Here is a 57,671-nt window from a genome sequence, read left to right as displayed (position 1 = left end):
TTTGACGCTGATGGTTTGTTAGCTGTGTGCGTACAGCACGAACTCGACCACCTGCAGGGCAAGTTGTTCATCGATTACTTGTCGCCACTGAAGCGTCAGCGGATCCGTAAAAAAATCGAAAAAGAAGCCAAACTGGCGGCACGCGCGTAAGCGTGTCGTTACCGACTATTAATTACTACCTAAACTGGGATCTTAAGTGAGCAAATCTCTGCGTATTGTCTTTGCGGGCACCCCGGATTTTGCTGCCAAGCACTTGGCAGCGCTGATCGCATCACATCATGACGTTGTCGCTGTATACAGCCAGCCCGACCGCCCTGCCGGTCGCGGTAAAAAACTCAAAGCCAGCGAAGTAAAAACCCTGGCACTGGAACATAACCTACCGGTCTATCAGCCTCAGTCTCTCAAGTCTGACGATGCCCAAGCGGATCTTGCTGCGCTGGAAGCCGACGTAATGGTTGTGGTGGCTTATGGCCTGTTATTACCAAAAGCTATTTTAGATACGCCAAGACTTGGCTGTCTCAACGTACATGGTTCAATCTTGCCACGCTGGCGTGGCGCGGCGCCAATCCAGCGTGCTATCTGGGCTGGCGATAAAGAGACAGGCGTCACCATTATGCAAATGGATGAAGGCCTGGATACCGGCGACATGCTGCACATTGCAACTTGTCCAATTGACCAGGACGAAACCAGTGCCAGCCTGTATAACAAACTGGCCGAGCTGGGACCCGATGCATTAGTAGAAACACTAGACAAACTGGCCGAAGACAAGCTTAGTGCCGAGCCGCAGGATGATGCACTGGCAAATTACGCCAAAAAGCTGTCTAAAGAAGAAGCCAATATAGACTGGACAATGGACGCGGCACAAATTGAGCGTAACATCCGCGCCTTTAATCCCTGGCCGGTCTGCTACACCCAGATGCAAGGTCAAACGGTTAAGGTTTGGCAGGCGACTGTGGTATCGCAGCAAGGCACGCCCGGTCAGGTACTCAGTGCCGATAAAGCCGGCATCACCATTGCTTGTGGTGACCAAGCACTTACCATCACGCAACTTCAGCCTCAAGGTAAAAAGCCCATGTCGGCACAAGACTTTTTAAACGGTCGCAGCGACTGGGTAACCCCCGGTAGCCAGGTGGGTGCCTGATGGCCAATGTACGCGCGCTTGCCGCGCAAACCCTGTTTCAGGTTGTTGATAAAGGCCAGTCACTGACTACCCAATTACCCTACGCCAGCCGTCAGTTACCAGTAAAAGACCGTGCCTTGTTACAACAGATCTGCTATGGCGTTTTGCGCTACCTGCCAAGTCTGGAGCACTATTGTCAGCAGCTGCTGGAACAGCCACTCAAAGGCAAGAACCGGGTTTTTCAGTTCTTATTGTATGTAGGTATTTATCAGCTACAACACATGCGCGTGCCCGCTCATGCGGCCGTCGCCGAAACCGTTAATGCAGCCAATAAGCTTCAGGCACCCGGACTTAAGGGGCTTATCAACGCGGTGTTACGTAACTTTCAGCGCGCTCAGGATACGTTAGAAGCCAGCGCCGATGCCATCCCGGTATGCAAATACAATCACCCGGGCTGGTTTATTAAAAAGCTACAGGCAGCTTACCCACAGCAATGGCAAGAAATTTTGCATGACAACCAGCAGCAAGCACCTATGTGGTTACGTGTTAACCAACGCCAGTCGAGCACCACAGACTATGCTGCACGCCTCGATGGTGAAGGCATTGCGCATACGCTGGACCCGGACTTTGCAGATGGCATTTTGCTGACCAAACCTGTGGATGTACAGCAGCTACCAGACTTTGCTCAGGGTGCCAGCTCAGTGCAGGATGCCGCAGCGCAAATGGCAGCCCGTTTACTGGACCCACAAGATGGTGAGCACATTCTGGATGCCTGTGCCGCTCCGGGTGGCAAAACCTGCCATATTCTGGAGCTGGCCGATGCCAATGTGATTGCTTTGGATGCCGATGGTGAGCGCCTCAAACGCGTCGACGAAAATCTTAAGCGTCTGCATCTCAGTGCCCAGTGTCTTGAAGCCAATGCTGCAACTCCGGATACCTGGTGGCAGGGCGAGCAGTTTGATCGCATTTTATTAGATGTGCCCTGCTCGGCAACCGGCGTGATCCGTCGACACCCGGACATCAAATGGTTGCGTCGTGCCACCGACATCGATGAGCTGGCGGCCTTACAGGCCAGCATTCTGGATGCCATCTGGCCACTGCTGAAGCCCGGCGGTACGTTAGTGTATGCAACCTGCTCTGTGCTGCCTCAGGAAAATACCGAGCAAGTAACGGCATTTTTAGCACGCACGGCGGATGCTCAGCTCACCCCGCTGCATGCACAGGACACGCCGGATAAACCCGGATTGCAATTGCTGCCAGGCCAGACCGATGGCTTTTATTACGCACGGCTGAAAAAACAATAATAGCGCTAGACTAGCTTATGAAAATCATCATCTTAGGCGCCGGACAAGTCGGCGGTACACTGGCCGAAAACCTGGTCGGCGAACAGAACGAAATCACCGTGGTAGACATTGACGGCGAGCGACTGAGGGAATTGCAGGACAAATATGATCTGCAAGGCGTAACGGGACACAGCGCACATCCAGATGTCCTCAGGCAGGCCGGTGCCGAAGATGCCGATATGGTTATTGCGGTGACCAGCTCGGATGAAGTCAATATGATAGCCTGTCAGGTGGCCTATAGTATTTTTAATACGCCAACTAAAATTGCTCGGATCCGCTCTGAGCAATACCTGAAGTATCGGGAGAAGCTATTCCATAATGATGACCTGCCAGTCGATCACTATATCGCACCGGAGCAATTGGTTACTCGTTATATTCGTCGCCTGATCGATTACCCAGGTGCATTGCAGGTGCTGCAGTTTGCTGATGGTATGTTATCGCTGGTTGCCGTTAAGGCCTACTATGGTGGCCTGTTGGTTGGCTATGCCCTGTCTGCACTGAAAGAGCATATTCCTAATGTTGATACCCGGGTGGCGGCAATTTATCGCCAGGGTAAAGCCATTAAACCTTTAGGGACCACAGTGATCGAGGCCGATGATGAGGTATTCTTCATCGCAGCAACCAAGCACATTCGTGCAGTCATGAACGAGCTACAGAAACTCGAACGCTCGTATCGAAAAATTATGATTGCCGGAGGGGGAAATATCGGGGCCGGATTGGCGAGATCGTTGGAGAAAAACCACAGTGTTAAGCTGATTGAGCGTAACCTTGACAGGGCCTCTTCTCTGTCCGAAATGCTCGACAATACGGTGGTATTCTGTGGTGATGCCTCTGATCAGGAGCTATTATCCGAAGAGCATATCGAACAGGTCGATGTCTTTATTGCGGTGACCAATGATGATGAAGCCAACATCATGGCTGCCATGCTCGCTAAACGTATGGGTGCCCAGAAAACCATGGTCCTCATCCAGCGAGGTGCTTATGTTGACCTGGTACAGGGTGGAGAAATCGACATTGCTATCTCACCTCAGCAGGCGACTATTTCAGCCTTGCTCACACATGTCAGACGTGGTGATATAGTAAATGTTTACTCACTGCGTAAAGGCGCTGCTGAAGCCATCGAAGCAGTTGCACATGGTGACGAAAACACCTCGAAGGTGGTGGGCCGTGCGATTCGAGACATCAAGCTACCTGCGGGCACCACCATTGGCGCCATCGTCCGTGACGACGACGTGCTGATCGCCCACGATGACACCATTATTCTGTCGGGTGACCACGTCATCATGTTCCTGATCGACAAAAAGCAGATTGGCGTGGTTGAAAAGCTCTTCCAGGTCAGTGCATTGTTTGTGTGACCGGTTAACTATCTAGCTGATCTGGCTTTACACCGACCAGCTAGCCCTCTCCTTCATCGGACAAAATCGACAGATCGATCAAATAGTCTTTTAGCACCGCTTTAATGGTTGTGTCCGGACCCACGACCTGAATTCCCAATGACACATTACCCTCTGCACTTTCTATAATACGACACACTTTGCCTTTTATCGCGGAGGCATTGTCGTCTTTGCCCTCAATCAGCACTTCACAGTTTTCTGATTCTAGGTCATCGGGTAAATGCTCTTTTTGAATATCGAACATCATACCGGACAGAGAAATATCTTTGATCACTCCCACTTCATTGTAATCTGACAACTGTAATATAGCTGGTATAAGTGCTGGTACGCGGGTTTGGGCACGGAGCTGATAAGTTTGTACTTCATGAGGGTAGTAAAGGAAAATAAGCCGCGCGGGGTGATTACTAATGGCTTTAATGTTCTCTTTGAAAGCAATGATCTGACCATCACTGTCTTCAGGCAGGGCCCGGACGATGATTTCCGTCCCCGTCTTCACATAATCTGCCGCCGCGCCGAGTCGCTTAGGGTTGGGATAATTTAAAATAATATACTGGTCTTCAAGCACCCCGATAAACTCTGTACGGACGCGTTTACGACTAGCTGGCATCACAATTTCAATATCAATCAAACTGCCCGCCGGGATCTGCGATAAGTGCTTCCTGCTCCGTTGCGTTTTACGCCTTAACATCTTGTCACCCTACTAACGACTCTGCCCTTAGTGTAGCAGCAAAATCCCTTTAAGATAACGGTAAGTACCCAATAAAGGAGCTGATTTAACCTTATTGCAGGTATCCCTTTAATAATACAGCAGCATCTCTCAGCGTCATCATACGGCTTTGCGCTTCCAGCGTGCTTAATGCCAGGTGTTGTTCATAGTGCTCAGTGAAAAACAACATAGGTTCACCATTGCGCTTCGTGATAAAGGTGATCCCAAGTGTCTGCTCATGTCCATTACAGGTCAAACGACCAGTTTGGTTCTTCATAACCAAAGGTGGCAAAGTACGCGTTTGCCACAAGGCATTCTCAGAGATAATACCAATCACACACTCGCTGACTTCGACACCATCATAACGCAACAGTGGCACACTGCCATGAGCCGATGGAATGCCGTTATCATACTGCAAGCACCCAGCTCCACTCATATACTGATTTAGCTGAGTCACACAGTCAGTTAAGTCACTGGCGCCGTCGCACAGGTTTACCTGGCTAACTATCCCTGCTTGTATTGCTTTATATTTATTTTGATGTGACATGGCAAACATCTCGGCCATTCCTCATAGTTTTGTTATCTGGCAACACCCACCATCCTGTGTGGGTAGACTATAAAAGTAGGGATTTAACCCTGACGATACAAATATGACACCAGAGCTAATGAAAAAATGCATTTTTTGCGTTTTTTGATATATTTTTTTAACTGCAGTTAACCAAAAACAGGTAAAAATTTACACGAAAAATCATAAGCAACTGATTTAAAGTAATTCTTACTTTTATATGAGTTAGATAGTCAAATGTGAAAAGTGCGTTTATTTTACAAATATACCGTTATCAGGGTCTGCTTCAGGAAGTAATTAATGTGAGAGGTAAGCAAGCTGTAGATATTCAAAGCGTTCCATGGTGGTGTATTCCGAACGCTTAGATAAGTGCCACAGTCCTCCATGGCGGTGTATTCCAGCTCGACTCGCGTTCGGCCAGCTGGAGTTAACTGAGTGCCCAAAGCCATCCATGGCGGTATATTCCGGCTCGACCATCCCGGTCTCGCGTTCGGGCTCGACGCCCCCGCCAACTGCGATATGCCACTGGCATATCGGTCTGGCCTCATCCACGCCAGAACGTGGGGGTGAACAGAACCAGCAGAGTGAAGATTTCGAGACGGCCGAAGACCATAGCAATGGTCAGAATCCATTTCGCAGAGTCGGGAATATCGCCGTAATGTGCGGCTACATCACCCAGGCCCGGGCCCAGGTTATTCAGACAGGCCGCAGTGGCAGAGAAAGCGGTAATGTTATCCAGACCAGTACCCAATAGCGCAATCATGATGATCACAAATACCAGCGCATAAGCTGAAAAGAATCCCCATACCGCTTCGACGACCTTATCAGGTAACGCTTTACGGCCCAGCTTAATAGAATAGATAGCACGCGGATGAACCAGGCGGTTAAGCTCTCGGATCCCCTGCAGGTAAAGTAAAAAGACTCGTACCACTTTCATACCACCGCCCGTGGAGCCTGCACAACCCCCAATAAAACTCGAAAAAATCAACAAAATCGGCAGGAACAAAGGCCAGGCAGCAAAGCTGTCAGTAGCAAAACCCGCGGTGGTACTGATAGAAACCGCCTGAAACAGAGCATGATCCAGAGTCTCGTCTCCATTGCTGTATACCTGCTTGGATGACAGTACAGCAAAACACAGCACCACCAGCGCCAGTTGAATAAACAAAAAGACTTTGAGTTCGGGGTCCCTAAAATAAACTTTGATATTTCGGCCCGCCACGGCCGCATAATGCAAGGAGAAGTTTGCCGCAGCAATAAGCAGGAAGAACACACAAATGGCGTTGATCATCGGACTGTCGAAGTAACCTATCGAGGCGTCATAGGTTGAGAACCCACCGATGGCGATGGTCGCAAAGGCATGGCAAATAGCATCAAACCAGCTCATACCCGCCCAGGCATACGCCAACGTACAGGCCAGTGTCAGCGTCACATAGATATACCATAAGTGCTTCGCCGTATCGGCAATGCGGGGGGTCATCTTGGAGTCTTTTACTGGGCCTGGCGTTTCAGCTCGATAAAGCTGCATGCCACCTACACCAAGCATAGGCAGTACAGCGACGGCCAAGACGATTATTCCCATGCCACCGAGCCACTGCAGTTGCTGGCGATAGAAAAGCACCGACTTAGGTAAGTACTCGATACCTGTCAGCACTGTTGCACCTGTGGTTGTCAGACCGGAAAACGCCTCAAAGACAGCATCGGCAAAAGACAGATTAGGCTCATTTAAGAAGATCAGGGGCACGGCCGCAAAGGCCCCCAGTACCAGCCAGAATAAGACCACAATCAAAAAGCCCTCTCTGGCTTTCAAGTCTCCCTGCTCTTTGCGGTTGGGATAATAGGCCATCAGGCCAATCAGAACACTAAAGATAAATGCCAGAACAAACGGCACACCGCCGCCGTCCTTATAGATCAAAGACACCAGCGCCGGTGGCACCATAGTCAGACTAAAGAGCGCAACAAGCTGTCCAAGTATCTTTATAATGGTACGAAATTGCATAGCGCGATTCGCGAGTTATTGTAATTACACCCGATTGTCTACTACATCACTCGGTTAGTAAACCGCGAAACCCCGTTCAGGACTCTTTGAGCGCCAGTGACACCGCTCCATGAGTCAGATCATACACCGACGCGATGGCGACTTTGGTCTCTCTGCTGTCGAGTTCAATTTCCCAGTGAATTGTCGCACCATACTGTTTATCTATACTTAGCACTGTGTATTGGCTAGTGAGGTGCTGTTCTATGCTTCCTTGCAATGCATAGTCAGATTCACCCACCAGCTTGCTGGCTGGGATCTTAATTTGTGTTGGCAGTACGGCCAGCGCATTATTCAGTGTCCCACCGTAAGCGCGAACCAGGCCACCGGTACCCAGTTTAATCCCGCCAAAATAACGGGTTGTTACCGCGGTGATCTCCCCCAGCCCGGAGCCAAGCAGAACGTTCAGCATTGGCTTACCTGCCGTCCCATTCGGTTCCCCGTCATCCGAAAAGCCCAGCACATGACTACCGCCCGGCGCACCGGCGATATGGGCCCAGCAGTTGTGTCGCGCATCCGGATACTGCTCGTTAATAGAACGAATAAAGGCTTTAGCATCAGCAATCGTCGGCGTATGGGCAATATGCACAATAAAAGTGCTTTTCTTAATTTCTTCGTGATGGGATATGGGACCGCTGGGAATGGCGTATTCAGACATGGGCATTCAACAAACAACACTGGGAGCACTTGGCTCCCAGTTTAACACAGTTCAGTTCGGTACAGGACAAAGCTTAATCCAGCGCCAGATCCCGCGTCATATTTTCGAGATGATCATCATGAACAATAATATTATCTTCGATACGAATGCCGCCATACGGCTTAAACGCGTCAACCTTGTCCCAGTTTACATACTGTTTGTTATCGGTTTGCGCCAGCTCGCCCAGCAGTGAATCAATAAAATACAGGCCAGGCTCAATGGTAAAGACCTGGTTGGCTTCAATCTTACGCGTACAACGCAGGAATGGATGACCTTCCGGCGGTGCCTGATGTGTCCCCAACTCATCCGCCATAAAGCCACCCATATCGTGAACCTGTAAACCTAGATGGTGGCCCAGACCATGCGGGAAGAAAGTCGACGTAATCCCCTGCTCCAGGATCCCTTCTACACTCAGGCCACGCACCAGATCGAAATCTATCAGCACCTGAGCAACACGCTTATGGCAATCTTGGTGCAACTCACCATACAATTTACCCGGCTGTAATGCCTGACCCAGTTCAATCTGATGGGTGTTCATCACCTTGATCAGATCGGCAAACTCGCCCTTGCGCGCAAAGTCGTAGGTACGGGTAATATCCGATGCATAACCATTAAAATTGGCACCGGCATCGATCAGGAATGACACATGCTGCTGCGGTGCGCGACGCTCAAAATGGGTGTAATGCAAAATGGCGCAGTTTTCGTTCAATGCCACGATGTTGCCGTAAGGCGTGTCATTTTCCATATGCTCAGTGGCTTGCAGGTAAGCCTGCTGAATACCATACTCGGACTCTTTGGCATAAAAAGCATCCCGTGCAGCCTTATGACCTAGCACAGCAAGGCGATTTGCTTCGCGCAGGCAGGTAAGCTCATAACTGGTCTTGTAAGCACGATGGAAGTGTAGGTAATTCATCACCGGCTCAGGGTTCATCTGAGTAAAGCCCAGAGCCTGTGCCACCTCAAGATACTCACCAATATACGCCAGGCTGGCTTTGTCGTACGGTAAGAATTGCTCAACCTGATCAGGCTGCAGAAGCAGTTGAATATCAAAGTAGTCGGCCCAGAAGTCGCTCGGCTCTTCCGGTACTTTGTGCCAGAAATCCACCGGACGGTAGAAGATCAGCTTAGGCTTATCTGTGCCATTGATCACCAGCCAGCAGTGCGGATTATCGATGACCGGTAACCATGCTTTGAATTGAGGGTTCACCTTGAACGGATAATACATATCATCCAGAAACTGACGTTTGGCTTGTCCTGAGTGGATCACGAGTCCATCTAGGTTCTCACGTTCAATAATGGTCTTCGTACGCTGTTGCAGCGTTGCAATATGCTCGGCATACAAGTTTGCTAATTGTTCCATTGGTGTACCCATTTTTATTTAATTCGCTTGTGACTGAGTCTAACATAGTGCTAACGGTTTAAAGAAGTAAAGCAGGCTGCGGTCGGCCCCGCTGTTGCGAGACAGACCAACAAATCTGTGTTTACTTACCACCGATCTGCATATCCAATATTCCAGCCAAAATATTGCCATCTCGCCCCAGTTTAGTGTGATAAACCTGCCGGTACGCCATCACATTTTTCACGTAATCGCGAGTTTCACGATATGGGATCAACTCGATCCATAGCTCCGCTGGCATAGCTTCCTGTGGGATCCAACGTTTCACTCGGTGAAAGCCTGCATTATAAGAAGCCGTAGCGAGGATCTCATTGCCCTTGTTTTTACCTTTAAGATAATCGAGGTAATCTGTACCAAGGCGAATATTGGTGGCTGGCTTCATCAACTGACGCGTAGACACCCTTGATTTAGCAACATATTTGGCAGTGCTTGGCAAAAGCTGCATCAACCCGTAGGCATCCGCATGCGAACGTGCATCCGGGGCGAATGAACTTTCTCTGCGAGCGATCGCAAAACTCCACGCCAAATCCACGTCATTGCGCTCACTGTAGCGCTCAAATAAATCATCAAACGCCATGGGAAAACGCAGGTCGACATAGTTCCAGGCCTTAATCTGCGCCAGAGTATAAATGGTGCTGTCATACCAGTCGAGCTCTGCTGCCAGTACCGAGGCAGCCAGTTTTTCCGCTGTGCTTGAGGTGTTGGTCAGATAGTTCCATTCACGCCGTGCTGCGGTGAAGCGCTCCAATTCATACAGCGCTTTCGCCCGCTTAAACCCGGGCGCCTGCGACACTTTCGCGACGATACCGGGCGGTACATTGAGTGGCTCAGCATTCAATTGCGCCGGTAAGCCCAGCCTCGCCGCAGCAAGGAAGCCATAGTAATCACGTTTTGGGGCAATCTCCTGCCACAGGGCCTGCGCTTTCTCCATCTGATTACGTTTGGCATAACTGTAGCCAAGCCAGTATATTTGTCCGTTACTCAGGTTTTCCATACCCGTAAACAACACCGCGATCCCTTCCCAGTCTTGCTCTTTGAGCATATTACTCATCAGCCATTGGCGTAGCTTCTTATCCTGCATCTCCTTAGGTACTTTATTTAGCCAGAACTTCGCCTGATCGTGCCCCTTAGACGCCAGTGCCAAAGCAAAGCGATAGGCGACGCTATCGTGCTGCGCCTGGCTAAAGGTAAACATCCCCTGTAATTTGTCCCAGGCCCGCAGTGCCAGCTTGGGATCGCGCCAGATCAAACGGCGCACACCATACACGGCAATTTCAGCCTCTCTGGCGGTGCGCTTCTTATATCGGTATAAACCGGCTGAGGCACTGGGATCGCGACGTACCTTAAGGTACAGATCAGCCAGATAAGCTTCATTGCGCGGCAACAGGGTTTTCAGATACTTCAGTAATGAAGACTGGCCACCCTGCGCGGCATGGGTGATCCTTTGCCACACCAGGTCTTGTGTCCGATACCCGGCTTTTTGCCACTGACTAAACAACTTGTCGCAGGCTTTTGGCTGTGACTTACCAACCACCCATAACGGCTCGACCTGATCCAAAATAGCTTTTTCAGGAGCCCCTAAATCCAGTTGAAATTGTAAATAGGTACATTTCAGCTCAGCGTTACTGGTGTCCTGATAATGTTCGATAAATAAAGCTTTTTTGTTACGCCGCTTAAGGTAGCTCAGCCAACTTTTACGTACCATCCAGTCCAGTGGCGTATGATCATATATTGATAGAAAGTGTCCTATCTCTTCCTGATACTTAAGTTTTGGGTGACGCTTATAAAAGGTAGCCTCAACATAAGGCTTCAGAGGATGGTCGAGCTCGGCAAGCGACCTCTTAAACGCCTGGTAGTTACCACTCCAGGCCACCCGCTCTGCGTCTTTAAACGCCTGATGTGAGTCTGCTGCATACCCTAAGTCACTCCAGGCTCCGCCACACACCGCAAGGCAAGTGGCTGCTAAACGACTAAACCATAGTTTCATCATGCTTTAACTTTCATTCTCTTCGTTGGCAGTCAATGTTCTGGGGCGTCTAAATTGCTTGAGGTAAAGGCCCACTCCAAAACACCTTCCTTTCTCTGAGTTCCCTGCCCGGGCGCACTGTGTGCAGTCTGAACAGCTGTATCAATAACATCAGACTATTATGATGTAACTTGCCCGTGGCTTAACGTCCGGACGGACAACACCACCCGGAAAATATTCAGCGAATCCACCTTAGCATTGTGCCTAACCCTTTGCAGTAAACCTGCGGTAAATTTTTCATTGCAATTTTCTTTTAAAGACGCCACACTGGATGAAATGACAACTCATCGTACCAGTGTAAAAACACGGGAGAACATGTATGTTAATGAAACGCGAGTCCTTTGTTGTGGATTTCTGCAAAGGCAAAATCGCTGAGTTTAAGTTTTGTATGCCAGGTTCGGTCAACAAATTATCTCAGCAAACCCTGCAAGATTGTCATGCGGCGCTCAAAGAGCTGGCGCAACGCGATGACATCGACGGCCTGATCTTTAGCTCCGACAAAGACCACTTTATTGTTGGCGCAGACATCTTCGAATTCCTGCCTACCTTTGACCGCCCGGAAGCTGAGCTGGTTGAGTGGATCAAAGCGGCCACTGACGTATTTGACGCGTTAGAAGATTTACCCTTCCCAACCCTGTCAGCGGTCAATGGTCTGGCACTGGGCGGTGGTTGTGAGTGGGTACTTGCTACCGATTATCGTATTGCCTCTGACAGCGCCAAGATTGGCCTGCCGGAAGTGAAGCTGGGTATTATGCCAGGCTTTGGTGGTACTGTGCGTCTGCCGCGCCTGATTGGTGCAGACAACGCGATGACCTGGATCACTACAGGTAAAGAGAACCGCGCAGCCGATGCTCTGAAAGTAGGCGCAGTCGATGCTGTGGTTGCTCAGGATAAGCTGATGGACGCGGCACTGCGTACCATGGAACAAGCGGCAGCTGGCAAACTGGACTGGCGCGCCAAACGTCAGATTAAACTTGACCCGCTGAAAATGAACCGCGTTGAGCAAGGCATGAGCTTTGCAATGGCTGAAGGCATGGTGATGGCCAAAACCAAAGGCCACTACCCGGCACCTGTAATGGCGGTTAAAACCATCAAGACTGCTGCCAATATGGGTCGCGACGAAGCCATGGCCGTTGAGAACGCGAGCTTCGCCAAGCTGGCCAAAACTGCTGAAGCGGCGGCACAAACCGGGATCTTCCTAGCCGATCAGTACATCAAAGGCGTTGCCAAGAAACAAGCGAAGCAAAGCCAGACTGACATCAAACAAGCTGCGGTACTGGGCGCGGGCATCATGGGCGGCGGTATTGCTTACCAGTCAGCGTACAAAGGCACGCCGATTGTCATGAAAGACATCAGCCAGGGTGCACTGGACTTAGGCATGGGCGAAGCGGCCAAGCTGCTGGGCAAAAAAGTCGAGCGCGGCCACATGAAGCTGGACAAAATGGTTGGCACACTGGCGCAGATCAAACCAACGCTTAACGACCGTGACCTGGAAGGCAGTGACATCATCGTTGAAGCGGTTGTCGAGAACCCGCAGATCAAGAAAACCGTACTGGCGGGTCTTGAGAAACAACTACCACAAGGCACTATTCTGACCTCAAATACCTCAACCATTCGCATTGATGAACTGGCTGAAGGTCTGGAGCGTCCTGAGCACTTCTGTGGTATGCACTTCTTTAACCCGGTACCTAAGATGCCATTGGTTGAAATCATTCGTGGCGCGAAAACCTCAGATGAAACCGTTGCCGCGGTTGTCGACTATGCACTGAAACTGGGCAAGTCGCCGATTGTTGTGAACGACTGTCCGGGCTTCTTCGTGAACCGCGTGCTGTTCCCTTACTTTGCCGGTTTCAGCCAGCTCGTCGTGGAAGGTGCAGACTTCACACAAGTCGATAAAGTCATGGAAAATGTTTTTGGTTGGCCTATGGGCCCGGCTTACCTGCTGGACGTTGTTGGGATCGACACAGCCAACCACTGTACCGGCGTCATGGCGGATGGTTTCCCAACCCGCATGGCACGCCAGGAAAAAGATCCAGTTGCCCACCTGGCCAACGCGAATCGCTATGGACAGAAGAACCAGAAAGGCTTCTACCAGTATGCACCGGATCGCAAAGGCCGCCTGAAGAAGAGCAAAGACGCTGACGCTGTTGCCCTGCTGAGCGAGATTTGTGACGCACCGGCACAGTTTGACAAACAAACTATCATCGAGCGCTGTATGGTACCGATGATCAACGAAGTTCTGTTGTGTCTGCAAGAAGGCATTGTAGCCTCACCGCAAGAAGCCGATATGGCACTGATCTACGGCATTGGCTTCCCACCGTTCCGTGGTGGTGCATTCCGTTATCTGGATCAACTGGGTCTGGCTGAGTTCGTGAAAATCGCCGATAAGTACGCACACTTAGGCGAAATCTATCAGGTGTCGGAGCAAACCCGTGAGTGGGCAGCTGCCGGTAAAGTATTCTACAAAGTGGAGGGTCAGTAACATGGAACAGGCAGTAATCGTAGATTGTATTCGTACGCCGATGGGCCGCTCCAAGGGCGGTGTGTTCAAACACAAACGTGCTGAAGACCTCAGTGCCCACCTGATGAAAGGCCTGCTGGATCGCAACCCGGCAGTGGCACCGGATTCTATCGATGACATTTACTGGGGGTGTGTACAACAAACCCTGGAGCAAGGTTTTAACGTAGGCCGTAATGCCGCCCTGCTGGCAGGTATTCCACACACAGTACCTGCAGTCACGGTAAACCGCTTATGTGGTTCATCCATGCAGGCACTGCATGATGCAGCACGTGCGATTATGACTGGCGCCGGCGATACCTACCTGATCGGGGGTGTTGAGCACATGGGCCACGTTCCTATGACGCACGGTAATGACTTCCACCCGGGTCTGTCGACTTCAGTTGCACAAGCCGCCGGTGTTATGGGTCTGACTGCGGAATACCTGGCCACCCTGCACGGTATTAACCGTGAGCAACAGGATGCCTTTGCAGTGCGCTCACATCAGCGCGCCCATGCAGCCACGGTTGAAGGCCGTTTTGCGCGTGAAATTTTACCAATGGAAGGTCATGATGCCGATGGTGCGCCAGTACTGGTTGAACACGACGAAGTGATCCGTCCGGAAACCACCATGGAAGGCCTGAGCCAGTTACGCCCTGTATTCAACCCGGCTTCGGGCACGGTGACCGCAGGTACGTCATCGGCTCTGTCTGACGGCGCTTCAGCCATGCTGGTCATGAGTGAGTCGAAGGCCAAAGAATTGGGCCTGCCAATTCGTGCACGCGTTAAGTCGATGGCGGTTGCAGGTTGCGATCCATCTATCATGGGTTACGGTCCGGTTCCTGCCAGCCAGAAGGCACTGAAGCAAGCAGGTTTGAGCATTGAAGACATTGATGTAGCTGAACTGAATGAAGCTTTTGCCGCGCAGTCTTTACCGGTACTGAAAGATCTGGGCTTACTGGATGTGGCTGACGAGAAAGTGAACCTCAATGGCGGCGCCATTGCGCTGGGTCACCCGCTGGGCTGTTCAGGCTCACGGATCAGCACGTCTTTGATCCATATAATGGAAGACAAAGGCGCTAAGTATGGCCTGGCGACCATGTGTATCGGTCTGGGTCAGGGCATTGCGACCGTCTTCGAGCGAGTTGAAGACTAAACTAAACAACATTCCCTAAGATTTAACTTGGTGACCAAGGCAAGCTGCTTCGTGTAGCTTGCCTTTTTTCGTGATCGGGTATCTGAACTTGCATATTTATTTGTCACTTCAGGCGCGCTAGAATAGACACTTTATTTTTGAAGGGTACTGCCATGAACTTTGACAACACTGACCACACTCTCGATGCGATTGGCTTACGATGCCCTGAGCCCGTGATGATGATCCGTGGCAAGGTGAGAAAAATGCAGGAGGGTGAAACCCTGGTGATCCTGGCAGACGACCCGTCTACCACCCGGGATATTCCCAGTTTCTGTGAATTTATGGATCACACTCTGGTGGCTAAAGAAGTGGATAGCGTCCCTTATCGCTATCTGGTGAAGAAAGGGAAATAACCGCAAAGCTGGTGCAACAACCCCACCAGCTATTTTAATGCTCGGACTACACGAGAATTGGACATTCAACGCAAGAGATCCAACCACGATGCCAGGTCGCTAATTCTTGTTGTGGATTACCACCATTGATCGCCGGTGTCGCCTGCTCGGCCAGAACTTGCTTGCCAGAAAGTTGTTTTACTGCTTTTTTATTTAGTTTGATTTTCATTGTATTTCCTTGTTTTTATATTGTTTAACTCGCAATTAACAATAACAAAACAATTCAAAAAGCTCAATATTCAATCAAAATAAATTACACAACAAATTTATCTTTCCCGATATTAACTGAAATTGGTATTAATCACGCTGCACTATGATCTGTGGCGTAGCGCCTCTTAAATCCAGCGAAATTCGATACCATCCCTTTCTGTCGGGTATAAATCCAAAGTAATTGTAGACAGTGTCACAATCCGCAATAACCGGTTTACCCAGACTCACTTTGCCATCATAGCGAAAGCCGCAGTTGTAACCCGGCGTCCATGTCGCATCAGCGACTTTAAATTCGTACACTTTTCCGGGACTCATAAAGCGTACCCGTACACTGTACATTCCCGTCTGAGTCTGTGTTAGCCGATAGACTTCGTCTGCATCCCACAAAGTAAAATCGCCACGCAAATACATCGGCCTGTCCATCACAAGAGACGCACCGGTGCTGGTTGTCACCTGCCCAGAGGAATTATCCACTGGCTGATGTTGTGGGGCCGTCGAACAGGCGCTTAAACCCAATGCCATTACTAACGCAATGATATGCTGTTTCATTGTTAATCCCGATCACAAAAATAAAAGCCAGCACGAATGCTGGCTTGTTTTAAGATTGGCTGCCTTAGTTTTGTAAGACAGAGATGTCCGCCGTGTTGAGGAACAAACGGCTCAGCTGGCTAAGCAGTGCGAGGCGGTTTTGCTTCACCGCTTCATCATCAGCCATGACCATGACGTTATCAAAGAAGTTATCTACCGCTTCACGCAAACTTGCCAAACGCGTCAGTGCTTGCTGATAATCACCTTGTGCATAGACTGGAGCCAGTTCGGCAGTCAGTGCAGCCACTTCTTTCGCCAGTTGCTGCTCAGCGGCTTCTGACAACAACGCCGTATTGATTTCAGCGTCGCTGGTCACATTGTTTTTCGCGAGAATATTGTTAACGCGCTTATTTGCTGCGGCCAACGCTTCTGCCTGATCTAACGTTCTGAAATGGCTTACCGCTTTCACGCGACGGTCAAAGTCAACCGGCTGAGAAGGACGACGCGCCAGCACGGCCTGGATCACATCAACAGCGATCCCCTCATCCTGATACCAGGCACGGAAACGGCCCAGCATGAACTCAAACACCTCTTCGGCTACATTGTCGTTGCTCAGCTTGTCGCCGAACAATGTACGAGACTTTTCGACCAGTGCATGAATATCCAGCTCGAGTTCTTTTTCAACCATGATACGCAACGCACCAATGGCAGCACGGCGCAGCGCAAACGGGTCTTTGTCGCCTTTAGGGATTTGGCCAATGCCGAAGATCCCAACCAGGGTATCGAACTTGTCTGCCAGTGCCACGGCACAACTGATTGGGTTTGACGGCAGGGCATCGCCCGCAAAGCGCGGCATATATTGCTCATTCTGTGCAACAGCGACCTCTTCGGCTTCACCGTCGATGCGTGCATAGTGCATGCCCATCACGCCCTGCACATCGGTGAACTCCATGACCATTTCAGTCATCAGATCCGTTTTACTCAACAAACCAGCGCGTTCAGCCAGTGCTTTATCCGCACCCAATTGCTCAGCAATAAAGCCAGCCAAAGCAGCGATACGCTCGGACTTGTCTTTTAATGTGCCCAGCTGTTTTTGGAACAAGACCGTGCCCAGAGACTCCAGACGGCTCTCCAGGGTTTTCTTCTTATCTGTCTCAAAGAAGAACTGCGCATCCGCCAGACGCGGACGAACTACTTTCTCGTTACCTGAAATAACAACACTCGGGTCTTTACTTTCAATGTTTGAGACAAACAGGAATTTGTTGATCAGCTTGCCCGCCTTATCCAGTAGCGGGAAGTATTTCTGATCGTCCTTCATCGTATAGATCAGCGCTTCCGCAGGGACCGACAGGAATTCTTCCTCAAACGACGCCACCAAAGTGACCGGCCACTCAACCAGGGCAGTCACTTCTTCCAGCAGGTCTTCATCCATCGCCACAACCGCGCCCAGCTTGTCAGCCTCGGCATTGATCTGCTCACGGATAAGTGCCTTTCTTGCTTCGTAGTCAGCAATGACATACGCCCCTTTCAGGGTCTCAAACGCTTCATCGGCGTGGTTAATGCTCACCCGCTCAGGGTGGTGAAAGCGGTGACCCTGCAGCTGGTTTGAAATGGCTTTACCTAATACTTCGCCAGTTACAACTTCACTGCCAAGTAACGCAGCCACGGTGTGCACCGGGCGGATAAATTGCGTTTTATTAGCACCCCAGCGCATTGGTTTTGGGATAGGTAGTTTTGCTAATGACTTTGCAATGGCATCAGACAACAAAGCGCTTGTCTGCTGACCCTCTACGGTTGCACGGTGTAGCAACCAGGCACCTTTGTCGGTTTCCAGTGTCTCGGCTTCTGATACTTCAATACCACAACCACGTGCCCAGCCCATCGCTGCTTTGGTTGGATTACCGTCGGCATCAAACGCCGCTTTCGTTGCCGGACCGCGCTTCTCAACCACTTTGTCCTGTTGCTGAGTTTGCAGGCTAATTACCTTTAAACCCAGACGACGTGGTGACGCGTACCAGCTTATATCTTCAAATGTCAGCTCAAGCCCTGTCAGTTCAACCTGCATATTTTCGGCAAATGATTCTGCCAGCTTGCGTAAGGCTTTTGGTGGTAACTCTTCAGTACCAATTTCAACGAGTAGATTTTCTGTGGTCATGATTAATCCTTACAAAGCGGGAATCCGAGTGCCTCACGGGCCTCATAGTAAGCCTGAGCACAGGCCTTAGACAGTGCACGCACACGTAAAATATAACGCTGGCGTTCTGTCACAGAAATCGCATGACGGGCATCCAACAGATTGAATGCGTGTGATGCCTTCATCACCTGCTCATAAGCCGGCAATGGCAGTCCCGCTTCGATCAGCTTCTGACTTTCCAGTTCGCACTGGTCGAACTGCTTAAACAAAGCGTCAACATCCGCATGTTCAAAGTTGTAAGTCGACTGCTCGACTTCGTTCTGATGGAACACGTCACCATAAGTCACACGGCCCATAGGACCATCAGTCCAGACCAAGTCATAGATGCTGTCCACACCTTGTATATACATTGCAAGTCGCTCTAAACCATAAGTGATTTCACCCGTAACCGGCGAACATTCCAGGCCACCGACTTGCTGGAAATATGTAAACTGAGTCACTTCCATACCATTGAGCCAAACTTCCCAACCCAGACCCCAGGCACCCAGAGTTGGTGATTCCCAGTTATCTTCAACGAAACGCACTTCATGAGTCAGGGTATCGATGCCAAGCGCTTCCAGAGATCCTAGGTACAGCTCCTGAATGTTTTCAGGTGATGGCTTCAATACCACCTGGAATTGATAGTAGTGCTGCAGACGGTTTGGGTTTTCACCGTAACGACCATCAGTCGGGCGACGACAAGGTTGTACATACGCGCTCGACATTGGCTCCGGGCCAATCGACTTGAGGAAAGTCAGCGGATGAAACGTCCCCGCACCCACTTCCATATCCAGTGGCTGCGCGATCACACAGCCTTGCTGTGCCCAATAGTCCTGTAAAGCCAGGATCAACCCTTGGAAGGTTTTGATATCGTATTTTTGCATAGTTGGCTTATTTTTGTATGGTACATGGAACCCGATTTGCGCAATAAATACCGCAAAGTATCGGGCTAATTATGTCTGAAAATTATGCTCAGTATACCGCGAGCGCCGCGCTGTTTTAAGCGTTATCACTAAAAAAGCGCGTAAAAATACCGCTTACCCGTACTCAAAATGATGTCGGGTTTAAGAAGCGGTACTTCTCTCCTTTGTCACAATGCTCTTCCCAGGACGCAAAAAAGCCACCCTGTGAGAGGTGGCTTTTTGACGAGTGTCATGAATTGTGAGGCTCTATATCATCAATGATGAGCACTCACACACGCTCTTATTTATACATCTAGGTTTACAACACGTAGCGCATTTTGCTCGATGAAATCGCGACGAGGCTCAACCTGATCACCCATCAGAGTTGCGAACAACTGGTCGGCCGCAATGGCATCTTCAATGGTCACTCGTAACATACGACGTGCTGTAGGATCCATAGTGGTTTCCCACAACTGATCAGGGTTCATCTCACCTAACCCTTTATAGCGTTGTGTATACAAGCCACGCTTAGACTCAGCAATCAACCAGTCCAGTGATTCTGCGAATGTTTCGACAGGTTGGGTCTTTTCACCCCGCTGTACATAACCACCTTCGCTGATCAGATTAGCTACGGCCTTACCTGTATTTACAATACGTACATAGTCTTTCGAGGTAATGAAGTCATAGTTCAGTGTATATGCTTTATCTACGCCGTGCTGGCGGATATTGACCACTGGGTAGTACATATGACGCTCATCATCATAGCTCACTTCAGCGCTGTAGATAGTGGCATCTTCATCATGTTTGTCCAGATCAGCAACGAACGCCTGAATCCAGCTCGTTACTTTCGCTTCATCACTCAGATCGGCTTCGCTCAGCTCATTCTGGTATAACAGACGAGACATCATTGCACGCGGATATTTACGCGTCAGGCGGTCGATGACATTCAGAGTTTTCTGATAATCATGCACCATATTTTCCAGACGGTTACCCGAGATGGCCTCTGCACCTTCACTTGAGTAGATGCTTGCGCCATCCAGCGCTAAGGTCGTCAGGTAATCTGTCAGAGCGTGGTCATCTTTAATATAACGCTCTTGTTTGCCTTTTTTCACCTTATAAAGTGGTGGCTGTGCGATATACACATAACCACGTTCGATGATTTCTGGCATTTGACGATAGAAGAAGGTCAACAGCAGCGTACGAATGTGCGAACCGTCGACGTCTGCATCGGTCATGATAATGATACGGTGATAACGCAGCTTTTCCGGGTCGTATTCGTCACGGCCAATACCACACCCCAAAGCCGTGATAAGTGTCGCGACTTCCTGTGAAGACAGCATCTTATCGAAACGTGCCTTTTCAACGTTCAGGATCTTACCTTTCAAAGGCAAAATTGCCTGGTTCTTACGGTTACGGCCCTGTTTAGCCGATCCGCCTGCTGAGTCACCCTCCACGATGTAGAGTTCAGATTCAGCCGGATCGCGTTCCTGACAGTCTGCCAGTTTGCCCGGCAGGCCTGCCAAGTCCATGGCGCCTTTACGACGTGTCATTTCACGCGCTTTACGCGCAGCTTCACGGGCACGTGCCGCATCAATGATTTTGCTTACAACTGTTTTAGCATCACCCGGGTTTTCTAGTAGATACTCAGTTAGTTTTTCAGCCATTGCTTGTTCAACCGCACCTTTCACCTCACTTGAAACAAGCTTGTCTTTAGTCTGAGACGAAAATTTTGGATCAGGCACTTTAACACTCACGACAGCCGTTAAGCCTTCACGCGCGTCATCACCTGTCGCGTTGCTTGCTGTTTTCGCTTTCTTGTTAAAGCCTTCTTTTTCCATGTAGTTGTTTAGCGTACGAGTCAGGGCACTACGGAAGCCCGCTAAGTGTGTACCGCCATCACGCTGAGGAATGTTGTTAGTAAAGCAGTAAATATTTTCCTGGAATCCATCATTCCACTGCATGGATACTTCAACACTTATGCCATCTTCACGTTCTGAAGTGAAGTTGAATACATTTTGATGAACAGGTGTTTTTTTGCGATTCAGGTATTCAACAAACGCCTGAATACCACCTTCGTACTTAAAATGGTCTTGCTTATTTTCTTCACGCTCATCGCTGAGGATGATGCTCACACCAGAGTTCAGGAAAGAAAGCTCACGTAGCCGCTTTGCTAAAATATCATAGTGAAAGTTAGTATCAGAGAAAGTCTCAGCACTTGGCCAGAATCTCAGCTCAGTTCCCGTACTCTCAGCTTCGCCAATCACACCCAGTGGCGCATCTGGTACACCCATAGTGTATTTCTGCTGATGCACTTTGCCATCACGGCGAATTGTTAGTTGTAGTTTTTCTGATAGTGCATTTACAACAGAAACACCTACGCCGTGTAGGCCACCTGATACTTTATAAGAGTTGTCATCGAACTTACCACCTGCATGTAGCACGGTCATGATGACTTCTGCCGCAGATACCCCTTCTTCTGGGTGCAGTTCCGTTGGGATACCACGGCCATTATCGCGTACTGACACAGAACCATCGGTATGGATGGTAACGAAGATATCGTCACAGTGTCCTGCTAACGCTTCGTCGATTGAGTTATCAACGACTTCGAAGACCATGTGATGTAGTCCAGTACCATCATCAGTGTCCCCGATATACATTCCCGGACGCTTCCTTACCGCATCCAATCCCTTCAGTACTTTAATACTCGATGAATCGTAATTATCAGACATGGTGTATTCCAATTATTTTGTTATTAAGCGGCCATGTTCCACGTGGAACATCTCAACATTTCGTTTCATGGGTTCCACAATGGCCTGGATACTTTCAGAGTCTATTGCAGTAATAAACAGTTGTGACTGACATTCTGCAAGTAAGTGCGCGATGCTGAGCATCGTATCCTGGCTTAGCTCCGAAGGTAAATCGTCGATCAGCAATATGGATTGCTTCTCGGTCTCGGCCTCAATCAAGTTATTCTGTGCGATCTTTAGCGCATAAAGAGTCAACTTTAACTGACCCCGAGACAGTATATTTTCAACCCCGTGACCATTTGCATAAAAATTAAAATCGGCTTTATGTGGCCCCTTAGTTGTATAGCCAAGCTTGCTATCCCGCTCCAGTTGGGCGTTTAGCACATCAGCTAAGTCCCCTTTCCAGCCAGCGTCATAGCGCATTTCAAGGCCTTTAAAGATGGGGCTTATATCCCCTATCTTATCAAAAAAATGACGCTCAAACCTACTTATATACGCCTTTCTGAACATATTTATTTGCTCTGCCAGACGTATAAACTCTCTGTCCCAGGTACGTATCTGAAGCTGGTACTGGGCTGGCTTCGATTTAAGTAGAGCATTGCGTTGTTTGAGTACCTGATTGAAGTTTTTCCAGACGCTATAAAACTGATGTTCCACGTGGAACACCCCAAGATCTAGAAATTTTCTCCGCTCTTTTGGACCACCAAAAAACAATTCATAGCTTTCTGGCGTTATCACCTGTGTTGGTAAAATCTGCGCCAATTCAGCGATTTTTCTACTCGACTGGCCTTGGATCCGTAACTGGGTTTCGCCTTGAAGATCTTTGCTAATACCAATAGGAATAGACAAACTATGAAGTTGTTTTTTTCCATGAACGACACATTTATCCTGTTCATGACGGATCATAAGTTTGTGCTTGTTGGTTCTAAATGAGCGTCCATTGGAAAGGAAATAAATGGCCTCAAGCAGGCTGGTTTTTCCGCTGCCGTTTTCACCTAAAATGATATTGATCTGGTCGCTCGGCGAGAAAGAAAGGGCCTCAATATTACGAAAGTTATTGAGGCTAATTTGATTTAAACTCATTTAAGAGTACACACCTAACTTCTAAAGGCGCATCGGCATAACGACATACATTGCCGAATCATCGCTTGCCCCTTCGATCAGGGCGCTGCTGTTGGTATCAGCTAATGTAAACTGCACATCTTCCGTTTTAAGCGTGTTTAATACATCCAGCAAATATGACACGTTAAAACCAATTTCCAGATCATCACCCTGATACTCAACCTCTACGGTTTCTTCCGCCTGTTCTTGCTCAGGGTTATTAGCACTGATCTTTAACAGGCTATTCGACAGGTTAAGACGAACACCACGGAACTTTTCGTTCGACAGGATGGATACACGTTGAAATGCACTGCGTAGCCATTCTCGGTTCGCATTCACCAACTTGTCCCCACCACGAGGTAATACTCGGCGATAATCTGGGAAGCGCCCATCCACCAGCTTACTGGTCAACGTAAACTCTGGATCTAAAATACGAATATGATTACTACCAAACTGGATGGTCAAAGGCTCATCGTCTGCTGGCAACAAACGCATGATCTCTTGAACACCTTTACGCGGGATGATCAATTGGCGTTGTGTATTAAGTGATTCTGCTAACTGGTGTTGCGCAATCGCAAGACGGTGACCATCGGTTGCGACCGTTTTAATTTCACTGTTGTCGACTTCAAAGGACATACCGTTCAAATAGTAACGTACGTCCTGATTAGCCATCGAGAAATGTGTTGCTTCAAGCAGTTGGCGTAGTTCTGACCGTGTGATCTGAAATTCAACTTCACCATCCCACTGCTCAAGATTAGGAAAATCTTCTGCAGCCAAAGTTGTCAAAGAGAAACGACTTTGGCCACTGGTCAAGAGCAATTGATGTTCCTGGCTGCTTAATTGCAGCAAAGACCCATCTGGCAAACTCTTACAGATATCGAGCAACTTCTTTGCAGGCAAAGTAATACTCGCATTGGCAACTTGCTCTTCCAATGTGACTTTCGCAACCAATTCAATCTCTAAGTCAGTGCCCGTCATAGACAACACACCCTCTTTTACCTCAACCAGCACGTTGGATAAAATAGGTAGTGTGTGTTTTCGCTCAATGGCACCCGAGACCTGCATCAAGGGTTTTAAAAACTGTTCTCTTGAAATCGTAATTTGCATACTAGGCCCTTAAGACGACAATGTTCTGATCAGGTTTTGATAATCTTCTTTCACTTCGTGACTTTCATCACGCAGTGCTTTCACTTTGCGACACGCGTGTAGCACGGTTGTGTGATCGCGCCCGCCAAAAGCATCACCAATTTCAGGCAAACTGTGATTGGTTAGTTCTTTAGACAACGCCATCGCCACTTGTCTTGGTCGGGCAACTGAGCGACTCCGACGCTTAGACAATAAGTCAGATACTCGGATCCGGTAGTACTCGGCCACAGTACGTTGAATATTATCAATCGTGACTAGCTTATCCTGAAGTGCAAGCAAATCGCGCAGCGCTTCTTTTACAAATTCAATGGAAATGGGCCTGCCGGTAAAGTTCGCATTAGCAATCACTCGGTTCAGTGCGCCTTCCAATTCACGCACGTTGGAGCGTAACTTTTTGGCAATAAAAAAGGCCACTTCATGAGGCAGATTGATATTACTCTGCTGTGCCTTTTTCATCAAAATGGCAACACGTGTCTCCAATTCCGGAGGCTCTATGGCAATCGTCAGGCCCCAGCCAAAGCGAGACTTAAGTCGATCTTCAACCCCTTCAATTTCTTTTGGGTATCTGTCCGACGTAAGAATGATCTGCTGGTTGCCCTCTAATAAGGCATTAAAAGTGTGGAAGAATTCTTCCTGCGATCGCTCTTTATTGGCAAAAAACTGAATGTCGTCGATCATCAGCGCATCAACACTGCGGTAGTAACGCTTAAATTCTTCAATGGCATTGTTCTGTAACGCTTTAACCATGTCCTGAACAAAACGTTCAGAATGCATGTAGACAATTTTTGCGTCTGGCTTTTTATCTATGATGCCGTTACCTACCGCGTGTAACAGATGGGTTTTGCCCAAACCTGTACCGCCGTAAATAAAAACCGGGTTAAACGCGGAACCCGGGTTATCAGCAACCTGAGTTGCAGCCGCTTTTGCCAGCTGGTTCGATTTACCCTCAACAAAATTATCAAACGTGTAGTTTTCTTTTATATTGGACTTCACCCCAGATTTAGGGGCAGGTTCAACTTTAGCGGTACTTGGGGCACCCGCCGTTGATACAACCGGCTTAGCAACACTTCCGGCCTGGACACTTTGGCCACTCTCGCCAGAAGCGGGGCCACTATTATTGACTGCACCAATAGGCTTACTACCAACATCAAAACGCAGCTCCGGCGCTTCGTCACCACAGATTTCCGTCAGCAATTCACTGATGCGGTTTAAATACTTTTCTCTCACCCAGTCCAAAACAAACCGATTTGGCGCATAGATGGTTAAGGTATCTTCGGTACTTTCTGCTTGTAGTGGTCGCACCCACATGTTGAACTGCTGAGAAGGCAGCTCATCTTGCAAAACATATAAACAACTTTGCCAAACCGACAGATACACGTCGCACTCCGAAATAGTTAATATTCCCGTACATAAAAACTCAGGATATCGCAGGATTTACCAACAAGGTTATACACAGCTAATCCAAAGGATCGACGGAAATGCTTGTTTATTATCATAAATACATAGGTGGAAGCCGGGTATTATGAGGGGATCTTATCCACAACATCAATATTGACTTTTTTAAAATTCAGGATCTTTCCCAGAAACAAACTCATCCGCTTGTTTTTATTGACATTTTATTTTTCACCCTGTTTACTGATCTTAGCAAAAATACACCAAGATCTCATCAAAAAAACACGATCATTTTAAGTTTTCCAGAGGATGTTGCCATATTTCACCCAAGGCATGTGGAAAACCCAACTTTGATCCGATCTGAGTTGATCACACTCACCCACCACTCAGATCCGATCTAAATTAAGTGCCGGATCGCGAATGCGAGGATTTAGATCCCACTCTATTCTTTATATAGGTATAATGTGGCTTGTTTTTCTCTGGCGATAGCAAGGCGAATGACCGTTTTTTGTTATTTCTGGCTAAAATCTATGCTTGATGGCGCGATTATGATTGACTTTCCTACGCCGCGGCATTAATATCTCGCGCTCGCAATGGCACCTGTGCCAGGATCGCGACCTGCATAGGATGTTTTAAACTTTAACCGATCGGATGGATTAGTTATGAAAAGAACTTTTCAACCTAGCGTTCTTAAACGCAAGCGTACTCACGGTTTCCGTGCACGTATGGCAACGAAGAATGGCCGTAAAGTACTAGCGCGTCGTCGTGCTAGAGGCCGTAAAGTACTTTCTGCTTAATATATAAGTGGAAGACTTTAGCTTCAGCAGGGAGTTACGTCTGTTAACTCCCTCGCATTACTCCCGAGTATTTAACGAACCCGCTCGCGCAGCAACTCCCTACTTTACTTTGTTAGCTAAACCCAATGATGTTGGACACCCGCGTCTTGGACTCACTGTTGCTAAAAAACGCTGTAAAAAAGCCTGTCAACGTAATCGTATTAAACGTCTTGCCCGTGAAAGCTTTCGCTTAAACCGTCATAAGCTGGATAACATAGATATCGTGCTGATGGTCAAAACTGGCGTAGACGAGCAAACAAATGAAGAGCTAAGCAAACAACTGGCAAAATTATGGCGTAAAGTGAATGAACGCTGTAAACCAGGTGCACCTAAGCCACCACCTCATAAACGCCACAATAAAAAGCGCCCTGCGTCTAAACAGCGTAGCCCCAAACAGTCTTAACATCACAGTACACTAATGTATGCTGATTTATCGTGTCTGCACGCTCTCAGCCAGCGCTGTGTTTGCCGCGCAACTTATAGACTCAATTTGCACTATAAACCCACGAAAACGACGACTGGTCGAGTTCAACTTACAGTGAATTCGCTAAAATCGCATGGGGCTCAATGGCTATTTTGACCCCGATAAGGTAAAGTTAGCTCACCTTTTAATCGCCAATTTCCCGCTGTTTCTTGGGGATTGGTTATCAGTTCTGACGGCATCATCATGAATCACTCCCCTTCCACACTATCATCGCGCCTGAGGCAGCAATGTATAAAGTGGATCCAGTGGCCATTTAAGGTATGCCAGAGACTGATCAAAACACTGCTATTAGGTGTGATCCGTTTTTATCAGCAATTGATTAGTCCGCTGTTGGGACCACACTGTCGCTATACCCCAACTTGCTCTCACTATGCAATTCAGGCAATTAATTTACATGGAATTGCAAAAGGGAGTTGGTTAGCGCTTAAACGCATATTAAAATGTCACCCTTTAAGTGCAGGCGGGTCTGATCCCGTGCCTGCTAAATCAACGCAAGATAAACAACACGAGAAATAAGAGCTGTTATGGAATCGCAACGCACGTTTTTATTTATCGGCTTGCTGCTGGTTACCTTTTTACTCTTTACAGAGTGGTCAAAGGAACAAACCGCAGCCAATGCTGATACCAGTGCCGTCACACAACAAGTGGCCGGCCCCGCAAACAATGACCAGGCCGATGTACCGGCTTCCAGTCAGGCTGATGTGCCAATGCAGGCCACTGTGGCTACTCGCTCAGTCATTTCGGTAACCACTGATGTACTGGCAGTGAAAATCGACACCCGTGGCGGTGACATTGTTGAGGCGAAATTACTACAACACGCCGAAACCCATGGCAGCGACCAGCCTTACCTGTTACTGGGTGAGTTTGAAGGCAAAGAGTACTTTGCGCAAAGCGGTTTGATTGGCCTGAATGGCCCGGATGCATCAAGCCAGGGTCGCCCGGTCTATCAAAGCGAACAAACCAGCTACACATTAAACGGTGATGAGCTGCGTGTACCGCTGACGTTTGTTGACAGTAAAGGCGTTCAGTTCAGCAAAACCTTTGTATTCAAACCAGGTCAGTATGATGTGGCACTGGAATACGATGTGACTAACCCAACGGCTGATCCAGTGCAGGTGCAACTGTATACCCAAATCAAGCGCACCGTTCAGGAAAAAGGCAGCATGGTTGACCAGACTTATCTGGGCGCAGCCTATGGCACCAGCGAAGAGCCTTATGAGAAATACTCTTTCTCTGATATGGCCGATGCTAACCTGAATAAAAATACTCAGGGCGGTTACGTTGCCTTTATTCAGCATTACTTTGTGAGTGCCTGGGTACCAGGTCAGGAAAAGAACAACACCATTTACAGCTCACTGCGTAATAACAACAGCATCATAGGTGTAAAAGGCGAAGCAACCAATATTCAGGCCAATGGCACTGCACAGCTCACCGCCACTTACTACATGGGTCCAAAAGACACTGACGCACTGGAAGCGCTGCATGAAGACCTGGATCTGACAGTCGACTACGGTTGGTTATGGTTTATCTCTCAGCCACTACTGAGTTTGCTGAAGTTCCTGCACAGCATTATCGGTAACTGGGGTCTGGCCATCATTGCGATTACCTTAATCGTAAAAACGTTGCTATACCCACTTACCAAAGCGCAATACACCTCAATGGCTAAAATGCGTATGCTACAGCCGAAAATGCAGGCTCTGAAAGAGCGCTATGGCGATGACCGTCAGAAATTCGGTCAGGCAATGATGGAGATGTACCGTAAGGAAAAAGTAAACCCTATGGGCGGCTGCTTCCCACTGTTACTGCAAATGCCTATCTTCCTGGCGCTATTCTATGTATTCCTGGAATCAACAGAGCTGCGTCATGCCGAGTTTATGCTGTGGCTGACAGACCTGTCTTCAAAAGACCCGTACTATGTACTGCCTATCCTGTTTGGTGCCAGTATGTTCCTGACTCAGAAGCTGCAACCTATGACAGTGACGGATCCAATGCAGCAAAAGATGATGACTTGGATGCCGGTTATCTTCTCAGTGTTCTTTATCTGGTTCCCGTCTGGTCTGGTGTTGTACTGGCTAGTCTCTAACCTGATCTCAATTGCCCAGATGCTGTATATCTATCGTGGCATGGAGAAAAAGGGCATGAAGGTCCGCGGTTAATACGCAATACAGATAAACAAGAAACGGTCCATCGCGGGCCGTTTTTTTATGTCTGCAATTACTACCCAACAGTCTCACAGTCTCTCAGCTCAGCTTAATCATTAAAATCAATATCTTGATAAAATTTTAGGTGGATTTTATGCCACTTTGATAGGCAGAGTGAGGTCCATGTAGCACGCTGCGCTGCATCGTAACAACTTAGCGAGCACTGTATGTTGGAACCCCCTCTGTTAGACGCATTAAACACACCGCACCTAAGCTGGTGGTTATTACCTATGGCCTTATTCAGCGGTGTACTGACCAGCTTTACGCCCTGCGTATATCCTCTGCTGCCCATTACCCTGGCCTCACTGACCAGATACCGCAGCCAGACACTGGCACCGCTGCAGTATTGCCTCGGCTTTGCCGCTGTCTATGCTCTACTCGGTGGCGTTGCCGCCTACAGTGGCAGTCTGTTTGGGATAGTGGCCTCCAACCCCTGGGTGCGGGTTGGTTTTGCCAATCTGCTCATGTATCTGGCTCTGGTCAATAAAGGCTGGCTGACTCTACCCCGTTTACCGGGCCCTGCATTTCAGGGCTCGCAGGGGGCGCTGCTGATGGGCATGACCAGTGCACTGGTGGCCGCACCTTGCACTTCTCCGGTGCTCGGTGGTTTGCTGCTGTTTGTGGCCACCAGCGGGCAGCCAATATTCGGGGCACTGCTGTTATTTAGCTTTGCACTGGGTATGAGCACCCTGCTGTTGCTGGCCGGACTGAGCAGTCAATTTGTGACGCGTTTGCCGCGCGCAGGCGCCTGGCTCAATCACATGCCCACCATCAGTGCGCTGTTGCTGCTCATCATGGCGCAATATTTTCTTATTCAGGCCGGCAAGAGCTGGCTATAACGCAAGCAAACCATTATGGAGACCATTATGAAGACATTCCTCACAGGCATCGTGTTACTGGCACTGTCGACCACGGCCGCGGCAAAACCTTATCTCCCTTTGCAGGCCAGAACAGTGGCCGATCAATCAGTCTCAAGCAGTGGCAAAGTCACTTACCTGAAATTCTGGGCTACCTGGTGCGCCTATTGTGTAGAAGAGATGCCCCTGCTCCAGCAGGCCTTTGAAAACCGAAAGGAAAGTTATCAGGTCATTGCCGTCAATGTGGGCTTTAATCAGACCGTCGAGGGCGTGAAAACCTATTTAAACCGCTATGGCTATCAGTTTCCCACAGTGTTTGATGCAACAGGTAGCATTACCCGCCAGTATCGAGTAACCGGCACACCTCAGCATATTTTGCTCGATGCCAGTGGCAAAGAGATTTACCGCAGCGCCCTGTTCACCGATGAACTCAGACAACACCTGGCGACACTGGCAGGAGACAAACCATGAAGTTACACAACCCGATCACCCTATTACTGAGCCTGACTGCGCTCTTGCTCAGCCAGCAGTCAATCGCCGCCCCGGTTGAGTACATCTTTATTAATCTCTGGGATGAGTACGTGCAGCAAACCCCCTTGCCCGAACCACACGCCGATATCGAGCGTCGCTTTCTGCATCCGGACATCAACATAGATAAACCCAGTGTGGATCAGTTCACTGCGCTGTTCCCTGTCTATGACGGTCTGCAAATAGACACCCACAATCAGCTGGCGATCCGCTATGGCGTAAGGCAAACCCCCTATCGGCTGGTGGTTGAGGGCAACCAAGTACGCCAACGGGAGGCGCTAAGCAAGGCCCCAACGGTAGCACATGCAGACCAGCCCGCTCAGGATAAAACGCTTCAAACTTTATCCGGGCATCCTTTTGATCCCACCCGCCCGGGTGCGGGCTTTCGGATATTATTCTTCAGCGACAGCCTGTGTCCGTTCCAGCATATCCCGAATTGCGAACGCAGGATCGCACAGAATAACCACCTGTCAGCCAATATCGACTACCCGGTAATAACCGTGATCAAGCCGTTTTATGTGGATCAAACTCAGGTCAGCGCCTATCAGCAGCGTTTTAACGTCAATCATGAGATCGTTTTTGACCGCCACAATCAGCTGTTCAGGCGCTTTGAGGTGACAGACTTACCCTACTGGGTAGTGCAAAACAGGCAAGGCAAAGTGATTTACCGGGCAAATCAAGTGCCGCCTTTTCCTTTATAGGGCCCAGTTGCTCTGACAATACACGCTGTAGGGTTTGTCGATAATGGTACTGATCAGATCAAAGGACGATTCAGGCGCTGCGTTTATCTCGCTCAACTGATTGACCAGCGCTGCGCTGTTGGGCCGTGCGGCCAGTTGCTCACTGAGTCGCTCTGACAACGTATGCTCCTCAACCAGAAAAGCCGCCACCGCACCATATAAAAGCTCCAGATGACTGGCCTGCTCTGGTGCAGACAATAAAGTCAGAGCCTGTTTCGCCTCACCCCGGCGTAAATGAATATACATACGTGTGTAACGGGCATAGCCTTCAGTCTCAACCAGGTTGAGCTGCTGATATACCGCCTGTGCGCTTCTCACTAACGCGTCGGCCCGTACCAGCTCACCTTGCTTTATCAGGCTCCAGCCCAGCATCAGCTGAGCATGCGCAGCGGTGAGTGTGGATACCTGCTCCCAGCCCAGTAACTGCTCAAAGGTTTCTATGGCAGTCGCAAGCCCCGGCGCGCCATCCTGATTCAGCGCACCATCCATAATGGCCATGCCGCGCAGCAACCAGTGTAACTCATAGTGGGGAAGAAACTGCGGATCAGGCTCCACCTGTGCCAGATAAACCAGTGCCTTGTCGCGCTGATGTAACTGAATATAGTAAAATCCCAGGTAAGTGAGTATTTGCTTTTTCAAATGACCATCACCCAGTTCCGATGCAATCTCCAGCGCTTCTAACAAGCTCGGCTCACTCTGTGCAACCGGCACCAGATAATTCTGCCCATAGGCAAATAAGGCCTGTGCCAGTAAATTGCGCCGAGGCGACTGACGGTAAAAAGCTATCGACTGGGCGAGTACTTGCTTGCTGCGTTCTAAGTCCAGTAAACGCTTGGTTTCGGGCCCGGCGGCGGGCGGATTAGCCAGATAAAAAGCCTGTTGCGCGTCGCGATACGCCAGAGCACGGCTGCCAATTAACGCGTATGCAGAATTCAGTGCCCTGGCGTAGTCATCCCACTGCTGGGTGAGCCAGAACAGCTCGGCCTGTAACTGATACGCTGTGGCCAGTTGCTCCAGCAACTGGTGACGCTGCGCAAGCGTCAGCCCATGCTGCACGGCAGTCTGTGCCTGCGCATAATCGCCCAGGGCTTTATAAAACTCCGCCAGGTACAGATAATGGCGTACTCGTATGGCAGGCTCTGCAGCATTCAAATCCATCGCTGTAAACAAGGCCCATGCCTTCGCCAGCTCACCTTGTTGCCAGGCAATGCGCGCCAGTTCTAGTTGCGCAGCCAGATGCTGCGGATACTGGATAAGGGTTGCCTCAAAATAGGATTTAGCCAGCCTGTTGCCCTGCTCATCCAGCGCCTGTAACCCACGATAATAGTCTTGCGAAGCGACCTGCTCCGGTTTACGCGCATTTTGCCCATCGGGCAATAACGCCAGTGCCGTAATGACCTGCTCAGCGACGTCATCAAACCCCATATCCAGCTGCTCAACCACGATTTTTTGCCGTTGCCGAGCGGTCTCAATAGTCAGTACATAACGCTGTTGCTGGCGCGATAAGGTGAGCTCAACCTGCCTGCTATTATCCTCTTGCGTCGACTGCGCAGCCGGGATCAAACGGTATTCGGATTGCAATCGTGTCGTCAATGCCGCGTGCAGCGCATAGCCCCACCAGGTATTGGCGGCGACCCCGGTTTGGTTGTCCAGAGGCAAAATGGTTAAAGCGGGATGGGCAAGCTGCGCCGACACCGGCGCAGGATCTGTATAAGTGAACTGGGCAATAACACCGCCACCAATCAGCAAGGAGGCACTTAACAGCGCACTCAATAACACCTTGTGCTTGTTGTGCTTTGGCTGTGTCAGCGGGCAGATCCATTGATAGCCCCGCTGCGGTACGGTACGGATAAAGCTGGGCTGCTGCGCATCATCACCCAATGCCTGGCGCAGCTCCGCCATGCTTTGCGTTAATGCTGCATCGCGAAACTCACCATGTTGCCACATTGCCTCCAGCAATGCCTCGCGAGATATCACTTGCTGCGGTCGTGCCAATAAATACTGCAATAACTGGGCGACTTTAGGGCGTAGCACCACCACGTGTTGATCTTTTTTTAATACCAAGCTGTCGCTGTCAAAGCGATACCGAGCAAATACCACCACAAGTTATATCCTTATCTCTGAACCGCCTCTACTATACCTCACAGCGCGCGTTTGCTGTACACTTAGCGCTAATTAGAGTTTGCTTTCAAGGGTCATCATGATCGCACAAGACACCATTGCAGCACAGGCGACCGCACCTGGTCGGGGCGGCGTCGGCATAATCCGAATTTCGGGGACTCTGGCCGAACAAGTTGCCCACACAATACTCGGCAAGTGCCCGAAAACCCGTTACGCAGAATATCTGCCATTCCAAACCCTTCTGGGTGAACAACTCGATCAGGGGATCGCTTTGTTCTTTAAAGGCCCGAACTCCTTTACCGGCGAAGATGTGCTGGAGCTGCAAGGCCACGGCGGCCCGGTGGTGTTGGATATGCTACTTAAAGAGATCAGTCAGATTAACGGTGTGCGGCTGGCAAAGCCCGGTGAATTCTCCGAGCGCGCCTTTATGAATGACAAGCTGGATCTGACTCAGGCCGAAGCCATTGCCGATTTGATCAATGCCACCAGTGAACAGGCAGCCAAAAGCGCCCTGCACTCGCTGCAGGGAGACTTTTCAAAGCACATCAATGCGCTGGTGGAACAGGTGATCAATCTGCGCATGTATGTTGAGGCTGCAATTGACTTTCCGGATGAAGAAATCGACTTTCTTTCCGATGGCAAAGTGGCCGGCGATCTCAGCGCCATCATAGAGCAGCTGGGCGTGGTGCGTCAGCAAGCCAAACAAGGCAGCATCATGCGTGAAGGCATGAAAGTGGTGATCGCGGGTCGCCCCAATGCAGGTAAGTCTTCCTTACTCAATGCGCTGGCAGGCCGGGAAGCCGCCATTGTGACCGATATCGCCGGCACCACCCGGGATGTCCTCAGAGAACATATCCATATTGATGGTATGCCGCTGCACATTATAGATACCGCAGGTCTGCGCGACAGTCCAGATAAGGTCGAGCAAATTGGTATCGAGCGCGCCTGGGATGAGATCCGCGCAGCCGATCACGTGCTATTTATGGTCGACGGCACCGAAACCGATGAAACCGATCCTGCCCGGATCTGGCCAGAATTCATTGAACAGCTGCCACAAGGCATGGACATCACAGTGATCCGCAACAAGGTCGATCTCAGTGGTGAACCCACGGGCACCAGTCACGACCATGGTCATGCCCTGATCCGCCTCAGTGCCAAAGACAGCACAGGCATAGATCTGCTGCGTGAACACCTTAAGGCCTGTATCGGCTTTACCGGTGCAACCGAGGGCGGCTTTATGGCACGCCGCCGTCACCTCGACGCGTTAGAACGTGCCGCAGAGCACCTGGAGATTGGCCAGACTCAGTTAGAAATGCACATAGCCGGCGAGATCCTGGCAGAAGAGCTGCGCCTGACCCAGCAACATCTCAATGAGATCACCGGTGAATTCACCTCCGACGACCTGCTCGGTAAGATCTTCAGCTCTTTTTGTATCGGTAAATAACCTTTTGTTAGCGCAGTGCCACTCTGGCCTGCGCACCCTCCCCCGGCAATTCACCCATTTCTATTTATTTACTCTGGCCAGTTTGGTTTTGCTGATCGGGTGTCATATCGTGCAGTCTGGCCAGTTTAATTGCACCGTTTTAGTCAATAATAATGGCCATAAACACGCTCCACCCTAGTCTGTATCAACTCCGACAAGCTCATAAATCGCACACAGCTGCGCCATACACCACCCGTAAATGTGGCTTCTTAACGCTGCAGGCCTAATAAACCAACTCGAACCGGGCTGTGATCCAAAAAAAGATCGCCATTTTTTAGATTATTTTATTATATGGATCAAAGTTTATAGATCCTCTACTGGGATGCACTTTTGGCTGAAGATCGACTTATCCCCCCAAAACTATCCACAAGCCGAAAAACAGAGCGATTTTACCACTTCAGCGGCCGTTTTAGTCTTACCCTATAACCCCAAAAAACATCAGGATATACGCGGTTTATCCACAACTAGCACACTGAATTAGTAGCTGGAATATTTTATTAACCCATTGTTTATTAAGTAACTATTTATAAAACACATTGCTTTGCACACAAATCAGGCAAGATTTTTTTATCCCAAACTCAGATCAAGACTTTACTTCTGTTGTGAGGTCATTAAGATGTCGCGAATAGATCGAAAGTCAGCAATCAGGGTACACCGCGTCATGCGCAATATTGAGATCATCATAGGCAGTCAGATGGGCAGTGCGGAATACGTCGCAGAGCAGCTTGCCGAGCAACTCGATGCCAGTGAATTCAGCACACATCTGCATGAACAGCCAGATCTGAACGCCTGTCAGCATCCTCTGTGGCTGGTGGTTACTTCCACTTATGGTGCGGGCGATTACCCGGATAACCTGCTGCCTTTTATAGAGCAACTGACACAGCATGATGATCTGAGCCACATTCAGTTTGCCGTGGTGGGTATTGGCGACTCAAGTTATGACACCTATAACCTGGCCGCCAGTAATTGTGCGCAGTTACTGACAGACAAAGGCGCGCAGCAGCTTTTACCGGTATTAAAGGTCGATGTACAAGACGAAGCATTGCCGGAAGATGCAGCCATTGCCTGGTTACCAGAGCTAACACAGCAGCTGAGCCTGGCAGCTCAGTAAGGTATAGGGATCTACAGTAAGATCTTTTACACAGAAGTTATTCACAAAATAGGCCTTTCTTAGATCGTATTGTGGATAACCATTGATCTAACTGCGGATCTAAGCATACTTATCCATTGGATAGTTTTCATCGGATCTTGCCTTGTGAATAAATAGCTACTTTGATCAAAGCTTTTCATCGTGATGATCCGATCTAATTCACATCATATGATCTGATCTAACTCTTTGGATCAAATAAGGAATACATCGTTATTCACAGATCAGGGCTGATCTAATAGTAAGATCTAATAAAAGATCTTTAAAAAGATCCTTATATATTATTAAGTGATCCTTTTGCTCTGATTAAAATTTAAACGTTTCACTTCTGCGTTTTTCTGGGTAGAATACGCACCCTTTCGAAATTTGCTGGTTGTTTTTAAGTAGGATCCCGTAAATGATTTATCACGAACATTTTGACGTTATCGTTGTTGGTGGTGGTCATGCTGGTACAGAAGCGGCGTTGGCTGCAGCACGTATGGGCATGAATACCTTATTGTTAACACACAATATGGACACCCTGGGACAGATGTCCTGTAACCCAGCGATCGGCGGGATCGGAAAAGGTCATCTGGTTAAAGAGATCGATGCTCTTGGTGGCGCAATGGCCAAAGCGATCGACAAGGGCGGGATCCAGTTTCGTACTTTGAACTCTTCTAAAGGTCCAGCTGTACGGGCAACACGTGCTCAGGCGGATCGCGCTCTGTATAAAGCGGCGATCCAGGAGATCTTGCAAAATCAGGATAATCTGAAGATCTTCCAACAATCCTGTGATGATCTGATCGTTGAACAGGATCAGGTTAAGGGCGTTGTTACTCAGATGGGGCTGCGCTTCAGTGCAGAAACGGTTGTACTGACAGTCGGGACTTTCCTGGGTGGTCAGATCCACATCGGTCTGGAGAACTTCAAAGGTGGTCGTGCAGGCGATCCACCCTCTATTGCTCTGGCACAACGTTTACGTGAATTGCCTTTCCGTGTTGATCGACTGAAAACCGGTACGCCACCACGTATTGATGCGCGTACCGTAGACTTTTCAGTGATGCAGGCACAGCCAGGTGATACGCCAACACCGGTATTCTCTTTTATGGGTAAAGCGTCAGATCATCCACAACAGATCCCCTGCTATATCACGTATACCAACGAGAAAACCCATGATGTGATCCGTGATAACCTGCACCGCTCGCCCATGTATGCGGGTGTGATTGAGGGGATCGGACCACGTTACTGCCCATCAATTGAAGATAAAATAGTCCGCTTTGCTGACAAAGAGAAACATCAGATCTTTGTGGAGCCTGAAGGACTGACTTCTTACGAACTGTATCCAAACGGTATTTCCACCAGCTTGCCGTTCGATATTCAGCTTGAGATCGTGCGTTCAATCCAGGGCTTTGAAAATGCGCACATTTGTCGTCCTGGTTACGCCATCGAGTATGATTTCTTCGATCCGCGCGACCTGAAACAGTCTCTGGAAACCAAATTCATTAATGGTTTATTCTTTGCTGGCCAGATCAATGGTACTACCGGATATGAAGAAGCCGGTGCACAAGGTCTGATAGCGGGTATGAATGCGGCCTTGCAAGTAAAAGGCCTGGAAGCCTGGACACCGCGTCGCGATCAGGCCTATACCGGTGTGTTGATCGACGACCTGGCAACGTTAGGGACCAAAGAACCTTATCGCATGTTCACCAGTCGTGCTGAATACCGTCTATTGCTGCGTGAAGATAATGCCGATTTGCGTCTGACTGAAAAAGGCCGAGAGCTGGGGCTGGTTGATGATGAGCGCTGGGCGGCATACAACAATAAGCTGGAAGTGATGGAACAGGAAACGCAACGACTGCGCAATACCTGGATCCATAAAGATCATCCGGCGCTTTCGCAGGTGAACGAATTGCTAAAGTCGCCGTTAACCCGTGAAGCCAGTTTAGAGGATCTGATCCGTCGCCCGGAAGTCAGTTACAAAGATCTGATGCAGATTGAAGGCCTGGCCAGTGAGCAGGACAATACTCAGGCACTGGAACAGGTTGAGATCCAAACCAAGTACGCGGGCTATATTGCGCGTCAGCAGGATGAGATCAACAAACAACTGCGTCATGAAGAAACCTTGCTTCCCGGAGAGTTTGATTATAGTCAGGTCAGTGGCCTGTCAAATGAGGTGGTGGCAAAGCTCTCAGAAGCCAGACCACAAACAATTGGCCAGGCGTCTCGTATTTCTGGTATCACCCCTGCTGCGATTTCGCTATTATTAGTGTATCTGAAAAAGCAAGGGTTGTTGCGCAAGTCTGCGTAACAACAAACGGAAGACTGTGTTATTAGAACAACTTACAGCCCTGTTAGCCAACACGGACATCACGCTAACTGAACAGCAAAAGCAGCAGCTCGTCGATTATGTCGGGCTGCTAGACAAATGGAACAAAGCCTACAACCTGACCTCAGTGCGCGATCCTCAGGAAATGATGGTTAAGCACATCATGGATTCACTGGTGGTTGCGCCTCATCTGAGTGGCAAAAACTACATTGATGTAGGCACCGGACCGGGGCTACCCGGGATCGTACTGGCCATTGCCCTGCCTGATACACACTTTGTCCTGCTCGACAGCCTTGGTAAACGTGTCCGTTTTTTAACCCAGGTAAAACATGCGCTTGGACTGGAAAACGTCACACCGGTTCAGTCTCGTGTTGAAGAATATCAACCAAGTGTTAAATTAGACGGTGTACTGAGCCGTGCATTTGCCTCGTTGCAGGACATGGTTCAGTGGTGTGGACATCTGGTCGATGACGAAGCCCGCTTTTTGGCATTAAAAGGCCAATTTCCGCAGCAGGAACTGGATAGCCTGCCCGCCGGTGTGATCCTGGAACATGATATTAGTTTACAGGTGCCCGAGCTGGATGGTGAACGTCATTTAATCATTCTGAAAAAAGACTAGTATTCGAGGACATAGTGGCTAGAGTCATTGCGATTGCAAACCAAAAAGGCGGTGTGGGAAAAACCACCACTGCGGTCAACCTGGCAGCCTCCATGGCAGCTACCAAACGTAAGGTCCTGCTGATAGATCTTGATCCGCAAGGCAATGCGACCATGGGCAGCGGTGTTGACAAATATGGCGAAGTAGCGACCATTTACGATCTACTGATCGAAGAAACCCCAATTCAGGACGTGATCAGCAAAGAAACCTCCGGCGAATACCATTTGATTGCTGCCAATGGCGATGTCACGGCGGCCGAAGTTAAGCTGATGGAATTGTTTGCCCGCGAAGTGCGGTTGCGCAATGCGCTGGAGTCGGTGCTGGATCAGTACGATTTTATTTTTATTGATTGTCCGCCTTCATTGAATATGTTGACGGTCAACGCAATGGCGGCGGCTGACTCTGTTTTGGTGCCTATGCAGTGCGAATATTATGCACTGGAAGGACTAACGGCGCTGATGGATACCATCACTCAGCTTTCTAAGCTGGTGAATCCACAGTTACAGATTGAAGGGATCCTACGTACTATGTACGATCCGCGCAATCGCCTGGCGAACGATGTTTCCGAACAACTAAAACAGCATTTTGGTGAAAAAGTCTACCGCACCGTGATCCCACGAAATGTGCGTCTGGCTGAAGCGCCGAGTTTTGGTGCACCGGCGATGTACTATGACAGAGCATCCAGTGGTGCCAAAGCCTATCTGGCACTGGCCGGAGAAATGCTCCGCCGTCAGGAAAAACAAGCAGCAGCTGTTGCCTAAGAGGAAGAAAAAACAATGTCGGTGAAAAAACGCGGTTTGGGTCGAGGTCTGGATGCCTTGTTGAGTTCAGCAAAACCTGCTGCTTTGCAATCAGCTCAGCCTGAAGTCACGCAAACCCAGGGCACCGAGCGTGCCGTTGAACCCGATCAGACGACGCAAAGCCATGAGGTGACCGATCAGGAATTACAGCGGTTGCCCATTGAGTATTTGCAGCGTGGTAAATATCAACCGCGCAAAGATATGTCTGAACAGGCACTTGAAGAGCTGGCCAGCTCAATTCGGGCCCAGGGGGTATTACAGCCAATCGTGGTACGTCCGATAGCAGAAAATCAGTTTGAGATCATCGCGGGTGAGCGACGCTGGCGTGCGGCCCAACTGGCTGAGCTGGACGTGGTGCCTTGCATCATTAAAGATGTTGCCGATGAAGCGGCGGTGGCCATTGCCCTGATTGAGAACATTCAGCGTGAAGATCTCAATGCCATGGAAGAAGCGGTCGCACTCGACAGATTACTCAATGAGTTTGAACTGACGCATCAGCAGGTCGCTGACGCCGTAGGCAAATCACGAACCACAGTGACCAATTTACTTCGTCTCAATAATCTCAATGATGATGTAAAAATCTTGTTGGAGCATGGTGATATTGAAATGGGCCACGCTCGTTGTCTGCTGGCATTGACCGGCGAGCAGCAATCTGAAGCTGCCAGAACAGCTGTCGCCAAAGGGCTGACAGTGCGCGAGACTGAGAAATTAGTGCGCGCGATGCTAGAGCCTGTGGAGCAAAAACCAGCAAAAGAGAAAGATCCGGACGTTAAACTGCTTGAGCAACAACTGGCAGAGAACCTGGGAGCCAAAGTGGAGATAAATTATAACCAAAAAGGCAAAGGTAAGCTGGTGATTTCTTATGCAAATTTAGACGAATTAGACGGAATTTTGGGGCGTATCCAGCCCGATTTTCAACAACCCTCCTAAAGTTACCTTCTGAGGCGAAATGGGCGCTCGAAAAGCGTTACATTTCGTCTCGTCAAGTTGCAAATTGAGCAGAAATAAGTATAATTTCGCCAGTTTTCTAGCCCTGATAAAATTTAGCGTCATTAAGGTTAAATATAAGTGACTCATTCGTTAGCAAGCCCATATCGGCGTGCCGCATTAAAAGGTGTTTTGTATCAGGGTCTCGTAGCTATCATTGCTGCAGTAATAGTTTTTATTGGTTGGGGAGTGGAAGCAGGCCTGTCGGCGTTGGCTGGCGGTGCGGTGCTGGTACTCCCTAATTTTGTATTTGCCGCTTATGCATTCCGATTTATGGGTGCGAGTAAGGCAAATCAAGTGTATTCCTCACTAAAACGAGGAAACGGATTAAAATTTTTGCTAACTGTTGTGCTTTTTGCGCTGATTTTTAAGCATTTTTCAGTGGTTATGTTGCCGTTTTTCGGCACTTATATGCTGGTGATGCTGACACAATGGTTGGTTCTGATTTTTTTTAATCATTAACTTTTAGGATAAAACAATGGCTGCAGAAGAAGTGACTCTATCGAGCCATATTCAGCACCACTTGACCAATGCCAAGATGTGTTCGACCGATGCCGGTCTGGCCTTCAATAAAGCATGTGCGGACAGTGGTTTCTGGACATGGCATATAGATACCCTCGCATGGTCCATCGGTTTAGGTCTTATATTCTTATGGATCTTCCGAAGTGCCGCTAAAAAATCCACCACAGGCGTTCCTGGTAAATTCCAGTGCTTTATTGAAATGGTTGTTGAGCTCGTTGGTGATAACGTGCGAGACACTTACCATGGCAATAGCAAACTGATCGCGCCTTTGGCCCTGACTATCTTTGTCTGGGTGTTCTTAATGAACTTGATGGATTTGGTTCCTGTTGACTTCCTACCTGCTTTCGCCGGCTTCGTTGGTGAGCAAGCATTTGGTATGGACCCACATGATGTTTACATGAAGATTGTACCTACCACAGACGTGAATATGACTGCTGCTCTGGCATTGGGCGTATTTATTCTGATGATCGGGTATTCAATCCGTATCAAAGGTCTGGGCGGCTTCATTGGTGAGCTTACGCTGCACCCGTTCAGCTCTAAGAACAAATTAGTGATGGTTATCCTGATCCCATGTAACTTGCTACTTGAAACAATCGCGCTGGTTGCTAAGCCTTTCTCGCTGGCACTGCGTTTGTTCGGTAACTTGTATGCAGGTGAGATGATCTTCATCCTGATCGGTGCAATCGGCCTGATGCAGCTTCCACTGCACTTTGTATGGGCTGTGTTCCACATCATGGTAATCGTACTGCAAGCATTCGTATTTATGATGCTGACGATCGTTTACCTCAGCATGGCTAGCACAAAAAGCCACTAATTAGCTGAAAGAAAAGAATTTTTTAAACTTTAACTTTAATTTACTATTGAAACTTTGGAGATAAAAATGGAAATCGCAGTTGCTATTAAACTTATCGCTGTTGCTCTACTAATCGGTTTTGGTGCAATCGGTACTGCACTAGGCTTCGGTAACATGGGTGGTAAGTTCCTAGAAGCATGTGCTCGTCAGCCTGAGCTTGCGCCTCAACTACAAGTTAAAATGTTCATCCTAGCTGGTCTTATCGATGCCGTAGCAATGATCGGTGTAGGTATTGCTATGTACATGTTGTTCGCTCTTTAATATTGCAAAATACCTGAAACGAACAACTGTCAAGTAAGGAGGAGCGGTCGTGAACTTAAACGCCACTCTAATAGGTGAATTAATCGCATTTGTGGTCTTCGTATGGTTCTGTATGAAGTTCGTATGGCCACCACTAAATGGTGCGATTGAAGCTCGCCAGAAGAAAATCGAAGATGGATTAGCTGCCTCTGACAAAGCTGAAAAAGATCTTGAGCTAGCGCGCGAAAAAGCGGCTGAAGAACTGAAAGAAGCGAAAACTCAGGCTAGTGAGATCATCGAACAAGCTAAAAAGCGTGCAACGCTGATTGTTGACGAAGAGACAACTCGTGGTCAGCAAGAGCGTGAGAAAATCATTGCTCAGGGACACTCTGAGATCGAATCTGAGCGCAACCGCGTGAAAGAAGAGCTACGTCAACAAGTAGCGACTCTGGCTGTGGTTGGTGCAGAGAAGATTTTAGAGCGTGAAATCGACCAAGCCGCACACAGTGACATCGTTGAAAAACTTGTCGCTGAGCTTTAAGTAGAGGGTATGAGCATGTCTGAATTGACTACTATCGCTCGCCCATACGCTAAAGCGGCTTTTGAACTTGCCGTTGAGAAAGGCACAGTTGAAGCTTGGAATGAAATGCTGTTCTTCGCAGGCCAGGTGGCCCGCGATGAACAGGTTCAGGCGCTGTTAGGTGGCATTGCCACTGAAGCAGAGCAGTCTGATGTATTCATCAAGCTATGCGCTGAGCAACTCAACGAACAAGGCCAAAACCTTATCAAGCTGATGGCCGAAAATGAGCGTTTAGCCGCCATGCCAGCTGTTGCAGACTTGTTTGCTGAATTAAAAGCAGACTATGACAAAGAAATCGACGTTAACGTCGTTTCAGCAGCAGCGCTTGCCGAAGATGCGCAAGCAAAATTGGTCGCGGCACTTGAGAAACGTTTCGCACGCAAAGTTAAGCTGAATTGTAGCATCGACGAAACCATCGTAAGTGGTCTGGTCATTAAAGCCGGCGATACCGTTATCGACGGGTCTATTCGCGGCAAGTTAGATCGTCTTGTGACGACGCTACAATCGTAATTGGGAAAAAGAGCATGCAACTTAATTCCACAGAAATTTCTGCACTGATCAAGCAACGCATTGAGCAGTTTGAAGTTGTAAGTGAAGCGCGTAACGAAGGTACTATCGTATCTGTTACCGACGGTATCATCCGCATCCACGGTCTTGCTGACTGTATGCAGGGTGAGATGATCGAGCTTCCTGGCAACCGTTATGCTATCGCATTGAACCTTGAGCGCGACTCAGTAGGTGCGGTAGTAATGGGTCCATACGCTGACCTTAAAGAAGGCGTAAAAGTTAAATCAACAGGTCGTATCCTTGAAGTACCAGTAGGCCGTGGTCTGCTAGGTCGTGTTGTAAACACACTAGGTGAGCCGATTGACGGTAAAGGCGCGGTAGACAACGATGGTTTTGAGCCAGTTGAAAAAATCGCACCGGGCGTAATCGAGCGTCAATCAGTAGACGAGCCAGTACAAACTGGTTATAAGTCTATCGACTCTATGATCCCAGTTGGTCGTGGTCAGCGTGAGCTAGTGATCGGTGACCGTCAGACTGGTAAAACAGCACTGGCTATCGATGCTATCATCAACCAAAAAGACACAGGCGTTAAGTGTGTGTACGTTGCGGTTGGTCAAAAAGCCTCTACCATTGCTAACGTAGTACGTAAACTAGAAGAGCACGGCGCGCTTGAGAACACCATTGTTGTTGTTGCTTCAGCCTCTGAGTCTGCTGCACTGCAATTCCTGGCTCCGTTCTCTGGTTGTACTATGGGTGAATACTTCCGTGACCGTGGTGAAGACGCGCTAATCGTATATGATGACCTGTCTAAGCAAGCTGTTGCTTACCGTCAGATCTCACTACTACTTAAGCGTCCGCCGGGCCGTGAAGCTTACCCAGGTGACGTATTCTACCTTCACTCACGTCTGCTAGAGCGTGCATCACGTGTTAACGCTGATTACGTTGAGAAATACACTAACGGTGAAGTGAAAGGTCAAACAGGTTCATTGACGGCATTGCCAATCATTGAAACTCAAGGTGGTGACGTTTCTGCATTCGTACCTACCAACGTTATCTCAATCACCGACGGTCAGATCTTCCTAGAAACTGACTTGTTCAACGCAGGTATCCGTCCAGCGGTTAACGCTGGTATCTCGGTATCTCGTGTAGGTGGTGCAGCGCAAACTAAAATCGTTAAGAAACTAGGTGGTGGTATCCGTCTAGCGCTAGCTCAGTACCGTGAACTAGCGGCGTTCTCTCAGTTCGCTTCTGACCTTGACGATGCAACACGTGCCCAGCTTGAGCACGGTGAGCGCGTAACAGAGCTAATGAAGCAGAAACAGTACGCACCAATGTCTGTTGCTGACATGTCTCTGTCTCTATTCGCTGTTGAGAAAGGCTACCTGAAAGACATCGAAATCAACAAAGTACTTGATTTTGAAGCAAGCCTTATCGCATTCGCGAAAAGCGAATACGCAGCGCTAATGACTCAAATCAATGAAACTGGTAACTACAACGCCGAGATCGAAGCGCAGCTGAAAGAACTTCTTGAGAAGTTCAAGTCTACGCAAACTTGGTAATGTGTTATGAAGGTGAGTAGTTAGCTACTCACCCAGATTCGGAGAAAGAGTCATGGCCAGCGGAAAAGAGATAAAAAGCAAGATCGGGAGTATCAAGAATACTCAAAAGATCACCAGCGCAATGGAGATGGTTGCCGCTTCTAAAATGAAGAAGGCACAGGAACGCGTCGCGTCCAGCCGCCCATACGCTGAAAACTTACGCAAAGTGATCGGTCGTATTGCTCAGGCTAACCTTGACTTCCAACACCCGTTCTTAATCGAACGTGAGGTGAAGCGAGTAGGTTACATTGTTATCTCTACTGACCGTGGTCTTTGTGGCGGCTTGAACTCAAACGAGTTTAAGCGTGTAGCGAAAGACGTTAAAGCGTGGAAAGAAAAGGGTGTTGATGCAACATTTGCAACACTGGGTGGCAAAGCTGCCGGTTTCTTTAAACGTTTTGGCGGTGAGCTTGAAGCCAAAAAAGCCGGGTTAGGAGATGCGCCTTCTGTTCAGGACGTAATCGGTCCTGTATCTGTGATGCTAAAAGCATACGAAGAAGGCAAAATTGATCGCTTATTCGTTGTGTACAACAACTTTGTCAACACAATGAAGCAAGAGCCTGTTATCGATCAGTTATTACCTTTGCCAAAAGCTGAAGAAGAAGTATCAGCTCACGCTTGGGATTACTTATATGAGCCAAACCCAGAGGCGATTCTAGAGACACTACTAGTGCGCTTTATTGAGTCTCAGGTTTACCAAGGTGTAGTTGAGAATGCTGCCTCTGAGCAAGCTGCCCGTATGGTTGCGATGAAAGCCGCAACAGATAACGCAGGTGGCCTGATTGATGAGTTACAGCTGGTATACAACAAGGCGCGTCAGGCTGCAATCACACAAGAGATCAGTGAGATTGTATCTGGTTCAGCTGCCGTGTAACGCTTCGGCAAAGTTTAACGAGAGGAATAGACATGAGTTTAGGTAAGGTCGTCCAAATTATCGGCGCCGTTGTGGACATCGAGTTCCCACAAGACAACGTGCCAGCCGTATATGACGCACTAAAAGTTACAGAAGGCGACCTGGCTGGTTTGACACTAGAAGTGCAACAGCAGCTAGGTGGCGGTGTGGTACGTGGTATCGCACTAGGTAGTACTGACGGTCTGCGCCGTGGTACTTCAGTAGAAGGTACAGCTGAGCCAATTAAGGTGCCAGTTGGTACAGCAACACTTGGTCGTATCATGAACGTACTGGGTGACGCAATTGATGAAGCCGGCCCAATCGGTGAAGAAGAGCGTTGGTCAATCCACCGCGCTGCACCTTCATACGAAGAGCAAAGCAGCTCAGTTGAGCTACTTGAAACAGGTATCAAGGTAATCGACCTTGTATGTCCGTTCGCGAAGGGTGGTAAAGTTGGTCTGTTCGGTGGTGCCGGTGTAGGTAAAACCGTAAACATGATGGAACTTATCCGTAACATCGCAATCGAACACAGCGGTTACTCTGTATTCGCCGGTGTTGGTGAGCGTACTCGTGAGGGTAATGACTTCTACCATGAGATGAACGACTCAAACGTACTAGACAAAGTATCGCTAGTATACGGTCAGATGAACGAGCCACCGGGTAACCGTCTGCGTGTTGCTCTGACTGGTCTGACTATGGCAGAGAAGTTCCGTGACGAAGGTCGTGACGTACTGTTCTTCGTAGATAACATCTACCGTTACACGCTGGCGGGTACTGAGGTATCTGCACTACTGGGCCGTATGCCTTCAGCGGTAGGTTACCAGCCAACTCTTGCAGAAGAGATGGGTGTACTACAGGAGCGTATCGCGTCAACTAAGACTGGTTCAATCACGTCAATTCAGGCCGTATACGTACCTGCGGATGACTTGACTGACCCGTCACCAGCAACGACGTTTGCGCACCTTGACGCAACGGTTGTACTTTCACGTGACATCGCATCTCTTGGTATCTACCCTGCGGTAGACCCACTGGATTCAACTTCTCGTCAGCTTGACCCGCTAGTCATCGGTAACGAGCACTACGAGACTGCACGTGGCGTTCAGACTGTACTTCAGCGTTATAAAGAGCTGAAAGACATCATCGCGATCCTAGGTATGGACGAGCTATCTGACGAAGATAAGCAAGTTGTATCTCGTGCACGTAAAATCCAGCGTTTCCTGTCTCAGCCGTTCTTCGTTGCTGAGGTATTCACAGGTGCTCCTGGTAAATACGTTTCACTGAAAGACACTATCTCTGGCTTCAAAGGCATCTTAAACGGTGAATACGATGACATGCCAGAGCAGGCTTTCTACATGGTTGGCTCAATCGACGAAGCGATCGAAAAAGCCAAAAACATGTAATTAGGGGGTTGTTATGGCAATGACAGTACGCCTTGACGTAGTAAGCGCTGAAAAGAGTCTGTACTCTGGTGACGTGACTGCGATCCAAGTGACAGGTAGTGAAGGTGAGCTGGGTATTCACCCGGGTCACGCGCCACTGCTGACTGGCCTAAAACCTGGTATGGTACGTTTAGTAACAGAAGACAAAACTGAAGAGTTTATCTATGTTGCAGGCGGTACGCTGGAAGTTCAACCACAGACCGTAACTGTCCTTGCTGACGTTGCGATCCGTGCCGATGAGCTTGACGAGCAAGCTGCTGAAGAAGCTAAACGTGAAGCGCAGGCGCAACTGGCTTCAGGCACCGCAGGCGAGCTGGATTACCAGCAAGCAGCGATGCAGCTTGAAGAAGCCCTTGCCCAGCTACGTCTTCTACGCCAGCTGCGCAAATAAGCAGCCACCTATCTGGTTTAAAAAACCCACGCATCGCGTGGGTTTTTTTATGCCCGAAATTTACAGTTCAAAGAAGCATTCACTAGGTAATACCAATTTCACTTAATACCAGTCCAATTTGACGGAGCAAATATGACGCTAATGGTGTTAAAAATTTCTCATTTAGAACCTTTACCTAAGGCATAGTTCGCAAACTTTTGCTTCGCCTACACAGATGTAGGTGCCTCAGCGATAGCAAGACACGGACGCGAGAGTGGTGTTATCGACCTCATTTTCTCACTTCAAAATAGAACGCTTAATTAAGCAAATTGGTACAAAGTACTTTGAACACCTGAATACGAAGTGTTGCTATTAAATTAGATGACTTTAGGGCTTCTATCTGTAAAGTAATAAGTATGGAAGCGAGAGCTGAACCAAGGTTTTCTATTGTTTTTATTAGGGGTACAATGGTCGTGCGCCTTTCAATGAAACAGAGTGTTTAACTCTTTAATATTTTGCTTTAATATTGCAAATAGCGAATTGCTGTTACTGGGTTCTGGTATGTTGTTTTAAGACAATGTGTGTTGCCTGCGTTTTACCACTAAATGAAACGCCTACCAAGAGAACGATTCAGTATGGTGAGTAACTTTGACGCGATTTTTACACGCTTTAATAACTGACTTCGCGCAAGCGAAAAATACAAGAGACTGATATAAAGCAGTTAAAATATGAATGAAGTGAATTTTTCAAGGGCTGTGAAAGAAGTCAAATTTGGGGCCTGGACATTAGATCCGAAACGACAAACCATCACTGACGGTGACGTTACCAGAGAGCTTGAACCGCTATTATTTAAAATCCTCTGCTACTTAATTTTGAATAATGACCAGATTATTACTCGCGACGATTTGGTAAACGATGTCTGGTGTCAAAATTATGTGGATAACAATGCCATTAACCGAGCAATGTCCGAGTTACGCAAAGTACTCAAGTCAGATAAACAAAGAGGCTTGGTTGTTAAGACACATTACCGTAAGGGTTATAGTTTTTTCCTTGATCCTGAGATTATCTATCAGGATATTATTCCACAGGCCAGTGTAACCCCTGTCGCAAAGGTGCAACCTAAGGTCACACCACAGCAGAAGGCACCAGAAAAGGCCACTTTTAAATTTAACGGGCTGCGCACAGCTTCTTTTCTGATTGCTCTGGTGATGGTTGTGGCGGGTGTAGGGTTCTTATCGCCTACCTTTAACCTGAACTCGGATGCGCCGAATGCTCAGTCTGCCACCTTAGAGCAAGTGAAATATACAGAAGAGCTGTTGTCATGGATGCCAGGACGGTATATGGAATCCAGGGTATCTCCCAATAAGGAGTTTGTCGCCTTTTCATTTGTTCCAGAAGGCTTGTCTCACCAAAGCTTAGTGGTGAAAAATCTGAAGACCGGACTTGAGAGAAAAACCGGTGATTTAGGCATTGATTATTACCCTTTAGGCTGGTCAGTCGATTCGTCTAAGCTTTTCTACCGTCTGACAGAAGAAGACAAATGTGAAATTTGGGTGGTCGACCGGGATTTTACGAGTAACAACCGCTATTTATTTGACTGTACAAGCTCTATTGAGTTCGGTGCAGGTGCAGGTGGAGACTCGTTTGTTTACTCAAAATTCAACTATCGAGGGCGCGATCAGCTGTCTGTTCTGATGAACTATAACTTAGAAACGGGTGAAGAATTTCAGTTAACTTCTCCAAATTTAAACTCGTATGGGGACTTATTTCTGCTTTTCGAACCTTCTAACGAAACCGTCTTTTTTACTCGTCGTCAATATGATGCCCATGAGTTATATATGACAGATCTTGAGGGTAGCTACCAAACAAAACTGTATGAATCGAAAACCCCCATCTGGGCTGTGAGCTATGAAGGTGAATCCAACACTTTAAGGTGGTTTTGCAATGCAACAAACCAATTGTTCGAGTTTTCTTTAGATGATTCACGCTTGACCAATAAAGTGCAGTTTGTTGATAGCGGAAACTATGCAAGCCCTTTTCCACTATCAAAAGAGCAGATGATTGCAGTAAGCTACCCGTATAAACATGATATCTATGAGTTTGACTTGGTACAAAAAGGGCTAAGCCCGACTCTGCTTAGTGAAGATATTAAGTTTTCTGGTTTTATCAAAAATGAAAAAGTGCATTATCTGGCTTTAGAGCACGAGAAATGGGTGCTAAAGACGGTATCTGATGCTGGTGAGCCAAGCATTATTTCAACCATTGGTAGTCCGTACGACAGTTTTCCATCTGTTAACTACGATGCTGGTTCTGGGCAGACAATATTACGCTCAGCGAACAAAGTATTGGTATTTGACAACAGCTATACTCAGACTCACCTAATTGAAACAGAAAATACGATTTTATCTGCTGAGTTCCTATTAAACGGTGACATAGGCTATGTCGTGGTTGACGAGAATCAAAAGAAGAATGAAGTCTACATTTATTCTCTGGAAACTGAGCAGTCGAGAAAGTTGCCTATAGAAGATGCGGTTTGGTTTACACAGCTCAGCGACAACCGGCTTGTTTATCGCTCTAACACCAGTGCACTGAATTATTTTGACCTTACTTCGGGTGTCATAAGCAAAGGGTTACAATTGCCTGAAAGCACCTATGGGCACTTACTGGCGCTTGGTGGAGGCAATTTATATTACTCAAATGGAAAACAGGTTTATCGGATCATTGATAATGAGCGGGAGTTGCTCATGGAGCTCAATGGTAAAACCGCTTTTTCCATGCGCTATGCTGAAGATCGTCAATCATTGGTTTTTACCACGTTTGAAGAATCAAGCAATCACCTGCTTCAGTTACATGCTGATTCTTCTCCCAGTCCTTTGTAATCTTGCCCTCTATAGTAACAGCATAATCACAACATAATCTGGTTGTGCTGTTACTGCTTCAGCACTTAAACATCTAAAGTAATACCCACTATTTGAATTGTGACTAAATTTACCCTATCAATCGACTCTGTATCTGTCTCGTACTTACGATGCCACAGCCTCCTCACTAAAGAACTTTATCTTTCAGCCGAGCAATTCCATATTTGGCAAGCCAGTGGCTTTTCTGAGTGTTTAGTTAAGTATGCTCTGGAGGGATCCGTGCATGTTATCTATGGATTCTAATGCAGGATGAGCTAAGGGAAGTTGTCAAGAGAGTACATCCCTTATATAAGTTTCTGTTCAGCTTATGGTGAGCAAGTTCTTATCATTCGTGGATATGTAAAATAAATGCATATATAACAATGTCTTAATCTTGAAGGTTATGGCATTCAGATAAGCTTTGATAACTTCTCATATCATTATCCTTGGGGTACAGTTTAATCATCAACACAGTATAAGCCTACTCACAAGCAGAACTACTTTGAGACGGGCACTAATAAATATAAATATAAATTGGCCTCCATAAACGGCCTGGCTCTGGGAGAATCAAAATGGGATTCAAAGTAAAGAAAAAAGAATTGAAAAGTCTGTGTGGGAAACAAGTATTGAGTGCAGAGCGTACAAAGCATATTGCTGCAGGCGCGAATGATGATTCATTACAATATTCATTGATTACCAAGACAAGTGTTTTGCCTTGTCCATAGCAATAGCAACAAGTTCAGACACAATAAATATAAGCAACTTTTTAAATTACTCAACTCTGGGAGAGTGGATATGAAATTCAAAGTGAATAAAAAAGAACTTAAAAGCCTATCTGAAAAAAATGTACTGACTACAGGACACACAAAAGAAGTGGCCGGAGGACAATATCTACAGTATTCACTGATTACCAAAACCAGTGTATCACCAGTAACAGACTAATTACATCTAGTTAAATATAAGGGCATGGATGAAGTTTAAATTACTATCAATAGGGGTGTTTGCCTTGTTACCGACATCGGCATTGCCCCAAAGTCTCGCTGGCAAATTGATGATCAGTACCCCTGGTCAGCAGTATCATTTTGCCACCTCAAGCGGAAAGGCATTGCGGCATTTAGTAAAACAGGGTGAACTTGTTTTGAAAGGGGAGCCTGTGATTAGTTACCAAGACTCTACACACAACCATACTAAACAGGTTGTGGCTGATTCTGAGGGGATTGTCACTGAGCTGACTAGAGGACCTCTGGTCTCGAAAGGAGATTTACTTGCTAAACTGCTCAGTCCTACTTTGTTAGGGACCTTTGAGCCTGCCAACGCGATTAACAACACGCCAAATGTACTGTGGCTTTGTGATGCCGGGCAGGCATTTAAAGTTAAAGTGAGCTATGAAAGTAAAAGTATGCTGTTCATCACACTGCAACTCAATGAATATGTCACTAAAGTCAGTGATACGTTCAAGGGCGCCAAAAGCACAACGCTTTTCACTGATAAAGAACAGTGTGTGGATTTACTAACAAAAAATGAGGTATTAAAGAAATTGCCCTAAGCATGGCGGTGCCTCGGGCATACATATGCGAGAAATGCAGATGTAATAAGGAAATTTCATACTACAGTGGATATTTTAAAAATACAATGCTTGATTTCGTATTATTGAACCAACCCAACAACTCTGAGTCCTGCAACGAAAACCTCAAGCCACCTATCGTAACGCTTTCCCCCGGCGCTATGTGTGGCTCATGATATGCCTGATATAAAACTCCAATTGATTAATTAGTCTGCCAAAGTTAAGTCATAATTCCTTTTCTATCAGCTATAAACGCCTTTGCCTGAACTTGTTCTTCGGGAGTGATTAGCTTGTTTGTGTGTTCTTTGTGGGGTGTCCTTATGGCTATACTCCCCTGTCAAAATGGCCTTTTCTGTTTTGCTGTAGCCAACTAATCGGTGTTTGCTTTTGTCGTATTTTGTACTGTCGGATTAGCCTGGTGTGTGGCGCCATTTTAGGCTGATTAAATGAATCGGGCGCAGCATTGACGCACAGTAAAGTTAGCTTTTTATCTTTTTTTCAGGGTTATAGAATCATTAATTGGCGTTAAGGTTACAGGCAACGGAGTCACAAGCTTACATAGTATTTATGTCCTGGCTCTGGTTAAGCACGTTGCTCCAAAAATAAAACACCAGGCTACATTGAGTGCCGCATTATCGACTCGAGCAGAATCAAGATCTTCTAACTGCCTGCTATCCACATGCTGACCTTTAAACCCGATTAAAAATACAATGATACTCGAAGTAGTCGCTTATATCCCAATAATTATCCGTTTTAAAATGTTGATTTTAATCGTTATATTTGATTTTTGCTAAGTTTGAATTCTACTTTTGGGTACCGCATTATGGGTGTCACACAAACAGCGCCTTCCTCTGTAAATGGCGGCACTGAATTCCAAATAAGAATTAAATGGAGCGATACCCGATGACATTAAGAGAGTTCTTTGAGCGTTATTACGAAATCATTTGTTCGGGCAATCTCGATGATCTGGACGCGTTTTATCACGCAGGTTCAGCGGTTATGGCTGGCGCCAAGTCACAATTTGAAACTATGCGTAAACAGCTGGATTTTCAAATGACGTTGACTCATGTTGAGTTGCTGGCTAAGCGTGATGATCTGTTGATAGTGCGGGACGAGATGACGATTCAGGGTGAAAAAGACGGGCAAAACCTCGAGAAACGTTCCGAGAATATTCATTCGCTGGCCAAAGAAGCGGGCCAATGGCGGATCTTTTCGACTGCAAACTTTCCTGGTGAGGCTGGGTAACTATGTCTGGTTTATTTAGAAAAGAGGCCATTGAGCATCAAGGGCAAAAGTTGGATGGAGAGGTATCCATTGCAACACACATGTCATTTAACTGGATCTTATTGGTTATTCTGCTGACGGTTGTGATTGGTCTCACCTATCTGGTAGTCGGCGAATATCACAGAAAAGAAATCGTTGCAGGGTACCTGAGGCCTACGGATGGCCTCAGTAAAGTCTATCCGCTAGGCCAGGGTGTGATTGACGAAGTTTTTGTAGAGGAAGGACAGGAAGTTGAAAAAGGTCAGTTGCTAGCGCGAGTGAGGATGGAACGGATCCTGACATCGGGTAGTGATATGAACGAGGCCATTTTAGCGGAACTTATTAAACAAAAAGACCTGATCAAGAAAAATATTGAGAATCAGGCGCAACTGGCAAAAGTTAGTAAGGAAAAATTAGACTCTCAGATCACCAATATGACCTTCCAGCTCGAGCAAGCAAAAAAGCAGCACGCACTGTTAACTCAGCGTGTCGAGCTCAGTGAAAAGCGTTATCGAGATACACAAGCGCTGATCAAAAAAGATTTTGTTTCCCAGTCAGATGTGGAGAGTGTTCGAGATGCCATGTTGGTATTACAACAACAAGCAGAAGATCTGGAAGGGCGTGTACTCAGCCAGCAGGAATCACTCAGCCAGCTGCGTCTTGAACGCCAGCAGTTGCCATTAACACTGCAAGAAACTGAAGCACAGTTAAGGAGTCAACTGGCGAATATTAATCAACAGATCACTCAAGCCAGTGCCCAGCAAAGCTATGACGTAAGGAGCCACAGAAGTGGCCGGGTGAGCAGTCTCATGGTGAAACCAGGCATGATTGCCAAAAGTACCAGTCCGCTGATGACGGTATTACCTCAAAATGCCGCATTGGAAGCTGTGCTGCTGGTACCGTCCCGGGCATTTGGTTTTGTGCAGGAAGGTCAGAATACAAGGATCCGTTATCAAGCGTTTCCGTACGCCCGATTTGGTATCTACGAAGGTACAATTTCGAGTGTTTCCAAATCAATCTTGCTACCTAATGAAACAAGTCTGCCTGTGGTTTTACGAGAGCCAGCTTATCAAGTGGTGGTATCACTAAAAGAACAACATGCTAAGGCGTATGGTGCATCAGTTCCATTACAGGCAGGCATGCTGCTGGAAGCCGACATTATGGTCGACAAACGGACTTTATTTGAATGGTTATTTGAACCTCTTTACAGCATCAAAGGAGCAATCTAATGGAAAATCCTATGCACTTACTCCGATTTAGCGGTGCCAAACGGTTGCCTGTTATTTTGCAAACCGAGGCGGCTGAATGCGGACTTGCCAGTCTCGCCATGGTTGCTGCTTTTCACGGATACAAAACTGATCTGACAACATTACGTCAGACCCATGAAATTTCATTGAAAGGGGCAAACCTTGAAGAGCTGATGCAAATTGCAGACAAGCTTAATTTAAGCTCCCGGGCACTGCGATTAGACTTGGAGCATCTGCCGCAATTAAAAACGCCCTGCATTTTGCACTGGGATATGAATCACTTTGTTGTTCTTAAAAAAGTGACAAAGCATGGTGTTGAAATACATGACCCGGGTTTGGGCCATCGCAAATACGCTATGGATGAATTCTCAAAACACTTCACGGGTGTGGCACTGGAGCTGAGTCCAACGGAAGAGTTTAAGTCGGAAGATACTCGAGTCAACCTCAAGCTTTCAGACTTCTGGAGCAAGGTGACGGGTCTTAAATCCACTTTGGGAAAAGTGTTTGTATTGTCTCTGCTGTTACAGGCCTTTGCCATTGCCAGCCCGTATTATATGCAACTAGTAGTCGATGAGGTCATTCTCAGTTTTGATCAGAACTTGTTAGCGATTTTAGCTGTGGGATTTGGCTTATTGATGCTGATAGAAATGGTTACAGGAGCGGTACGAAGTGTGTTACTGCTGCATTTTGGTAATCTGATGAGTATTCAGCTAGGGGCTAACTTATTTCATCATCTGATCCGGTTACCTTTGCAATATTTTGAAAAGCGCCATATCGGTGATGTGGTCTCGCGCTTTGGCTCTTTGCAACAGGTCAAAGATCTGTTGACGAAGGGAGTTATCGAAGCCCTGATTGATGGCGTAATGGCCATTGCAACCTTGATCATGATTTTTCTTTATAGCCCGAAGTTAAGCATTGTCGTCTTAGTGGCGATCACCGTTTATGCCTGCATTCGAATCGCGATGTATCGTCCATTACGTCGTATGTCTGAAGAAGTAATTGTTAATCAGGCTAAAGAGCAGTCCAACTTTATGGAGACTGTGCGAGGTATTCAAACCATTAAACTATTTGGCAGGGAAGTGCAAAGACAAAGTGTTTGGCATAACAAGTATGCGGACAGTCTCAACGCAGGTATTCGCGTTGGGCACTTAAACATTGGCTATGAAGCAATTAATAAGGTGATCTTTGGCTTTGAAAATGTCTTGGTGGTGTATTTTGCCGCGTTGCTGGTTATGGATGGAGATCTGACCGTCGGTATGCTGTTTGCCTTTATGGCGTACAAACGACAATTTGTAGAAAAAATGGCGTCACTGATTGAAAAACTCATCGAATTTAAAATGTTAAGTTTACACTTCAACCGACTTGCTGACATTTCACTGACGGAAAAAGAAGGTGATATGCAAAGTAAAACCAGCAGTGGGGAGATCAGTGGTGAGCTTAAGCTTCAGGATGTGACATATCGTTATAACAGTAAAGAAGCGCCGGTATTCAAGAACCTCAATCTGACCATCAAAGCTGGGGAATCTATAGCAATTGTCGGGCCATCAGGCTGTGGCAAAACGACACTTGCTAAAATTATGCTAGGGCTGTTTGAACCTGAAGCAGGAAAAGTGCAGATTGATGGCACTGACATCAGACAGATAGGCCTATCAAAATATCGCTCTCAGATTGCTGCTGTGATGCAGGATGACCAGCTACTGTCGGGATCCATCGCTGATAACATCTCCTTTTTTGATCCCGAGTTAGATATGCAAAAGGTGGAGTGGGCAGCACAGATTGCCGCGATTGACAAAGACATAATGTCAATGACCATGGGTTACAACACCTTAGTCGGGGATATGGGGGCAGCCCTGTCAGGAGGGCAGATACAGCGATTATTGTTGGCCAGGGCACTATATCGAAAACCCAAAATTCTGTTTATGGACGAAGCTACCAGTAATCTGGATACCAAACTCGAGTTCTCAGTGAATGAAGCTGTGAAGAATCTCGACATTACGCGAATAATCATAGCACACAGGCCCGAAACCATCGCCAGTGCAGACCGAGTCATCGAGTTGAGGTATGGGCAGGCTGTTGCGGTAGATAAGCCTGATATTAGTCTGAGGCGGCCTAAGCCCGTAGATATATCCTTGTGTGTTGATAGTGAGCCATATACTGAAACAGGTGATAAGGGTAATTTTAATTTAGTTTAGTATATTTCTGTTTTTTTATATTTGCGCTTGGTGGATGCGGTTTTATATTGCTGTGCTTTTAATGGTGTCCACCTTGTTTAATTTTTTCTTAAGAAAATAAATTTAAAATTAAGTTGACATTTTATTATTCGCTGTTAACTTATAAATCAAGCTTAAATCTTGGCGGAGATAAGCTTAAATCAAAAAGTGTAATAAGGTTTGCGAGATTTATAATTCCTAAAGTTAAATTAACTTTAACCTTTAGGACTCTCCATAAAGTTTATAGTTTTTAAATAGTGGCTAAAGCACATTTTAATAGAAATTTTTAAGTTTTAAGTTTTAAGTTTTTGTATTTATTTGCTTTTTATTTTTGGGTGTTTGAGGTTTTGTCACTACAGGTTAAGGTTTTTTAAAATATTAATTTTAAAAACACGAAGAGCTGATTGTGATTGTTGTTGGCGGGAATTAGTTTTGATATTCACAGTTTGGCTCAATGTGATTCTTAGTTAAGGAAATGAATATGAATGAACTAGATGAACGTAAATTGAATAGTGTAAATGGGGCAGGTCGTGAATATGATGAACCATGTGATCCAGAACTTTTCTTTAATTAGGAACTGATAAAGTGAAAGAAATACATAATTTACAGGTTGTTTTTGGTGGAAGTTATTGTGAACACTGCGCAGAAGAACTGCGTGAATTAGAAAAAATTATTCCTTGAAAATTAATTTGAATTTTTAATTAAATAATAAAGAAATATAAAGAGAGAAAAATGAAAGAACTAAACGAAACGAATTATGTTGCGGGCGGTACCTGTATT

General features: G+C 47.6%; 51 protein-coding genes (1 of these 51 running past the window's edge). 36 read left to right on the top strand and 15 right to left on the bottom strand.

The features are described from left to right. The 4 genes in view from def to trkA are tightly spaced (at most 46 nt apart) and all read left to right on the top strand, a layout consistent with a single transcriptional unit that may run on beyond the window. Nucleotides 1-150 carry the final stretch of a peptide deformylase gene (gene def / locus CWB98_RS17835; RefSeq protein WP_046004762.1) on the top strand. It extends 360 nt beyond the left edge of the window, so only the last 150 of its 510 coding nucleotides appear in the window; its start codon lies beyond the left edge, outside the window; its stop codon occupies nt 148-150. A 46-nt stretch (nt 151-196) separates the two neighbouring features. Further along, nucleotides 197-1,141, top strand: a complete 945-nt coding sequence (fmt, locus tag CWB98_RS17830; protein ID WP_138546081.1) for a methionyl-tRNA formyltransferase — start codon at nt 197-199, stop codon at nt 1,139-1,141. Next, on the top strand, nt 1,141-2,424 hold the full coding sequence (gene rsmB / locus CWB98_RS17825) for a 16S rRNA (cytosine(967)-C(5))-methyltransferase RsmB (protein WP_138546080.1): 1,284 nt from the start codon (nt 1,141-1,143) through the stop codon (nt 2,422-2,424). Before fmt ends, rsmB begins: the two co-directional genes overlap by 1 nt. A 17-nt stretch (nt 2,425-2,441) precedes the next feature. Further along, nucleotides 2,442-3,818, top strand: a complete 1,377-nt coding sequence (gene trkA / locus CWB98_RS17820) for a Trk system potassium transporter TrkA (protein ID WP_138546079.1) — start codon at nt 2,442-2,444, stop codon at nt 3,816-3,818. 40 nt (nt 3,819-3,858) lie between these two features. Here the strand turns inward: trkA and CWB98_RS17815 are convergent, their stop codons facing one another. The 6 genes from CWB98_RS17815 to CWB98_RS17790 form a co-directional block, all read right to left on the bottom strand. Then, a complete protein-coding gene (locus CWB98_RS17815; RefSeq protein WP_138546078.1) occupies nt 3,859-4,545 on the bottom strand; it encodes a flagellar brake domain-containing protein in 687 nt (228 codons plus the stop codon). Nucleotides 4,546-4,636: 91 nt separating this feature from the next. Continuing rightward, complete coding sequence (locus tag CWB98_RS17810; protein ID WP_138546077.1) at nt 4,637-5,119, bottom strand: hypothetical protein; 483 nt, start codon at nt 5,117-5,119, stop codon at nt 4,637-4,639. Between the two features lie 553 nt (nt 5,120-5,672). Further along, nucleotides 5,673-7,124 (bottom strand): TrkH family potassium uptake protein, encoded by a 1,452-nt coding sequence (locus CWB98_RS17805; protein ID WP_138546076.1) that lies wholly within the window; start codon nt 7,122-7,124, stop codon nt 5,673-5,675. Between the two features lie 76 nt (nt 7,125-7,200). Further along, complete coding sequence (locus tag CWB98_RS17800) at nt 7,201-7,818, bottom strand: YigZ family protein (RefSeq protein ID WP_138546075.1); 618 nt, start codon at nt 7,816-7,818, stop codon at nt 7,201-7,203. A 73-nt stretch (nt 7,819-7,891) separates the two neighbouring features. Continuing rightward, nucleotides 7,892-9,217 carry a Xaa-Pro dipeptidase gene (gene pepQ, locus CWB98_RS17795; RefSeq protein ID WP_138546074.1) on the bottom strand — a complete coding sequence of 442 codons (1,326 nt, stop codon included), beginning with the start codon at nt 9,215-9,217 and terminating at the stop codon, nt 7,892-7,894. A gap of 121 nt (nt 9,218-9,338) precedes the next feature. Beyond that, complete coding sequence (locus CWB98_RS17790) at nt 9,339-11,240, bottom strand: transglycosylase SLT domain-containing protein (RefSeq protein ID WP_138546095.1); 1,902 nt, start codon at nt 11,238-11,240, stop codon at nt 9,339-9,341. Nucleotides 11,241-11,598: 358 nt separating this feature from the next. Here CWB98_RS17790 and fadB point away from each other — a divergent pair, with 358 nt between their 5' ends. From fadB to tusA, 3 genes are all read left to right on the top strand, one after another. After that, nucleotides 11,599-13,761, top strand: coding sequence for a fatty acid oxidation complex subunit alpha FadB (fadB, locus tag CWB98_RS17785; RefSeq protein ID WP_138546073.1), 2,163 nt, complete (start codon nt 11,599-11,601; stop codon nt 13,759-13,761). A 1-nt stretch (nt 13,762) separates the two neighbouring features. Beyond that, the gene (gene fadA, locus CWB98_RS17780; protein WP_046004753.1) at nt 13,763-14,932 is read left to right on the top strand and encodes an acetyl-CoA C-acyltransferase FadA; all 1,170 of its coding nucleotides are present in this window, start codon (nt 13,763-13,765) and stop codon (nt 14,930-14,932) included. Between the two features lie 152 nt (nt 14,933-15,084). Further along, nucleotides 15,085-15,324 carry a sulfurtransferase TusA gene (tusA, locus tag CWB98_RS17775; RefSeq protein WP_138546072.1) on the top strand — a complete coding sequence of 80 codons (240 nt, stop codon included), beginning with the start codon at nt 15,085-15,087 and terminating at the stop codon, nt 15,322-15,324. Between the two features lie 46 nt (nt 15,325-15,370). Here tusA and CWB98_RS24020 read toward each other — a convergent pair whose 3' ends face one another. The 8 genes from CWB98_RS24020 to dnaA all read right to left on the bottom strand — a co-directional run bounded on the left by CWB98_RS24020 (nt 15,371) and on the right by dnaA (nt 25,547). Then, nucleotides 15,371-15,532 (bottom strand): hypothetical protein, encoded by a 162-nt coding sequence (locus CWB98_RS24020; RefSeq protein ID WP_171045696.1) that lies wholly within the window; start codon nt 15,530-15,532, stop codon nt 15,371-15,373. Between the two features lie 128 nt (nt 15,533-15,660). Further along, a complete protein-coding gene (locus tag CWB98_RS17770; protein WP_138546071.1) occupies nt 15,661-16,122 on the bottom strand; it encodes a hypothetical protein in 462 nt (153 codons plus the stop codon). A gap of 64 nt (nt 16,123-16,186) precedes the next feature. Next, the gene (gene glyS / locus CWB98_RS17765; protein ID WP_138546070.1) at nt 16,187-18,256 is read right to left on the bottom strand and encodes a glycine--tRNA ligase subunit beta; all 2,070 of its coding nucleotides are present in this window, start codon (nt 18,254-18,256) and stop codon (nt 16,187-16,189) included. Nucleotides 18,257-18,258: 2 nt separating this feature from the next. After that, a complete protein-coding gene (gene glyQ / locus CWB98_RS17760) occupies nt 18,259-19,158 on the bottom strand; it encodes a glycine--tRNA ligase subunit alpha (protein ID WP_054016205.1) in 900 nt (299 codons plus the stop codon). A gap of 323 nt (nt 19,159-19,481) precedes the next feature. Further along, entirely contained in the window at nt 19,482-21,905 is a 2,424-nt protein-coding gene (gene gyrB, locus CWB98_RS17755) for a DNA topoisomerase (ATP-hydrolyzing) subunit B (protein ID WP_138546069.1), read from the bottom strand. A 12-nt stretch (nt 21,906-21,917) separates the two neighbouring features. Next, nucleotides 21,918-23,006: a DNA replication/repair protein RecF gene (recF, locus tag CWB98_RS17750; RefSeq protein ID WP_138546068.1), complete on the bottom strand. Its 1,089-nt coding sequence runs from the start codon at nt 23,004-23,006 to the stop codon at nt 21,918-21,920. Nucleotides 23,007-23,027: 21 nt separating this feature from the next. Beyond that, nucleotides 23,028-24,131, bottom strand: a complete 1,104-nt coding sequence (gene dnaN / locus CWB98_RS17745; protein ID WP_138546067.1) for a DNA polymerase III subunit beta — start codon at nt 24,129-24,131, stop codon at nt 23,028-23,030. A gap of 9 nt (nt 24,132-24,140) precedes the next feature. Beyond that, entirely contained in the window at nt 24,141-25,547 is a 1,407-nt protein-coding gene (gene dnaA / locus CWB98_RS17740; protein ID WP_138546066.1) for a chromosomal replication initiator protein DnaA, read from the bottom strand. A 677-nt stretch (nt 25,548-26,224) separates the two neighbouring features. Between dnaA and rpmH the strand changes: the two genes are divergently transcribed. The 7 genes from rpmH (at nt 26,225) to CWB98_RS17705 (ending at nt 31,169) form a co-directional block, all read left to right on the top strand. Continuing rightward, entirely contained in the window at nt 26,225-26,359 is a 135-nt protein-coding gene (gene rpmH, locus CWB98_RS17735) for a 50S ribosomal protein L34 (protein WP_010384852.1), read from the top strand. A 7-nt stretch (nt 26,360-26,366) separates the two neighbouring features. Then, complete coding sequence (rnpA, locus tag CWB98_RS17730) at nt 26,367-26,801, top strand: ribonuclease P protein component (RefSeq protein WP_054016200.1); 435 nt, start codon at nt 26,367-26,369, stop codon at nt 26,799-26,801. 264 nt (nt 26,802-27,065) lie between these two features. Beyond that, the gene (gene yidD, locus CWB98_RS17725) at nt 27,066-27,398 is read left to right on the top strand and encodes a membrane protein insertion efficiency factor YidD (RefSeq protein WP_249364715.1); all 333 of its coding nucleotides are present in this window, start codon (nt 27,066-27,068) and stop codon (nt 27,396-27,398) included. A gap of 8 nt (nt 27,399-27,406) precedes the next feature. Beyond that, nucleotides 27,407-29,038, top strand: coding sequence for a membrane protein insertase YidC (gene yidC, locus CWB98_RS17720; RefSeq protein WP_138546065.1), 1,632 nt, complete (start codon nt 27,407-27,409; stop codon nt 29,036-29,038). A gap of 212 nt (nt 29,039-29,250) precedes the next feature. After that, nucleotides 29,251-29,922 carry a cytochrome c biogenesis protein CcdA gene (locus tag CWB98_RS17715; RefSeq protein ID WP_138546064.1) on the top strand — a complete coding sequence of 224 codons (672 nt, stop codon included), beginning with the start codon at nt 29,251-29,253 and terminating at the stop codon, nt 29,920-29,922. A 27-nt stretch (nt 29,923-29,949) separates the two neighbouring features. Next, nucleotides 29,950-30,411, top strand: coding sequence for a TlpA family protein disulfide reductase (locus CWB98_RS17710; RefSeq protein WP_249364714.1), 462 nt, complete (start codon nt 29,950-29,952; stop codon nt 30,409-30,411). Beyond that, on the top strand, nt 30,408-31,169 hold the full coding sequence (locus tag CWB98_RS17705) for a TlpA family protein disulfide reductase (RefSeq protein ID WP_138546062.1): 762 nt from the start codon (nt 30,408-30,410) through the stop codon (nt 31,167-31,169). Before CWB98_RS17710 ends, CWB98_RS17705 begins: the two co-directional genes overlap by 4 nt. On the opposite strand, the gene CWB98_RS17700 is transcribed toward CWB98_RS17705, so the two are convergent. Beyond that, complete coding sequence (locus tag CWB98_RS17700; RefSeq protein WP_138546061.1) at nt 31,164-33,311, bottom strand: winged helix-turn-helix domain-containing protein; 2,148 nt, start codon at nt 33,309-33,311, stop codon at nt 31,164-31,166. The two genes, CWB98_RS17705 and CWB98_RS17700, sit on opposite strands and share 6 nt — an antisense overlap. A 97-nt stretch (nt 33,312-33,408) precedes the next feature. On the opposite strand from CWB98_RS17700, the gene mnmE reads away from it, so the two are divergent. The 22 genes from mnmE to CWB98_RS17600 all read left to right on the top strand — a co-directional run bounded on the left by mnmE (nt 33,409) and on the right by CWB98_RS17600 (nt 56,873). After that, the gene (gene mnmE, locus CWB98_RS17695; protein WP_138546060.1) at nt 33,409-34,773 is read left to right on the top strand and encodes a tRNA uridine-5-carboxymethylaminomethyl(34) synthesis GTPase MnmE; all 1,365 of its coding nucleotides are present in this window, start codon (nt 33,409-33,411) and stop codon (nt 34,771-34,773) included. 700 nt (nt 34,774-35,473) lie between these two features. Further along, complete coding sequence (gene mioC / locus CWB98_RS17690) at nt 35,474-35,923, top strand: FMN-binding protein MioC (protein WP_138546093.1); 450 nt, start codon at nt 35,474-35,476, stop codon at nt 35,921-35,923. A gap of 433 nt (nt 35,924-36,356) precedes the next feature. Then, nucleotides 36,357-38,246: a tRNA uridine-5-carboxymethylaminomethyl(34) synthesis enzyme MnmG gene (gene mnmG, locus CWB98_RS17685; RefSeq protein WP_138546059.1), complete on the top strand. Its 1,890-nt coding sequence runs from the start codon at nt 36,357-36,359 to the stop codon at nt 38,244-38,246. Between the two features lie 16 nt (nt 38,247-38,262). Next, nucleotides 38,263-38,883, top strand: coding sequence for a 16S rRNA (guanine(527)-N(7))-methyltransferase RsmG (rsmG, locus tag CWB98_RS17680; protein WP_138546058.1), 621 nt, complete (start codon nt 38,263-38,265; stop codon nt 38,881-38,883). 14 nt (nt 38,884-38,897) lie between these two features. After that, entirely contained in the window at nt 38,898-39,683 is a 786-nt protein-coding gene (locus CWB98_RS17675) for a ParA family protein (RefSeq protein ID WP_138546057.1), read from the top strand. A gap of 15 nt (nt 39,684-39,698) precedes the next feature. After that, entirely contained in the window at nt 39,699-40,652 is a 954-nt protein-coding gene (locus CWB98_RS17670; protein ID WP_138546056.1) for a ParB/RepB/Spo0J family partition protein, read from the top strand. Nucleotides 40,653-40,790: 138 nt separating this feature from the next. Further along, complete coding sequence (locus tag CWB98_RS17665; protein WP_010384869.1) at nt 40,791-41,171, top strand: ATP synthase subunit I; 381 nt, start codon at nt 40,791-40,793, stop codon at nt 41,169-41,171. A gap of 16 nt (nt 41,172-41,187) precedes the next feature. After that, on the top strand, nt 41,188-42,045 hold the full coding sequence (gene atpB, locus CWB98_RS17660) for a F0F1 ATP synthase subunit A (protein WP_054016190.1): 858 nt from the start codon (nt 41,188-41,190) through the stop codon (nt 42,043-42,045). A 66-nt stretch (nt 42,046-42,111) separates the two neighbouring features. Then, nucleotides 42,112-42,345, top strand: a complete 234-nt coding sequence (gene atpE, locus CWB98_RS17655; RefSeq protein ID WP_008222392.1) for a F0F1 ATP synthase subunit C — start codon at nt 42,112-42,114, stop codon at nt 42,343-42,345. A gap of 49 nt (nt 42,346-42,394) precedes the next feature. After that, entirely contained in the window at nt 42,395-42,865 is a 471-nt protein-coding gene (atpF, locus tag CWB98_RS17650) for a F0F1 ATP synthase subunit B (protein ID WP_046004732.1), read from the top strand. A 15-nt stretch (nt 42,866-42,880) separates the two neighbouring features. Then, nucleotides 42,881-43,414, top strand: coding sequence for a F0F1 ATP synthase subunit delta (gene atpH, locus CWB98_RS17645; RefSeq protein WP_046004731.1), 534 nt, complete (start codon nt 42,881-42,883; stop codon nt 43,412-43,414). 14 nt (nt 43,415-43,428) lie between these two features. Further along, nucleotides 43,429-44,970: a F0F1 ATP synthase subunit alpha gene (gene atpA, locus CWB98_RS17640; protein WP_046004730.1), complete on the top strand. Its 1,542-nt coding sequence runs from the start codon at nt 43,429-43,431 to the stop codon at nt 44,968-44,970. Nucleotides 44,971-45,022: 52 nt separating this feature from the next. Further along, nucleotides 45,023-45,883, top strand: coding sequence for a F0F1 ATP synthase subunit gamma (gene atpG / locus CWB98_RS17635; protein WP_054016188.1), 861 nt, complete (start codon nt 45,023-45,025; stop codon nt 45,881-45,883). 32 nt (nt 45,884-45,915) lie between these two features. Beyond that, the gene (gene atpD / locus CWB98_RS17630; RefSeq protein WP_010384876.1) at nt 45,916-47,301 is read left to right on the top strand and encodes a F0F1 ATP synthase subunit beta; all 1,386 of its coding nucleotides are present in this window, start codon (nt 45,916-45,918) and stop codon (nt 47,299-47,301) included. 13 nt (nt 47,302-47,314) lie between these two features. Further along, on the top strand, nt 47,315-47,731 hold the full coding sequence (locus tag CWB98_RS17625; protein ID WP_125783170.1) for a F0F1 ATP synthase subunit epsilon: 417 nt from the start codon (nt 47,315-47,317) through the stop codon (nt 47,729-47,731). A 707-nt stretch (nt 47,732-48,438) separates the two neighbouring features. Beyond that, nucleotides 48,439-50,589 (top strand): winged helix-turn-helix domain-containing protein, encoded by a 2,151-nt coding sequence (locus CWB98_RS17620; protein WP_138546055.1) that lies wholly within the window; start codon nt 48,439-48,441, stop codon nt 50,587-50,589. A gap of 590 nt (nt 50,590-51,179) precedes the next feature. Beyond that, nucleotides 51,180-51,332 carry a hypothetical protein gene (locus tag CWB98_RS24015; RefSeq protein WP_171045695.1) on the top strand — a complete coding sequence of 51 codons (153 nt, stop codon included), beginning with the start codon at nt 51,180-51,182 and terminating at the stop codon, nt 51,330-51,332. A 70-nt stretch (nt 51,333-51,402) separates the two neighbouring features. Continuing rightward, entirely contained in the window at nt 51,403-51,549 is a 147-nt protein-coding gene (locus CWB98_RS24010) for a hypothetical protein (protein ID WP_171045694.1), read from the top strand. A gap of 28 nt (nt 51,550-51,577) precedes the next feature. Next, entirely contained in the window at nt 51,578-52,153 is a 576-nt protein-coding gene (locus tag CWB98_RS17615; RefSeq protein WP_138546054.1) for a hypothetical protein, read from the top strand. Nucleotides 52,154-53,074: 921 nt separating this feature from the next. After that, nucleotides 53,075-53,416, top strand: a complete 342-nt coding sequence (locus tag CWB98_RS17610; protein WP_138546053.1) for a nuclear transport factor 2 family protein — start codon at nt 53,075-53,077, stop codon at nt 53,414-53,416. Between the two features lie 2 nt (nt 53,417-53,418). Next, nucleotides 53,419-54,663, top strand: coding sequence for an HlyD family secretion protein (locus CWB98_RS17605; protein ID WP_138546052.1), 1,245 nt, complete (start codon nt 53,419-53,421; stop codon nt 54,661-54,663). Further along, complete coding sequence (locus tag CWB98_RS17600) at nt 54,663-56,873, top strand: peptidase domain-containing ABC transporter (RefSeq protein WP_138546051.1); 2,211 nt, start codon at nt 54,663-54,665, stop codon at nt 56,871-56,873. Before CWB98_RS17605 ends, CWB98_RS17600 begins: the two co-directional genes overlap by 1 nt. Nucleotides 56,874-57,671 lie beyond the last annotated feature (798 nt).

The organism is Pseudoalteromonas rubra (assembly GCF_005887115.1).
Lineage (GTDB): Bacteria > Pseudomonadota > Gammaproteobacteria > Enterobacterales > Alteromonadaceae > Pseudoalteromonas > Pseudoalteromonas rubra_F.
The sequence above is the reverse complement of the archived record's forward strand: the minus strand, read 5'-3'. Positions and strand labels throughout refer to the sequence as shown.

Excerpts from the sequence above, each read along its gene's own strand:
- gyrB (WP_138546069.1), bottom strand. The coding sequence starts at position 21,905 with ATGTCTGATAATTACGATTCATCGAGTATTAAAGTACTGAAGGGATTG.
- CWB98_RS17670 (WP_138546056.1), top strand. The coding sequence starts at position 39,699 with ATGTCGGTGAAAAAACGCGGTTTGGGTCGAGGTCTGGATGCCTTGTTG.
- CWB98_RS17810 (WP_138546077.1), bottom strand. The coding sequence starts at position 5,119 with ATGTTTGCCATGTCACATCAAAATAAATATAAAGCAATACAAGCAGGG.
- atpD (WP_010384876.1), top strand. The coding sequence starts at position 45,916 with ATGAGTTTAGGTAAGGTCGTCCAAATTATCGGCGCCGTTGTGGACATC.
- tusA (WP_138546072.1), top strand. The coding sequence starts at position 15,085 with ATGAACTTTGACAACACTGACCACACTCTCGATGCGATTGGCTTACGA.
- atpB (WP_054016190.1), top strand. The coding sequence starts at position 41,188 with ATGGCTGCAGAAGAAGTGACTCTATCGAGCCATATTCAGCACCACTTG.
- CWB98_RS17715 (WP_138546064.1), top strand. The coding sequence starts at position 29,251 with ATGTTGGAACCCCCTCTGTTAGACGCATTAAACACACCGCACCTAAGC.
- CWB98_RS24010 (WP_171045694.1), top strand. The coding sequence starts at position 51,403 with ATGAAATTCAAAGTGAATAAAAAAGAACTTAAAAGCCTATCTGAAAAA.
- CWB98_RS17600 (WP_138546051.1), top strand. The coding sequence starts at position 54,663 with ATGGAAAATCCTATGCACTTACTCCGATTTAGCGGTGCCAAACGGTTG.
- mnmE (WP_138546060.1), top strand. The coding sequence starts at position 33,409 with ATGATCGCACAAGACACCATTGCAGCACAGGCGACCGCACCTGGTCGG.
- mnmG (WP_138546059.1), top strand. The coding sequence starts at position 36,357 with ATGATTTATCACGAACATTTTGACGTTATCGTTGTTGGTGGTGGTCAT.
- yidC (WP_138546065.1), top strand. The coding sequence starts at position 27,407 with ATGGAATCGCAACGCACGTTTTTATTTATCGGCTTGCTGCTGGTTACC.
- atpA (WP_046004730.1), top strand. The coding sequence starts at position 43,429 with ATGCAACTTAATTCCACAGAAATTTCTGCACTGATCAAGCAACGCATT.
- yidD (WP_249364715.1), top strand. The coding sequence starts at position 27,066 with ATGAATCACTCCCCTTCCACACTATCATCGCGCCTGAGGCAGCAATGT.
- mioC (WP_138546093.1), top strand. The coding sequence starts at position 35,474 with ATGCGCAATATTGAGATCATCATAGGCAGTCAGATGGGCAGTGCGGAA.
- CWB98_RS17790 (WP_138546095.1), bottom strand. The coding sequence starts at position 11,240 with ATGAAACTATGGTTTAGTCGTTTAGCAGCCACTTGCCTTGCGGTGTGT.
- atpH (WP_046004731.1), top strand. The coding sequence starts at position 42,881 with ATGTCTGAATTGACTACTATCGCTCGCCCATACGCTAAAGCGGCTTTT.
- trkA (WP_138546079.1), top strand. The coding sequence starts at position 2,442 with ATGAAAATCATCATCTTAGGCGCCGGACAAGTCGGCGGTACACTGGCC.
- rpmH (WP_010384852.1), top strand. The coding sequence starts at position 26,225 with ATGAAAAGAACTTTTCAACCTAGCGTTCTTAAACGCAAGCGTACTCAC.
- pepQ (WP_138546074.1), bottom strand. The coding sequence starts at position 9,217 with ATGGAACAATTAGCAAACTTGTATGCCGAGCATATTGCAACGCTGCAA.
- CWB98_RS17605 (WP_138546052.1), top strand. The coding sequence starts at position 53,419 with ATGTCTGGTTTATTTAGAAAAGAGGCCATTGAGCATCAAGGGCAAAAG.
- CWB98_RS17610 (WP_138546053.1), top strand. The coding sequence starts at position 53,075 with ATGACATTAAGAGAGTTCTTTGAGCGTTATTACGAAATCATTTGTTCG.
- fadA (WP_046004753.1), top strand. The coding sequence starts at position 13,763 with ATGGAACAGGCAGTAATCGTAGATTGTATTCGTACGCCGATGGGCCGC.
- CWB98_RS24020 (WP_171045696.1), bottom strand. The coding sequence starts at position 15,532 with ATGAAAATCAAACTAAATAAAAAAGCAGTAAAACAACTTTCTGGCAAG.
- glyQ (WP_054016205.1), bottom strand. The coding sequence starts at position 19,158 with ATGCAAAAATACGATATCAAAACCTTCCAAGGGTTGATCCTGGCTTTA.
- CWB98_RS17615 (WP_138546054.1), top strand. The coding sequence starts at position 51,578 with ATGAAGTTTAAATTACTATCAATAGGGGTGTTTGCCTTGTTACCGACA.
- CWB98_RS17800 (WP_138546075.1), bottom strand. The coding sequence starts at position 7,818 with ATGTCTGAATACGCCATTCCCAGCGGTCCCATATCCCATCACGAAGAA.
- CWB98_RS17625 (WP_125783170.1), top strand. The coding sequence starts at position 47,315 with ATGGCAATGACAGTACGCCTTGACGTAGTAAGCGCTGAAAAGAGTCTG.
- glyS (WP_138546070.1), bottom strand. The coding sequence starts at position 18,256 with ATGACCACAGAAAATCTACTCGTTGAAATTGGTACTGAAGAGTTACCA.
- recF (WP_138546068.1), bottom strand. The coding sequence starts at position 23,006 with ATGAGTTTAAATCAAATTAGCCTCAATAACTTTCGTAATATTGAGGCC.
- CWB98_RS17710 (WP_249364714.1), top strand. The coding sequence starts at position 29,950 with ATGAAGACATTCCTCACAGGCATCGTGTTACTGGCACTGTCGACCACG.
- dnaN (WP_138546067.1), bottom strand. The coding sequence starts at position 24,131 with ATGCAAATTACGATTTCAAGAGAACAGTTTTTAAAACCCTTGATGCAG.
- CWB98_RS17815 (WP_138546078.1), bottom strand. The coding sequence starts at position 4,545 with ATGTTAAGGCGTAAAACGCAACGGAGCAGGAAGCACTTATCGCAGATC.
- CWB98_RS17620 (WP_138546055.1), top strand. The coding sequence starts at position 48,439 with ATGAATGAAGTGAATTTTTCAAGGGCTGTGAAAGAAGTCAAATTTGGG.
- CWB98_RS24015 (WP_171045695.1), top strand. The coding sequence starts at position 51,180 with ATGGGATTCAAAGTAAAGAAAAAAGAATTGAAAAGTCTGTGTGGGAAA.
- CWB98_RS17805 (WP_138546076.1), bottom strand. The coding sequence starts at position 7,124 with ATGCAATTTCGTACCATTATAAAGATACTTGGACAGCTTGTTGCGCTC.
- CWB98_RS17705 (WP_138546062.1), top strand. The coding sequence starts at position 30,408 with ATGAAGTTACACAACCCGATCACCCTATTACTGAGCCTGACTGCGCTC.
- rsmB (WP_138546080.1), top strand. The coding sequence starts at position 1,141 with ATGGCCAATGTACGCGCGCTTGCCGCGCAAACCCTGTTTCAGGTTGTT.
- atpE (WP_008222392.1), top strand. The coding sequence starts at position 42,112 with ATGGAAATCGCAGTTGCTATTAAACTTATCGCTGTTGCTCTACTAATC.
- fadB (WP_138546073.1), top strand. The coding sequence starts at position 11,599 with ATGTTAATGAAACGCGAGTCCTTTGTTGTGGATTTCTGCAAAGGCAAA.
- atpG (WP_054016188.1), top strand. The coding sequence starts at position 45,023 with ATGGCCAGCGGAAAAGAGATAAAAAGCAAGATCGGGAGTATCAAGAAT.
- CWB98_RS17770 (WP_138546071.1), bottom strand. The coding sequence starts at position 16,122 with ATGAAACAGCATATCATTGCGTTAGTAATGGCATTGGGTTTAAGCGCC.